This window comes from Bacillus sp. AC266 (assembly GCF_979253805.1).
This window is the reverse complement of record NZ_CEEDEC010000006.1, coordinates 57,672-101,855: the sequence shown is the minus strand read 5'-3', so window position 1 is coordinate 101,855 and position 44,184 is coordinate 57,672. Positions and strand designations below refer to the sequence as shown.

43 protein-coding genes and 6 pseudogenes (1 of these 49 cut by a window edge) are annotated in these 44,184 nt (G+C 31.4%); 35 read left to right on the top strand and 14 right to left on the bottom strand.

Features of this window, described 5'->3' with window-relative positions; genetic code table 11:
* Window positions 1–137 precede the first annotated feature (137 nt).
* The 9 genes from AC0IXC_RS22570 (at window position 138) to AC0IXC_RS22530 (ending at window position 10,112) form a co-directional block, all read left to right on the top strand.
* Window positions 138–2,000, top strand: coding sequence for a S8 family serine peptidase (locus AC0IXC_RS22570; protein ID WP_471653352.1), 1,863 nt, complete (start codon window positions 138–140; stop codon window positions 1,998–2,000).
* Between the two features lie 14 nt (window positions 2,001–2,014).
* Entirely contained in the window at window positions 2,015–2,836 is an 822-nt protein-coding gene (locus AC0IXC_RS22565) for an MbnB/TglH/ChrH family RiPP precursor modification enzyme (protein WP_471653351.1), read from the top strand.
* Entirely contained in the window at window positions 2,836–3,579 is a 744-nt protein-coding gene (locus AC0IXC_RS22560; protein WP_002068812.1) for a hypothetical protein, read from the top strand. Before AC0IXC_RS22565 ends, AC0IXC_RS22560 begins: the two co-directional genes overlap by 1 nt.
* A gap of 128 nt (window positions 3,580–3,707) precedes the next feature.
* Window positions 3,708–4,688: a hypothetical protein gene (locus tag AC0IXC_RS22555; RefSeq protein WP_002068814.1), complete on the top strand. Its 981-nt coding sequence runs from the start codon at window positions 3,708–3,710 to the stop codon at window positions 4,686–4,688.
* A gap of 611 nt (window positions 4,689–5,299) precedes the next feature.
* Window positions 5,300–5,707, top strand: coding sequence for a type VII toxin-antitoxin system MntA family adenylyltransferase antitoxin (gene mntA, locus AC0IXC_RS22550; RefSeq protein ID WP_215586240.1), 408 nt, complete (start codon window positions 5,300–5,302; stop codon window positions 5,705–5,707).
* Window positions 5,697–6,110, top strand: a complete 414-nt coding sequence (gene hepT / locus AC0IXC_RS22545; protein ID WP_016093854.1) for a type VII toxin-antitoxin system HepT family RNase toxin — start codon at window positions 5,697–5,699, stop codon at window positions 6,108–6,110. The genes mntA and hepT overlap by 11 nt, the downstream gene beginning before the upstream one ends.
* Window positions 6,111–6,510: 400 nt before the next feature.
* Window positions 6,511–6,921: a hypothetical protein gene (locus AC0IXC_RS22540; protein WP_471653350.1), complete on the top strand. Its 411-nt coding sequence runs from the start codon at window positions 6,511–6,513 to the stop codon at window positions 6,919–6,921.
* 1,058 nt (window positions 6,922–7,979) lie between these two features.
* Window positions 7,980–9,737: a methyl-accepting chemotaxis protein gene (locus AC0IXC_RS22535; protein WP_471653349.1), complete on the top strand. Its 1,758-nt coding sequence runs from the start codon at window positions 7,980–7,982 to the stop codon at window positions 9,735–9,737.
* Between the two features lie 159 nt (window positions 9,738–9,896).
* Window positions 9,897–10,112 (top strand): alpha/beta-type small acid-soluble spore protein, encoded by a 216-nt coding sequence (locus tag AC0IXC_RS22530; RefSeq protein ID WP_001167047.1) that lies wholly within the window; start codon window positions 9,897–9,899, stop codon window positions 10,110–10,112.
* Window positions 10,113–10,187: 75 nt separating this feature from the next.
* On the opposite strand, the gene AC0IXC_RS22525 is transcribed toward AC0IXC_RS22530, so the two are convergent.
* Window positions 10,188–10,601 carry a hypothetical protein gene (locus AC0IXC_RS22525; protein ID WP_098717920.1) on the bottom strand — a complete coding sequence of 138 codons (414 nt, stop codon included), beginning with the start codon at window positions 10,599–10,601 and terminating at the stop codon, window positions 10,188–10,190.
* 488 nt (window positions 10,602–11,089) lie between these two features.
* Between AC0IXC_RS22525 and AC0IXC_RS22520 the strand changes: the two genes are divergently transcribed.
* On the top strand, window positions 11,090–11,251 hold the full coding sequence (locus AC0IXC_RS22520; protein ID WP_016093850.1) for a hypothetical protein: 162 nt from the start codon (window positions 11,090–11,092) through the stop codon (window positions 11,249–11,251).
* Window positions 11,252–11,345: 94 nt separating this feature from the next.
* Here AC0IXC_RS22520 and AC0IXC_RS22515 read toward each other — a convergent pair whose 3' ends face one another.
* Window positions 11,346–11,807, bottom strand: coding sequence for a hypothetical protein (locus AC0IXC_RS22515; protein ID WP_219303816.1), 462 nt, complete (start codon window positions 11,805–11,807; stop codon window positions 11,346–11,348).
* Window positions 11,808–12,213: 406 nt separating this feature from the next.
* On the opposite strand from AC0IXC_RS22515, the gene AC0IXC_RS22510 reads away from it, so the two are divergent.
* The 3 genes from AC0IXC_RS22510 to AC0IXC_RS22500 all read left to right on the top strand — a co-directional run bounded on the left by AC0IXC_RS22510 (window position 12,214) and on the right by AC0IXC_RS22500 (window position 14,279).
* Complete coding sequence (locus AC0IXC_RS22510; RefSeq protein WP_471653486.1) at window positions 12,214–12,408, top strand: hypothetical protein; 195 nt, start codon at window positions 12,214–12,216, stop codon at window positions 12,406–12,408.
* 410 nt (window positions 12,409–12,818) lie between these two features.
* Window positions 12,819–13,145 carry an ArsR/SmtB family transcription factor gene (locus tag AC0IXC_RS22505; RefSeq protein WP_326996841.1) on the top strand — a complete coding sequence of 109 codons (327 nt, stop codon included), beginning with the start codon at window positions 12,819–12,821 and terminating at the stop codon, window positions 13,143–13,145.
* 708 nt (window positions 13,146–13,853) lie between these two features.
* Window positions 13,854–14,279, top strand: a complete 426-nt coding sequence (locus tag AC0IXC_RS22500; protein ID WP_002090470.1) for a DUF4879 domain-containing protein — start codon at window positions 13,854–13,856, stop codon at window positions 14,277–14,279.
* 386 nt (window positions 14,280–14,665) lie between these two features.
* Here the strand turns inward: AC0IXC_RS22500 and AC0IXC_RS22495 are convergent.
* From AC0IXC_RS22495 to AC0IXC_RS22485, 3 genes and pseudogenes are all read right to left on the bottom strand, one after another.
* Window positions 14,666–14,858 (bottom strand): annotated as a pseudogene (locus AC0IXC_RS22495) (hypothetical protein).
* A gap of 372 nt (window positions 14,859–15,230) precedes the next feature.
* Window positions 15,231–15,515, bottom strand: a complete 285-nt coding sequence (locus AC0IXC_RS22490; protein WP_341308305.1) for a DUF4183 domain-containing protein — start codon at window positions 15,513–15,515, stop codon at window positions 15,231–15,233.
* 250 nt (window positions 15,516–15,765) lie between these two features.
* The gene (locus tag AC0IXC_RS22485) at window positions 15,766–15,960 is read right to left on the bottom strand and encodes a spore germination protein (protein WP_002090474.1); all 195 of its coding nucleotides are present in this window, start codon (window positions 15,958–15,960) and stop codon (window positions 15,766–15,768) included.
* 339 nt (window positions 15,961–16,299) lie between these two features.
* On the opposite strand from AC0IXC_RS22485, the gene AC0IXC_RS22480 reads away from it, so the two are divergent.
* Window positions 16,300–17,670, top strand: coding sequence for a lytic polysaccharide monooxygenase (locus tag AC0IXC_RS22480; protein WP_471653348.1), 1,371 nt, complete (start codon window positions 16,300–16,302; stop codon window positions 17,668–17,670).
* A gap of 194 nt (window positions 17,671–17,864) precedes the next feature.
* Here the strand turns inward: AC0IXC_RS22480 and AC0IXC_RS22475 are convergent, their stop codons facing one another.
* Window positions 17,865–18,335, bottom strand: a complete 471-nt coding sequence (locus AC0IXC_RS22475) for a hypothetical protein (protein WP_002069395.1) — start codon at window positions 18,333–18,335, stop codon at window positions 17,865–17,867.
* A 315-nt stretch (window positions 18,336–18,650) separates the two neighbouring features.
* On the opposite strand from AC0IXC_RS22475, the pseudogene AC0IXC_RS22470 reads away from it, so the two are divergent.
* The 5 genes and pseudogenes from AC0IXC_RS22470 to AC0IXC_RS22450 all read left to right on the top strand — a co-directional run.
* A pseudogene (locus AC0IXC_RS22470) lies at window positions 18,651–19,823 on the top strand (DNA/RNA helicase domain-containing protein); the annotation flags it as partial.
* A gap of 559 nt (window positions 19,824–20,382) precedes the next feature.
* On the top strand, window positions 20,383–21,003 hold the full coding sequence (locus AC0IXC_RS22465; protein ID WP_085313301.1) for a DsbA family protein: 621 nt from the start codon (window positions 20,383–20,385) through the stop codon (window positions 21,001–21,003).
* A 294-nt stretch (window positions 21,004–21,297) separates the two neighbouring features.
* Window positions 21,298–22,119: an MBL fold metallo-hydrolase gene (locus AC0IXC_RS22460; RefSeq protein ID WP_471653347.1), complete on the top strand. Its 822-nt coding sequence runs from the start codon at window positions 21,298–21,300 to the stop codon at window positions 22,117–22,119.
* A 4-nt stretch (window positions 22,120–22,123) separates the two neighbouring features.
* Entirely contained in the window at window positions 22,124–22,516 is a 393-nt protein-coding gene (locus AC0IXC_RS22455; protein ID WP_042889832.1) for a nuclear transport factor 2 family protein, read from the top strand.
* A gap of 154 nt (window positions 22,517–22,670) precedes the next feature.
* Complete coding sequence (locus AC0IXC_RS22450) at window positions 22,671–23,198, top strand: nuclear transport factor 2 family protein (protein WP_240381150.1); 528 nt, start codon at window positions 22,671–22,673, stop codon at window positions 23,196–23,198.
* Between the two features lie 301 nt (window positions 23,199–23,499).
* Here the strand turns inward: AC0IXC_RS22450 and AC0IXC_RS22445 are convergent, their stop codons facing one another.
* The 3 genes and pseudogenes from AC0IXC_RS22445 to AC0IXC_RS22435 form a co-directional block, all read right to left on the bottom strand.
* The gene (locus AC0IXC_RS22445) at window positions 23,500–23,790 is read right to left on the bottom strand and encodes a hypothetical protein (RefSeq protein ID WP_040963219.1); all 291 of its coding nucleotides are present in this window, start codon (window positions 23,788–23,790) and stop codon (window positions 23,500–23,502) included.
* A gap of 46 nt (window positions 23,791–23,836) precedes the next feature.
* Window positions 23,837–24,865 (bottom strand): IS1595-like element ISBwe1 family transposase, encoded by a 1,029-nt coding sequence (locus tag AC0IXC_RS22440; protein WP_012259814.1) that lies wholly within the window; start codon window positions 24,863–24,865, stop codon window positions 23,837–23,839.
* Between the two features lie 220 nt (window positions 24,866–25,085).
* Window positions 25,086–25,272, bottom strand: a pseudogene (locus AC0IXC_RS22435) (hypothetical protein).
* Between the two features lie 829 nt (window positions 25,273–26,101).
* Between AC0IXC_RS22435 and tnpA the strand changes: the two are divergent.
* Window positions 26,102–26,500: an IS200/IS605 family transposase gene (gene tnpA, locus AC0IXC_RS22430; RefSeq protein WP_113937393.1), complete on the top strand. Its 399-nt coding sequence runs from the start codon at window positions 26,102–26,104 to the stop codon at window positions 26,498–26,500.
* Window positions 26,501–26,511: 11 nt separating this feature from the next.
* Window positions 26,512–27,623, top strand: a pseudogene (locus tag AC0IXC_RS22425) (RNA-guided endonuclease TnpB family protein).
* Window positions 27,624–27,744: 121 nt separating this feature from the next.
* Here AC0IXC_RS22425 and AC0IXC_RS22420 read toward each other — a convergent pair.
* A complete protein-coding gene (locus AC0IXC_RS22420) occupies window positions 27,745–28,323 on the bottom strand; it encodes a TetR/AcrR family transcriptional regulator (protein ID WP_016096849.1) in 579 nt (192 codons plus the stop codon).
* Window positions 28,324–28,724: 401 nt separating this feature from the next.
* Here AC0IXC_RS22420 and asnB point away from each other — a divergent pair, with 401 nt between their 5' ends.
* A complete protein-coding gene (asnB, locus tag AC0IXC_RS22415; protein ID WP_471653346.1) occupies window positions 28,725–30,548 on the top strand; it encodes an asparagine synthase (glutamine-hydrolyzing) in 1,824 nt (607 codons plus the stop codon).
* Between the two features lie 799 nt (window positions 30,549–31,347).
* Here asnB and AC0IXC_RS22410 read toward each other — a convergent pair.
* Window positions 31,348–31,647: a contact-dependent growth inhibition system immunity protein gene (locus tag AC0IXC_RS22410; RefSeq protein WP_471653345.1), complete on the bottom strand. Its 300-nt coding sequence runs from the start codon at window positions 31,645–31,647 to the stop codon at window positions 31,348–31,350.
* A 100-nt stretch (window positions 31,648–31,747) separates the two neighbouring features.
* A complete protein-coding gene (locus tag AC0IXC_RS22405) occupies window positions 31,748–32,236 on the bottom strand; it encodes a hypothetical protein (RefSeq protein ID WP_471653344.1) in 489 nt (162 codons plus the stop codon).
* 311 nt (window positions 32,237–32,547) lie between these two features.
* Here AC0IXC_RS22405 and AC0IXC_RS22400 point away from each other — a divergent pair, with 311 nt between their 5' ends.
* Window positions 32,548–32,895 carry a hypothetical protein gene (locus AC0IXC_RS22400; RefSeq protein ID WP_471653478.1) on the top strand — a complete coding sequence of 116 codons (348 nt, stop codon included), beginning with the start codon at window positions 32,548–32,550 and terminating at the stop codon, window positions 32,893–32,895.
* An 80-nt stretch (window positions 32,896–32,975) separates the two neighbouring features.
* Here the strand turns inward: AC0IXC_RS22400 and AC0IXC_RS22395 are convergent.
* Window positions 32,976–34,307: pseudogene (locus AC0IXC_RS22395) on the bottom strand (IS3 family transposase).
* A 442-nt stretch (window positions 34,308–34,749) separates the two neighbouring features.
* Between AC0IXC_RS22395 and AC0IXC_RS22390 the strand changes: the two are divergent.
* The gene (locus AC0IXC_RS22390; RefSeq protein ID WP_471653343.1) at window positions 34,750–35,049 is read left to right on the top strand and encodes a hypothetical protein; all 300 of its coding nucleotides are present in this window, start codon (window positions 34,750–34,752) and stop codon (window positions 35,047–35,049) included.
* 214 nt (window positions 35,050–35,263) lie between these two features.
* Here the strand turns inward: AC0IXC_RS22390 and AC0IXC_RS22385 are convergent.
* Window positions 35,264–35,464 (bottom strand): annotated as a pseudogene (locus tag AC0IXC_RS22385) (transposase); the annotation flags it as partial.
* 481 nt (window positions 35,465–35,945) lie between these two features.
* Here AC0IXC_RS22385 and AC0IXC_RS22380 point away from each other — a divergent pair.
* The 11 genes from AC0IXC_RS22380 to AC0IXC_RS22330 form a co-directional block, all read left to right on the top strand.
* Complete coding sequence (locus tag AC0IXC_RS22380; protein WP_471653342.1) at window positions 35,946–36,719, top strand: alpha/beta hydrolase; 774 nt, start codon at window positions 35,946–35,948, stop codon at window positions 36,717–36,719.
* 73 nt (window positions 36,720–36,792) lie between these two features.
* Window positions 36,793–37,050 carry an acyl carrier protein gene (locus tag AC0IXC_RS22375; protein WP_471653341.1) on the top strand — a complete coding sequence of 86 codons (258 nt, stop codon included), beginning with the start codon at window positions 36,793–36,795 and terminating at the stop codon, window positions 37,048–37,050.
* Between the two features lie 53 nt (window positions 37,051–37,103).
* Window positions 37,104–38,075: an adenine nucleotide alpha hydrolase family protein gene (locus AC0IXC_RS22370; RefSeq protein ID WP_471653340.1), complete on the top strand. Its 972-nt coding sequence runs from the start codon at window positions 37,104–37,106 to the stop codon at window positions 38,073–38,075.
* Window positions 38,076–38,213: 138 nt separating this feature from the next.
* Window positions 38,214–39,695 (top strand): class I adenylate-forming enzyme family protein, encoded by a 1,482-nt coding sequence (locus tag AC0IXC_RS22365; RefSeq protein ID WP_471653339.1) that lies wholly within the window; start codon window positions 38,214–38,216, stop codon window positions 39,693–39,695.
* Window positions 39,696–39,711: 16 nt separating this feature from the next.
* A complete protein-coding gene (locus AC0IXC_RS22360; protein ID WP_471653338.1) occupies window positions 39,712–41,199 on the top strand; it encodes a class I adenylate-forming enzyme family protein in 1,488 nt (495 codons plus the stop codon).
* Window positions 41,192–41,467 (top strand): phosphopantetheine-binding protein, encoded by a 276-nt coding sequence (locus tag AC0IXC_RS22355; protein WP_471653337.1) that lies wholly within the window; start codon window positions 41,192–41,194, stop codon window positions 41,465–41,467. Before AC0IXC_RS22360 ends, AC0IXC_RS22355 begins: the two co-directional genes overlap by 8 nt.
* Before the next feature lie 31 nt (window positions 41,468–41,498).
* Entirely contained in the window at window positions 41,499–41,774 is a 276-nt protein-coding gene (locus tag AC0IXC_RS22350) for a phosphopantetheine-binding protein (RefSeq protein ID WP_000433020.1), read from the top strand.
* Window positions 41,775–41,806: 32 nt separating this feature from the next.
* A complete protein-coding gene (locus AC0IXC_RS22345; RefSeq protein WP_471653336.1) occupies window positions 41,807–43,012 on the top strand; it encodes a beta-ketoacyl-[acyl-carrier-protein] synthase family protein in 1,206 nt (401 codons plus the stop codon).
* A 107-nt stretch (window positions 43,013–43,119) separates the two neighbouring features.
* Window positions 43,120–43,527, top strand: coding sequence for an acyl-CoA thioesterase (locus tag AC0IXC_RS22340; protein ID WP_471653335.1), 408 nt, complete (start codon window positions 43,120–43,122; stop codon window positions 43,525–43,527).
* A gap of 120 nt (window positions 43,528–43,647) precedes the next feature.
* Entirely contained in the window at window positions 43,648–44,079 is a 432-nt protein-coding gene (locus AC0IXC_RS22335) for a 3-hydroxyacyl-ACP dehydratase FabZ family protein (protein WP_471653334.1), read from the top strand.
* 38 nt (window positions 44,080–44,117) lie between these two features.
* Window positions 44,118–44,184, top strand: partial view of a beta-ketoacyl synthase N-terminal-like domain-containing protein gene (locus AC0IXC_RS22330; protein ID WP_471653333.1) — the 5' portion only. The gene runs 974 nt beyond the window's last position; the window shows 67 of its 1,041 coding nt (coding positions 1–67); its start codon is at window positions 44,118–44,120; the stop codon falls past the right edge of the window.

Sequence of the window (44,184 nt, the reverse complement as noted above, 5' to 3'; positions counted from 1 at the left end):
CGCACAAGAGGCTGGTAATATTAATCGTTAATTGCCACTCATCCGCATAAAAACATAGTAACATTATTGAAAATTATTATAAAAAGGAAGGGAAGTATCACCTTCCTTTTTAATTTATTGTTAATTAAGGAGGAAAAATGGTAAAAGTTGCTGTAATTGATAGTGGTGTTGAATATGAACACTTTGATATAATAAGCGAAAAAATTTCTGGAATTAATCTTTTAAATCAAAAAAAGGAATTAGGAGATATATCTGACCAGTTAGGCCACGGAACTGCGATTTGTTCAATATTGTCTAAATCAGATGATATTACTTCAATACAGGTTTTGAAAATTTTTAATAATGACTACAGGGTAGATCTTGACAAATTAATTGAAGCGATTGAATATGCAATATATTTAAATGTCGATATTATTAATTTAAGCTTAGGAATTTTACAACATGATAACTTAATGAGTTTAAAAATAGCTTGTCAAAAAGCAGTAGAAAAGGGAATTGTCATTGTTGCCGCATGTGAAAATAGTGGCGAAATTTCGTATCCAGCTGAATGGGATTTTGTAATAGGTGTAGATACCAATAAAAATGTAAATAAAGTAGATGAGTTCTTTTTTTTAGAAAATTCCTCTATAGAAATACAAGCTTTTGGTAAACCGCAAAAAGTCGCACATTTAAAATCGAGGCATATAGTCGTAAATGATAATAGCTATGCCACTCCACATATTACAAAATTAATTGCTAAAATTATAAATAAACACGGAAGAAAAAATATAGAATCAATTAAAAAATTATTAATGAAACAAGCAAAACAAACTATAGATCTATATCAAGTCACTTCTGAGGAATTAGTTTTGAAAGCGAAACAATTTGAGACTGATTTTGATTCACTCAGAAACAAAATCAGTAGTAATGAACTTGATGTTAATAAAGCGGTAATGTTTCCTTTTATAAAAGAATTTCATCCCTTTTTAATCTTTCCAGAATTATCTACTTTTAAAATAAAAGACATTTACGACCTTAGACAATTAGGAAAGATTGGTTCATCAACAAAAAAATATGTTCCATTAAGCAATGAAGAACTTATTATAAAAGACATTACAACAATTGATATGCAAGCTGATTTTGACACACTCATATTAGGATATACAAACGAGTTGATAGATAAGGTAGGAAAAAGTGTTTTTGTAAATTTAATTGATTTATGTATAGAAAATAATAAGCAAATCTTTTTTTTAGATGATTTTTTTGAGTTGGATTTTATGAAAAATAAGGATATATCCAATGTTACATATCCTTCTCTTGGATTAAAAGAATTAAATTTGTACTCATTATATAGAGGGAAAATTTCTAATCATTCGAAGCCGATAATAGGTGTTTTTGGGACAAGTTCTAGCCAAGGAAAATTCACTACACAATTGTGGTTAAGAAAGATGTTTTTGGAGAAAAAATACAATGTTGGTCAACTTGGTAGCGAACATCAATCTATTCTTTTTGGTTTTGACAAGGTATTTCCTTATGGTTATAACGCTAATATTAACTTACCGTTTGAGTTTTATGTGACAATGGTAAATAATTTAATACATCAAATTGAGACTGAAAAAGATCCTGATCTTATTATGTTAGGTGCTCAATCAGGTACAATCCCATACTCGCTTAATACTCTAGGTAATTTTACGTATCCTACACTAGCTCTATTACAAGGAGCAAATCCAGATTTGGTTGTCCTTCATATCAACACTTTTGATGATTTAGTGTATATAAAAAAAACAATAAAAACTATCGAGAGCTTATCCAACGCAAAGGTTGTAGCGTTAGTATTATATTCGGCAGAGAAGGTTGTTACCCCTTCAGGACGAGTGAAAACAAAATTCATTGAAGATCCAAACAAAATAAACACCTTAAAAGAAATAATATCTAAAAATTTAAATCTACCGGTATATGATACTACAAAATTAAAAGAAAGAGAAAGTTTGTTCAGTGATATCATATCATTTTTTAGTTAGGAGGGAACTAGTATATGCTTGGAATTGGTATTGGACTAAGACATGAAATGGCTAGTGACATTATAAAAAATAGAGATTGTATTGATTGGTTAGAGTTCTATCCGGATTCATTTATACATCAAGAGGCAGATATTACATTACTTGAAGAAGTAAAAGAGATGTTTCCATTATGTCCGCACTGTTTAAATTTCTCTATCGGGAGCAAAGAAAGAATTAATAAGGAATATTTAAATTCAATCAAAAAAATGGTCAATGCATATAATTCACCTTGGTTCAGTGATCATTTATGTTTCACACAAGTAAATGGAGTTGATGTTGGCCATCTAGCACCAATAGAGAGAAGCGAAGAATCCTTAGAAATAGTAACAAGAAATATTAAGACTATAAAAAAAGAAATAAAAAAAGAATTCTTAATGGAAAATATTACCTTCGATTTTGAGCTACCAACTAATCAATATAATGAAATGGAATTCATCAACAAAGTGCTGGGAAATGCAGATTGTGGATTACTTCTAGACGTAACAAATGTATTCATAAATTCTGAAAATCATAAGTTTGACCCATATAAATATATTGATGAAATTAATTTAGAAAGAGTAATGGAAATTCATATAGCTGGCGGTATTAAGGATTCACAAGGTTATTGGATTGATTCCCACTCTGAAAGAATTAATAAAGAAGTGTGGAATCTATTAGAATATACATTAAGAAAGTCTTCAACAAAAGGAATATTACTTGAGCTAGATGCTAATTATCCAAAACATTTTGAGGTCGTGAGAGAAGAACTACAAATAGCAAAAAATTTATTTAACAAATATAATTGTGCGGTGAAATGATGAAAGATGTTAATTATTTAATAAGTAAATTAGTTACTGACAAAGAACTATTTACACAATTTAAAAAAGAACCAATGGAAGTAATGCAAATTCTCCAAATTGATGTAAGTAAAAGAAAGATGCTATTAAACTTAGATATGAACAATGTAGGTGTATTTGCTTATGGTGCTTTCGTAAAAAGGTTTTCTAAGTTAAGAAGTTACATTCCAATTACTCTTAGGGCTTTAAGAATTCTTGATATTGAAAATGCAGTTTTTTTTGAAGAGGTGCATAAACTAAGGTCTAAAAAAGCATTTCAGTTTCCACCTCTTCCTGGTGACCTAGAAGCATGCATAGAAGTGATGGAGGAAAATAATTATCCCCCATTTGCAATTGACATACTTCAATTTGAATCAGCGATAGTTTTAGCATCTGTCAGAAAAAATATTACACCTTGTAGAAAACCAGAATACAACTTTGATAATAGTAGTTTAAATAAAATCAGTATATCTAAAAATGTTTCTTTAATTAATGTTAGATATGATGTTTATCAATTAAGAAATAGCATTCTAAGTAACCAAATATCTTCACTTGAACAATCTGAAAGCTACTATTTGGTCTATAAACAAAATCATAGGATTAAGGTTAAACGTATAAAATTAGAACTAGCAAATTTCATACTAAAAAAGGATAAATTTGATTTTACTAATGTTGTAGAGGATTTAAAGGAACTATACAGTAAAGGAATTTTATCAATTAATTAAACTTAAATTTAATCCAATGATAGAGAGTCGGATAGACAATAAACAATATAAATAATTGCTATAACATTTAATGTTTAGTGATTATTTTAAGTGTTTAATTTTTAAAAATTTTAGATAGGGGGATTATTTTGGAGCTTAAAGTAGTTAACCCTTCAATTAAATCATATCAATTTATTGCTTTTCCACTTGCAATAATTGAGCAACATGACGAAAGTAAGAAATGGCTATTTAATAACTTTATTCAGTTAGCATATGATAATCAAAAGAATTCACCAGTTCCTTTTTGTTTTTATATGTTGGACTATACCATAAGCCCTTTTTTAGACGTTATGAAATTTACAAGAGAGATTAGAAATTTAGTAAATCTTAATATAATTGAATTCACGCAAAAAGCTATAGAAAATAACTATTACCTTTATCTAAATGTGGATGAATATTATATTCCTAATAGAAAATCCTACACTAATCAACATTATTCACATGATATTTTAGTATATGGATTTGATAAGAATAAAAAGGTTTTTAAAGTATTAGGTTATGATAATACTATGAAATTTGCTCCATCTGAGGTTCCTTACGAAAAGTTTGCGAATGCATTTACATCCCTGGATAAAATCAATAATGATTGTGAACAGATTTGTCTTTTTAAACCTAAAATAGAACCATATGAAGTAAGTGGATCTATTATTAAAGACAGATTAATAGATTATATTGAATCAAAAAACACATCTCAACAATATGCAGATTTAAGAGAGCCTTGGGAAAGATCTTACGGATTAAGTGCTTATACATCCTTAAAGGCTTATTTTGAAAGTTTTAAAAGAAACTCCTTAGAGAAAATCGATCCAATAAATTCCTTGATAATTTTAGAACATAAGAGATTAATGAGAGATAGAGTTAATTTTTTATCTTCTAATGGATTTTTAAAAGAAAAGATAGATTTATTATCTTTTGAGGAGTTAGAAAAATTATCTGAAACTATACATCTACTATGTTTAAAATTTAATATTAAAAGAGATATATCGATAATAGATAATGTAGTTAATATAATGAATGTATTAAAAGATAAAGAAGAGCAAACTTATTCTAAACTAATTGAAATACTTTAGGGGATTTTAGCACAAAAAATATTTGAATTAAAATAAAAATCATCTATTTTGAAAATGAATTAATTAATATGGATGATTTTCCAACTGATTTAAATTGCTATTTCAGAAAAAGGTTTAATCATTTTCTCCTTTTATTGGTAAATACTCTCCTCTTTAATAGATTAAAAACTTTCGTAAAGAAGCATGTTTACGTATATATTACTATGAGGAAAAAAGTATGAAATCTTTGGAAGGGGTTAAGAAAGATGAGATCCCCTACAAAGGTAAAAGAAAAATTAAAGCTGAATTAACATAAAAAAGGCTTTGGTAGAGCAGCATATCATCAAATTGTTAGAATGTATACGGAAATAGGCCACTGATCTATAGGAGGAAAATATAAAAGATATTTAGCGAACAAATTGGTTGAATTATAAACAATCATTTAATATTCAAAACCATAGCATGCTTATTTTTGAACTCATGTTAATATAGTTCAGGAATAAGCATGCTATTTTGTGATATCTTAAGTATTAAAAAGGGCTAAATGTTGTCTAGGTATTTGTAGTAGCCTAAAGGATTAATTAATAGTTATGATATAATAAAATTCAAGTATACTAAGGGGGACTAATTAGATGATTTTTCAAAGCATGATAACAGCTATTATAGAAAAATTACAAGAGACGGTGAATCCCTATTGGATAATTGTGTTTGGATCAACGGCTGAGAATAGAGAACGAGAAGATAGTGATATTGATATAGCTTATTTAAGTGACACAACTTTAGGGAACTATGAACGTTTTTTATTAGCACAGGAGTTAGCTAACATTGTTCATAGAGATGTTGATTTAGTTGATTTATCCGAAGCTTCTACAGTTTTTCAAGCTCAGATTATACATACAGGAAAGACAATATTTTGTTCGGATGATAAACGTAAGGTCGTTTTTGAAATGAAAACCTTAAAAATGTATTCAAAATTGAATGAAGAACGACAGGTAGTATTTGATGATATAAAGAAAAGAGGTTCAATATATGAAGAATGAGGTTATTTTAAATAAAATTTCTACAATAGAGCGTTGTATAAAAAGAATCCAAGATGTGTATGGAAATGCCCCTGAAAATTTAGAGGATTTTACAAAACAAGATTCAATAATATTGAACATACAAAGAGCTTGTGAAGCGAGTATTGATTTAGCGATGCATATTGTTGCAGGAAAAAAATTAGGACTACCCCAATCTAGTCGAGAAGCCTTTGATTTGTTGGTTACAGCAGGATTACTTAGCGCTGATCTAGCAAATAAGTTAAAGGCGATGGTTGGATTTCGTAATATTGCTGTTCATGATTATCAAAGTGTAAATTTAGATATTGTTCGTCAAATTATTGAAAAACATTTAACTGATTTTAAACTATTTACGAAAGAAGTAATGGGGATATTGGAATTTTAGGCGAAAGAACAAAATAATAGAGCTGAGAAAGTAATTTATACCAGCTATTGAAACAATTACTTAATTTCGTAAAAAGAAAAGCGGTCATAAGATGAATTTGTTCATGTTGAAGTGAATCTTTGCATGAAATGTATGTAGATAATAGTAGGAGCAATATCCATATACAATTTTATCAACAAATAAGTAAATATTTTTAAAACTAATTTGTATACATATAATGTATACAAAAACAAAAAAGTTTCCTTATGGAAACTTTTTTGTTTTTGGTAAATTTACAACAGTTAATTAATATACAGTTTTTGAGAAAAATGATGAATCATGTCAAATCATCTTCATTTACACAAACATAAACGTAGTATAAAAATGAAGCATATCCAAAATAATTAAAGGGGCTGAAAAAATGATTAAAAAACTTATTATTGGTTCTATTACTTTAGGCGCAACAATAGGAGTGAGTATACCTACATTTGCTGCAACACTACATTCTTCATCACAGCTTAAAGAAACTCAAAATTCCCATGTACAATCTCTACATTCCCCATGGCAGTATTTAGGGCAAACTTCAAGGGAAATTCAAATTAAAAGTAACGATCCAAACGTACTAGCTTTTGAACTAGCAAAAGAAGCGCCATTTTACGAAGAAGAATTAGTAGACATATGTTCTGTAATTTTAGATGCAAATGTAGATGTTGTATATTGGACAAGTAAGGAATGGGTTAGATTTGAAGAAGGAAATTATGAGTTTAAACATGAAATTAAAATTTTTAGAGATAAAGAACGTCAGCAATTAATTACTGCACTAGAATCTTAGATCTTTTACAAAAAAGAAGCTATGCTATACTCCTCTTATAGTAGATAGGATAAAGAAAACACATTAATCTGTTTACTATGGAGGGGATTTTTCTATGAGTAAAATTAGCACCACTGATGAAGTAGAATTTAAGAAAAAAGCAGTCGATTTATATTAAAAGAAGGAATGAGATATAAATAATTGGGTCTTTTTTTGTTTAACATGTGTACGTTTATTACTGATGAAAATCGTAATGTAATTAAATCCATGGCTTATATTTTAGGAGTATGTCCTTTAGTATTTATTAATACAAAAGTTTCGTAATAAGAATTTACTGATTGTGCTATTTCATATGACTTTAAGATAATTGAAGAAATATATTGGATTAGGGTAAAAGGGTTTAGGCTAACTTTGTACAAGTGGATATTAAAACACTATAGAAAAATAAGGAAAATAGTTATAAAATAGGAAACTGAACGGAACCGTTCGGTTTGTTTTTGTTGTGCAAGATAAAGATAACCAAAGATAAGGGCTTAGGAATTCTTGTCTTTGTTTAAAACAAACACTTAACAAAAATAATCTAGAAGGTATCAGTACAAATGGAAAAGGTGAAGTAGTAGAAGGTTAACGTCTTCCTACTAATAGATTTCCAAAATCAGCTGGATATATAAAAGATGAGATTGCAAATGGGAAAACTGATATTTGTACAATAGATAAGAATTGGCTTCAAAAAATAGAAATTAAACTTTAGCATTATTATTCAAAAGTGTCATAACTATTATTTCTTTAGTGCTGCTATATAAAAGAGTGCTGAAAATTAGCTGCATTTTAATGCTAATCACATTGGTATCATGCTTTTGTATTTGTATACACAAATGCTTAGATTCGTTAAATTATTGCTTTAATTATAGTGAAACTATCAGTATAAAAGGAAAGAAACTCTATCAAACAAAAAAATTGGAACGTTTGATTAAATGACTAGTATGCTATTTTCATGTTCAAGTTAATAACATAAATAGAACCTATTAATATGTTACTACTTTGTTTTTGTATTGTTGAAAATAAGAAAGGTGAAATCAATGAAAAAATATTGGCATAAGCTATCGTTGCTTCAGAAAAATGTATTACTAACGGTAGTAGTAATTCTAACGCTTGTGGGAAGTATGGGGTTGTTAAGCTTTAACATGTTTCAAAATAGTATGATGTCTATATTTGAAAGGCAGTCTTTTGAAACAGGAGATACAATAATAAATCAATTAGATCTAGAAATAGTAAGAGATGTAGCAAAAGACCCTACAGCACAAAGAGTGAAGAAAGAAAAATTGACAGAGCAATTAGATAAAGCTATAAAAAATATGAAAAGTGTCGGACAAATATATGTTACAGGGGCTAAGCTAAATGATAAAGCTGAATTACAATTAGTTGCTTTGGATACAGAATTAGCAGATACGGTTTCTGTAAAACTAGGTTCTGTAAAAACAGGTGACTATTATGAGCATCCTACTCATTGGAAGAAGACATACGACCAAGTAATGAAAACGAAACAGGCACAAATGACAGAAGTGTATGAAGATGTACTAGGTACATGGGTAACAATTTTAGAGCCAATTACTGATGAAAATAATAATATAATTGCAATTGTTGCAGCGGATTTAGACGCTTCTATTATTCCTCTTACAAAGAAAGAATTTATAGTGCACGGTTTACTATTTATAATCATTTCATTAACAATCGCAATTACAATTCAAATATTCATCTCACGAAAATCTCTATCGCCTTTAAAGGATTTACAAGAAGGGTTACGTAAAGTTGGTGAAGGGGATTTAAGTATTAAGTTGAATGAAAGGTCTGATGATATAGGGATAACTAATATCTATTTTAATAATCCTATTAAAAAGTTTAATAGGATTATAGATAAAGTAAGGCAGACTGCTGAACAAGTTTCAACATCCTCACAGGAATTGTCGGTAAGTACCAAAGAGAATAGCATAGCCTTTAAAGGAATTGCAAGTGCTATTACAGGATTAAATTTAGGAGCACATTCTCATGAATATGTAGTGCAAAAATGTTTAGGAATTGTTCAAGAAATGGAAAGTAAGATGGAAGAAATTAAAAGAGCTGCAAAACAAGTTGCGACTGCTTCGGAAGATATGGAACAGCATTCTGTAGAAGGAAAAGATTTGATTAAGCAAATTGTGAATCAAATGAAAAGAAGCCGAGATTCAATTCAAAGTGTATCTTCTAGTATTTATGCATTAGAAGCACGATTTAAGGAAATTAGTGAAATAATTACTGTAATTACAAATATTCCAAATCAAACAAATTTATTAGCTTTAAATGCTTCTACTGAATCCTCATATGCTGGAGAGATGGGGAAAGGATTTTCAGTTGTTGTGGATGAGGTACGTATATTAGCGGAAAGAACTGAGGCATCTGCAAGGGATATAGCTAAATTAATTGGTGAAACCCAAGCTGAAACAGAGGAGGCTGTAAGATCCATACAGAATGGTTCAAAGGAAATAGAATCAGGAATAACACTTGTTCAAAGTAGTGATGCTTTCCTTGAAAAGATTTCAGAATCTGCACAATCTGTTACAAATCAAATTAAAGAGACTTCGAATAATTCAAGTGACATTTTAAAAGATAATCAAACTATTGTTCAGATTGTAAATGAATTATCATACATTGCAAATACATATGTGAATAGCAGTAGTAATGTAGAGATAAGTATGAAAGAGCAAGAACTGTATGTACAAGATATTGCAGAGTTGGAAAATTCTTTAAATTGGCTCTCCCAAGAGTTACAGGAGTTAATAGGGGAATTCAAAAATAAGTAGGATAGGAGAAGGTATGGGTATGACCTATACCTTTATTTATTCCCACATAAGGGATGAAAGCCTAGGTATATATGTAAAATAGCTAAAAGAATAATTTTTTTGCATATTTTGTTGGAAATAGATCATGATATTACCAAATTCAACGGAGGTGTTTAAAAAATGCAAATTCGCGAAAATAATAATTCAAACGAAATCTTAATAGCAGCTGCAGCAAGTGCAATTGAACAAATGAAATATGAAATTGCACAGGAGTTTGGTGTTACTCTTGGGCCGGATTCAACAGCAAGAGCAAATGGTTCAGTAGGTGGAGAAATTACAAAACGTTTAGTTCGTATGGCGCAAGAGCAGTTATCTGGTCAATATAAAATTCACTAAAGTTAAAGGTATATCCCATGGAAGGGATATACCTTTTTAATTTGCCTTTAAAGAGGATAGTGAAAATTTTTACTGCTAGTTAAATTTAGACACTGCAAATTTGGCTGTGAAATTCATCTTCTTCATGTAAGAAGAATTTACTCCTGCTTGAAATTGAACCGAAATATTACCGTCTTTTTGTGCTTTGAATACGCGACCGTATGGTGAATTCGCATTGTATGTGCCAATTACTTGATCATCTGCATCAAAGACTGTATAAGAAATTGGGAACCCGGAATTTTGTACAAAGACCGTAAGTTCTTCCCCTTTATTAAGATTAAATGATTCTTTTTGAGAAACCTCATAGGAACTCATAGAGTAATATTTTGTAACTTCTTGAATTTCTAAATTTGTAGTTGCTGCACTCGCTTTAGGTGCCTCTGCTCCTGGTAAGTTCATACCTGATAGTACTGCAATTCCTAATGCCCCTGCTAAAATAACTTTTTTCATAATGCTAGTTCCTCCTTTAATATATTGTGAGATTTGAAAACGAAGTGAAAATACCACCTCTTGAAACCATTATAGTTACAACGAGAATGATTTTCAATGAGATTTAATATGTAATTCTGCATACATAAGATGTCGATATAAGGTAATCTATCCGAAGTTTAAAGTATTCTTAAAGAAGGAGAGAACAACTTTTCAAAACTATGAATGTGATGGTAGCTGGTTTTTACATACGTTGGTTCTATAAGTGAATATTTTGTTGTTTTTTTATTGTGCATTCATTGTATGTAAATAAACAATCAATTGTTGATAAAGTTTTATAATTTGGAATTATTAAACAAAATAAGAGGTTATATGTTATAATAAAGCTGCAATAAGGTTTAGCATCCTAATCTTATTGTGTATATTTAGCCTAAGTATGTCGTTTGTATTAAAAATAAGAAGTCTCTCAAAAAGAGGCTTCTTATTTTTGGTATGGAGGGGGATTACAGATGATTGATTATTATCAAATTTTTTTATTTACTATGGCAGGTATTGCCTTGTTTTTTTATATACAACATGCTAGAAAACCAACGAAAAGAAACAAATGGAAATTCTTTGTTGTAGTATTTTTATTTTTCCTTTTGAATTATTTATTTCTTAGATTTATATAGGTAAATGTAAGAGGGGATACGTTTTTAATTTTAAAATATAAAAAAAGGAAGGTGTAATCCTTCCTTTCATAATCTAGTTTGTCAATGCGAATATTTAATTAACTAATGTCATTGGCGCTGTGTAAATTGTGTCAACAGATCCGTCAGCATTCGTAATTTCAACTTTATAACGGAATGTGCCTGCATCCCCAATATCTTCGCCATTGCCTGAGAAAGTAACTATTTCTTCATTTGAACCAGCTGGTAACATAGAGTTCCAATTGAACCAAGTTTCATAATAGCCCCAGCCAGTTTCATATTGTTTTTCGATAGCAACTTTGTAATTCACACTTTCAGCTCTATTATTTGTAACTTTTGCAATGACATTTTGTCCAAATCCGTATTCCGTAGCGTGTAATTGAATCGTGAAATTGTTCACTGTTTCGCTAGGGCCACAAATGTAACGACAATATTCGCTCGCTCCATCGGCATGAGCTTTAGGTGTTTCTATATTCATTGCTGTTAAACTACCAAGAGCCAATGTTCCCATTAATAATACTTTACCAAATTTTTTCATATAAAATCCCCCCTGAGTATGTTTTCAATTTGTTTAATAGTTGTCACATCAAGTAGTTATATGACATTAAGCAAATTGAATGTTCTTTTTCCCTGAGTACATTTGCTACCATTCTTCCATCTTGTAGTAATTTAATCTGTACATAAGATTCCATGGTTTTAAATCCTAAATATGTATCTGAATGTACATTGAATAGATCCTTTAATATATCGATGATACATTTGGTTTATTTACTTGTATCATCTCTTCATTACCGTTTATTGGTAAAAAGGTAATGTTATTATACATAATATTGGAATCTACTGACAAGAGCTAATAATTTTGATTTAGCCATTAACAGGAAAGAAAAGTATTAAATTAGGACGGTGTTCAAAAAGAAGATAAAAACATTTGAAATGTGTGAGAAATGATTTGCAGAACAATTAGAGCACAAGTACTGTGGGAGTTTGTAAGTACTGTAACAGAAGAGAATATGAAGCAGAAGCAGAAGCAGGAGTTAGAGTCTACACCAGGTTTATTAGTAAATCTATTTAAAACTTGTAAAAGAAACCATTCAAAATCAAAAGAAAGCGAAATAGAAAGGATATTTAAGGAAATTTAAAAGGCCTTGTCATTTTAGACAGGGCCTTTCAAAAAGGGACACAATTGACAACTGAAGGTGACTTCATATTACCATTTTTGGTATTTTAATTCCAGGTATTCATATTGAGAAATAAAATGATTATTTTGTAGAGTGTGAGATGGGGAATACTGCCTATCAATTTTTCAGGACGGGAAGGCATAAGCAGAATTTTTTATTTGCTTTAAACAAGGGATAGAAGAAATACTTTTGCTTAGTAAAGTGAGTTAATCATAGTTCAAAGTTATGTGAAAAACTGTTTTCAGAATAGGTGTCCTTTTTGTTTTAAGAAGAGAATATATTTTCTCAACAGGACAAATGGTAAACATCTATAAGTACTATTTATAAGGATAATAAGAAAAGTAGAAATTAATAATAAAGGAGAATGCGAAATGAAAACAGTAGTATCTGATAGAGATCTAGCTGAAATCCGCGAAGAAGACGTAGATGTTTTAAAGGTAATGGCACATCCGGTTCGATTACAAATTGTAAATGAATTAATGCACCATAAAATGTGTAATGTTACGCAGTTAACGGAAATATTAAGACTCCCACAATCTACTGTTTCACAGCATCTATCAAAATTAAGGAGAACCGTACTCCGTGCAGAAAGAAGAGGGTTAGAGATGCATTATTATATAGATAATGCTAAGGCTCGTCAGATTGTAGGAATTTTAGGTTTGTGGGTAAATAATAAGCAAAAAAGTTCCCTTTTTTAAAAGGAACTGTTATAAACGGTGGACAGTTATACGGGTTATATGAACCTGAATATTGTTAAAGAAAGGACACTCATTTGAGTGTCCTTTCTCCGACTTGAACCATCTTAATTTTATTGTGTTGTTATCATATAAGAAAAGAAGACATCGATTAAGATGTCTTCTTTTCCTTGTACAATTGGTGTTAAGAAGGTATTGTATTACTTAAAAAATATAAAAATATAACAATCATCGAGTAAGCTTATTATAGCATCAATAAATAGGATTTTTATATGTAATATTGCATATATATAGATTTATTGAAGTTTTATCTATATAGTTTAATTGTCTGTTATTTGTTTTAATTCATTTACTTATATTATTTTTTGAGCGCTCCAGCAATGGAGCCTTTTTTTTTATGCAATAAAACATTTTCTTTACATTATTTAGTCGATGTATATTAGCTTTTCCTTCTTAAAAGTTACCTATATTTTACCAAAATATTGTATAGACGATCAGTCTTTTTATGAGAATTTAGTGAGTTAATAGTATTAAATTTGAAAATAGTTTTTATATCGAAAGTAGTAGATGGATTATTCTGTATGTCAATCGATATGCTAAATTGCATATCTAAAAAAGTATAATTTGTTAACGTTTTCAAAATAAGGAATATTCTTATAAATTTCTGTTAGTATCAAATTTGTACTTATATAAAAAGAAGGGGATGTTTATATGTTAAAAAAAGTTGCATTAGGGATATCATCGTTAACAATGGCAGCAGTAGTAGGTTTAGGAATGGCACCTGAGGCATCAGCAGGACCAGCAGCACCGTTAACTTCTTTAAATGTGGTTAAAGTGGAATCGCAATTAGGTGGGGTAGAAACTATTAATCCTAATAGTTTTAGTACAACTAGAGATCATGGTGGAAGTTATTTATATGTTTATACACGAGAAATTGGTTATGGTCAATTTCCTTTTGCAAAAATGGACGGATTTGATGTGAAAAGTGTTGGTTCACAAATAATTGGTGGTAATCCTATAGTTGGCTGGGAGTATAAATGGGATGTATCAAAGTTTAAAGAGGGAACTTTCGAGTATCAAAAAACTTCAATAAACCATCCTAGAAATACGTTACGAACTTCTATATACATTAAATAATCACTTAATCCATAGTAAAATAATCCCCACGCATTGTGTGGGGATTATTTTTGGTAGATAACCAGTTAGGTTTCCAATCTGACTTGAAAAATAAAAGTTGTTTCTTTATTGTATCATGAGCTAGTAACAAGTTATGATGCACTTTTACATATTGGTTTGTATGTAAAGAAAAGACACCCTAAGGTGTCTTCCGCCGATTTGAACAACTTTAATTTTAATAATATGTATTGGGGATACAGCCGAGATACGTGTAAAAATAGGTCATAGTCTTACTTTTACTCCCAGATACAACATATTGAACTGATAAATAGGGGGTGGTGACAGGATAGCTGATACTATCCCTTAGCGTAGAGTAGTAAAGGAAAACCTTTTTATTATTAGGTTTTTTAGTTGGTATTTTTGCTTTTATTTCTAGAGGAAATTGTACCAAAGATTGCCCCGGACATTGCTCCGATTAAAGTCATAAAAATTGCACTCCATGCTGCAAATGACATAATTACACCTCCTAATAATAAATTATTGTAACTATCTAAAGCTATTGTTTCTTAGCCTTTTTAATAGAAATGATGATTGCAACAACTATTAAGAAAATAAGAGGAGACCAAGCAAAGAAAGACATTTTAGTATTCTCCTTTCAATATTAATTTTAAATATTTTATAAACTAATTATTACATGTTTATAAATTGAACATACAGAATATGTAATATTGCATATCGAATTGTAGAACGTGAAGAAGTGAAGACGATAGTTGAACAAAAACGCTATTTGATAAGTAAACGCTAAAAAAGAGCACTATAGATAAGTGCTCTTTTCGAAAGTGAGTATAAATTCCTATCATTCTATACTAGTTTATGCTCTACAGTATGTAGTTGCTACAAAAATGGATGTCAGTTTTTATTTAAGAATAGAGGCTTCCTGTAATAAAGCCTCTATAAAAAGGACACCTGAAGTTACGTTATAGTAAATTCAATTGTAATAGGAGTACCTCCATCTAGGACAGCTCCTCCTACAATAGTAGCAGCAGTAGTAGTAACTCCAGTAATAGTATCACCTGTTTGGATTACGCCGTTAATATATAGCGTTAAAAATGCATAAGAAGCAGGGAATGTTGTTACAGCTCCAGCATCATCAGTGAAGTCAGTGTTTGCAAAAGTTAAATCAGCTCCAGCAACAGTTCCTGTTGCTGCTGTACTTACAAATCGTCTTCCAGCGATAAACGGTTTAACGATAGCCAATTATATTCACCTCTTTTCAGAACCTACTTGGCCAAGATTTACTGTAAAAAGATGACTTGTGAGTTCCATTCGAAATTAATATATGAGTTTTCGGAATGTAAGTTGCATATACGAAAAAGAGCAGCTAGCAAAAGCTAACTGCTCAGTCTTAAAGAAAATCTAACTGGTTACAGCACATTAAAGATGGGTTATCTATAGTATGGACGGAATATTGTGTTTTATTCAGAGAGGTAGAGGGAAATGAATAAATTTATGCTGTTCCAACTTGGTTTTGGTCTGCAACATCAGCATCAAATGTGTTCGTTGCACTAACACCGCTAAAGGTATTAGCAACAAAAGCAACATTAGATGAGCCTGAACCATTATAAGCTTTTGTATTTTCCTTTGGAGAGACGTTATAAAAATCACCTAAGTTGAAAGAACCGTTACTATTTTGTACAACCATATTTCAAACAATAGATGGCATTATTTTCACCTGCTTTCTTAGAAAGTATTTAAATTAACATATGGTCTATGAGTCTAGATGTTCATCTGGATCTGAAAATTTTAAAATGAGGGAAGAAAGTTCAAAAACTGTGCACAATTTCAGTATAAGTTTAATGAATTATTATGTAATAATTTAATTATAAAGCTATTTGGATGTAAAGGAAGTTAAATGAATATTTAAGTATGAAGTTATGAGGTTTCATTTTTATTTATTTAATCTTTGTAATCTATGCTTTATTATTCTTTTACATCAATGCTCTTAATATAGTAAGAAAATTAATAGGAGGGGACTATTAAAATGAATAAAAAAATTCTAAAGCAGTTGAGAAAAATGACTACAAATAAAAAAGGATTAAGTGCTGCTGTAGTAGCAGTAGGAATTATGAGTACAACCTTAATTCCTCAAAATGCCTATGCACATGGGTTCGTTGAAAAGCCAGGTAGCCGTGCTGCTTTATGTAGCCAGAATTATGGAGCTTTGAATTTAAATTGTGGCAATGTAATGTATGAGCCGCAAAGCTTAGAAGCGCCTAAAGGATTCCCACAAGGTGGACCGGTTGATGGGAAAATTGCTTCAGCAGGAGGCCTGTTTGGTGGGATTCTTGATCAACAAACAGCTGATCGATGGTTTAAGAATACGATTAAGGGTGGAGAGAATACATTCACTTGGAAATACACTGCTCCTCATTTAACAAGTCAATGGCACTATTACATCACAAAAAAAGGATGGAACCCAAACAAACCTCTAACAAGAGCGGATCTTGAATTAATAGGAACTGTAAAACACGATGGTTCTGCAGCATCTAATAATTTATCACATAAAATTAATGTACCAACTGATCGTAGTGGATATCATGTCATTTTAGCGGTTTGGGATGTAGCTGATACCGTAAATGCTTTTTATAATGTGATTGATGTGAATCTAGTTAATAATGAAAAACCAGATACAGAAGCACCAACTCAGCCATCTGGACTACAAGTAGTAAAAGCCACTTCAAATAGCGTAGAACTTAATTGGAAGCCTGCAACAGATAATGTAGGGGTGAAAGAGTATCAAGTGTTACGTAATGGAGAAGTAATTAATACTGTAGCGGGTACTAGTTTAGTTGATAAAAAATTAAGCCCAAACACAGATTACACGTATACAGTAAAAGCAGTAGATGCTGTAGGGAATATATCTAAGGAAAGTGAAGCATTAGTTATTAAAACAACAGTGGAAAAACCAGATACAGAAGCGCCAACTCAACCTAAAGGGTTACACAGTATGGGAATCACTGCCAATACTGTTGACTTAATGTGGAGTCCGTCTGAAGATAACATAGATGTGGATCATTATATTGTATACAGAGAAATTGCGGGGGTTACGAAGGAAATAGGTACTGTTAATACCACATCATTTATGGACAAGAATTTGCAAGCAAATACAACATACAAGTATGCAGTTTCTGCAGTTGATACGGCTGGCAATGAATCAATGAAAAGTGATATCTTAACAGTTACTACGAAGGAACAAGAAAACGCTTATGAGAAATGGGATTCGTATAAAGCATATAAAAAAGGAGATAGAGTAGTTCACGAGGGTAAGGAATACGAGGCGGCCCAAAGCTATCAAGGGAATGGGGATCCGAATTGGATCTTTGCTTTATCTTTATGGAATGAAATAAAATAGTAATTTAATTAGTAGCTCATTTTTCATGTAATCAAGTAGATTTGAAATGAATAATTAAGAGGAGACAAAATCAAGTTTTATATTATAATTAAGCGCATCCTCTTAAAAAGAAGGGCATTATTAATAATTTACAATTAAAAACCTTATAATCAAATTAATGGATTATAAGGTTTTATTTTTAATATAAAAATTATTTACTGAGATTTTTTATCGAAGAATAAATTTAAATCTGTTTTGTCTGTGTCTTCTGCTAAAGCGTTGTGTATAATATCGTTTAATAATTGCATTTTTTCTTTTTCAAAGAATGGGACACTTATATGATAAGGTGTTCCGGCTTTTTCAATTCTTAATATTGTTTGAATACCGCTACCTGCAATTCCAATACCTATTATTAGATAAATTAAGCCACCAAGAAAACTACCACTAAAAGTAGCTAATGCGAATAAAATGATTAGTATTCCCAAAATTATCGGTTTAAAATAATATTTCGTAGATAACATAGATCCAGAAATATTTTTTAGAGGAATGTTTTGTTGGTCTTTACCTGCAGGAATAAATCCTAATAATGTGTTTGATAAGTTGGTTTTTATAAACCTATTATCAACGTCTACTCTACCTTTTATCCAAAAGAATAATAGGCTAGTTGAAAATTCAAGTCCTTTCATCTTTTCATCTCCTGTTATAAAATATTAATAATAAAATTGCAATATCGTTATATTAACATGAATTGTAGTATGTGTGTATAAGTTTATATAAAAAGAAAGAATTTTTTTGAGAGAATTTCTTATTTTTATATAATATATATGGTAAAAAACAGTCCAAGGTTAAATAATAAAGTGGAATGTATGGATCACTGTTAAAGAGACGCAGTTAATTAGTGGGTACATATATTAACTATACTAATAAAATATTGATTTTTCTCATAATTTATTGGGAGTAGAGCGTGATATTCCAAAAATTAATGCAAAAGTCAGTGCACATTATTTAATACGATGCTTACCACATCAAATAGTCGACATTTGATTACAGGGGACCCGGGTACCGGTAAAACAATTGTATTAACAAATATCTTATATGCGCTTGCTTACGACAATAAAACTGGTAAAGCGAGAGAGGGATTGAATTATGAAGATATAGCACTTGTTGTTCCGCAAAATCACTCATTAAATTTATATAAGAGCTTAATGAACAAACTAGGTCTACAAGGTATTACGGTGCTGTCACCTTCACTATTTATTAAGCAGGCAAAAAGTAGGGGCTCTATATATAAGTATGTTTTTGTGGATGAAGCACATCGTCTGAAAAAATATTTTGGTAAACAAGCACGTGATTTAAAACATTTAGTCACTGATAATGGCTATACAACTGAGTTGGAGTTAATAGAAACATTCGCGTATCACTTAACTGTGGTTTATGATCCATACCAAACAATCCGACCTGCAGATATAGATACAGATGTATTCCAACAGTTGACAGTGAATTATAAGAGGCATCTCTTACATAAACAATTCCGTTTAAAATCTGGAGATCAATATTTAGCATGGTTGCGTAAATATTTACAAATAGCAAATAATGTTGGTGTTTATGAGGCAGGATTATTGCAGGGCTATGACTTTAAAGTAATGGAATCTATTACAGAATTAAATGATTCTATGAAATCTTTAAATAAAGATCATGAATTATGTCGCGTAGTCGCAGGTTATTCTTGGAAATGGGCTACACAAAAGGATAAGAATCTATATGATATAAAAGATCCTGTTACAGGTGATACATTCAAATGGAACTCGAAGGTAAAAGGTTGGATTAACTTTGAGAATAGTGTAGAGGAAATAGGATGTATTCATACTACTCAGGGTGCTGATTTAAATTATGTTGGTGTGATATTAGGGGCCGAAATTGATTGTAATTACACGGGTGAAGAAAATGGAGACTATGATTTGAATAAAGCAAAGGTCATCGTCAATCCAAAAGAGTATAAAGATCGAAATGGTCTTCCGATTAAGGGAACTGATTTAAATAATGAAGAGTTAACATCCTATATTAAACGTATCTATTACGTATTATTATCTCGCGGGATAAATGGATGTTACGTCTATGCAGTAAATCAAAATATGCAGAGATATCTAAAAGAAATAGTGAGAATAAGTCAATAATTATGAAAAGAAGTTACTTGAATTAGAGTAGCTTCTTTTTATTTAATAAAAATGAAAGGGTATATAGGTATTAAGCGATAATACTAAAGTTATATTTTATTGTTAACCAGATTTTTGAAAACGTTAGGGTAGAAATTTAATATTTTTTATAAAAAAAGAATTGACTTCCGTCTTAGTTGTAACTAATATAGTTACATAAAGTTGTAATCGCATTAGTTACAACTAATGCCTATTTTAAGTGGAAATACGATTTGTATATTTATTTAAGGATGGTGGTTCACACGTTGCCGCTAAGGGTAGATAGTTACTGACATATTAAAAGAAATGCATATTCCGTACTGTAGTATTTTCTACTTTTGGGCAATAATATACACCGTTGTCTTTTGCTAAAAATCTTAGTTGCTCTTTCTTTAAAAGGGTTAGTTTTTGAAAAATATAGTAAGGTGCCTCAAAAAAGAACAAGATACTAAAAAAGATGTACTTTTACAAACCAAAAAGTTGGCTGAGAATTTTAAGTGATAGCTGGACTGGTAAATAAAAATAAAGGTAGGAGATTTAAATGGAAACGAAACAAGATAACTTTATATATGTATGGGACGCATATTGTGGATGGTGCTATGGCTTTTCAGAAAGTATTAAAGGATTTTACCAAAAACACACTGAAGTGCCGTTAACGGTTTTATGTGGAGGGTTATTTTTAGATGATTTACCAATAAAAAATTTCTCATATATAGAAGAGGGAAATAAAAGAATTAATCAACTTACAGGTGCAGAGTTTGGTCCTTCATATCAAAAATTGGTGGAAGAAGGTACTTTTAAAATGAATTCGAAAGATGCTGCAATTGGCTTTTCCGCTTTACGTTCATTAGCGCCAGACCGTTTGTTAGAATTCACTTCGGCTATGCAAAAAGCGTTTTATTATGAGGGGAAAAGTCTAAGTGACCCTGAAACATATCGTAAGATTGCAATTGAGCATGGTTTGGATCCTGAACAAGTAATAGAGCGTTTAAATGCTCAAGAAACAATTGTAGATGTACAAAATGATTTCAATAAGGTTCGACAGCTTGGTGTTAATAGTTATCCTTCATTACTTTTACAAAAGGATAATCAAATTATCCCTATTGGTGGCGGGGTAATGACGCCAGATAAAATCGAAGCACGTTTCAAAAATTTATATTAAAAAACTTTAAGTTAAAGTATATAACATTTAACGTTTTAAAAAAGACTAGAAGTGGATGGACTTAAATCTTTCTGATAACAGTTATAGTTTCTATTTGTTATTAAAGAAGGTCCAATTATGATTTTACTATAGATCACAGTAGCAAACATGTTAGCTTACGCCAACCGACATACATCTCCTATCTATTTGCTGGTGCGATTAACTATGCAGGGGAATTGAGGAGGGCCTTCTGTCGGAACAAGATAAAAATGTGTTATCTATTCAATAACTTTAACAAAAGGAGAATAACATTCTATGTTTAAAACAATCGATACAAATCTAAATGATGTAAAATTGACGGTGTTTAGTTCGGATGAAAAAAGTTTTATGGTAACTGCAACCTTAGTTGAGAAAGCAGGACATGCATTTTTAATAAACTCAAAATTTACTCAATCTGATTCGAAAGAAATTGTAGATTATCTGAAAAACAATAACTTATCCCTAGATAAAATCTTTATTATACATGGGGATCCTGATTACTATTTTGGGTTAGAAAGTATGAAAGCTGCTTACCCAGAAGCTATAGCGTATGCAACAGAGTCTACTGTTGAACATATTGTTCATTCTGTATTAGGGAAATTAAAAGTTTGGAAAGATGTACTAGGAGAAAATGCACCAAACAATGTGGTATTACCTCAAGTTATTAAAGAGAAAACAATTGATTTTCAAGGTTTAACATTTGAACTTGTAGGCTTAGATGATTACAGAACTAGCTTATTTAATAAAGAGCTAAAATTATTGATTGGAGGCATTGATGTATTTAACGAAATCCATGTGTTCTTAGCAGATACTAGCTCAAAAGCAGCAATGGAGGCATGGATTGAGAACTTGAAAGTATTACAAGCGTTAAATGCTGACATTATTGTACCAAGCCATGGATCAATCGAAAAATCCTTAGATAATCAAGCGATTATTGCAACTATGGATTATCTAAGAACTGCAATTCAAGCTTCTGAAGAAAGTAACACTTCAAAAGATTTTGTGGCAAAGCTTGAAACAGCATATCCAGGCTATGCTAATAAAGGTGTATTGGAATTAAGTGCAAAAGTTGTAACAAAAGAAATGCCATGGGGTTAATGCTATGAATAAATATCAAAAACTATTACATGAAACGTATGTGTTAACTGGCGAGGGAAAAATGGATGCTTTCAAAACATATTTAAGTGAAAATGTATCTTGGACAGAAGCTGCTGGGTTTCCATATGCGGGCACTTATATAGGTCCTGATGAAGTAGTGAAAAATGTACATGAACGTCTTGGAACTGAATGGGATAACTATAGCGCTAAAGATGAAATTTATGCTTTTAATAACAATACTGTTATCGTGTATGGAAAATATAGTGGAACATATAAAGTAACAGGGAAATCATTCATAGCAGATTTTTGTCATCTTTATGAGTTTGATGAGAACGATAAGGTTAAGAAGTTTATTCAAATTGTGGACAGTGCAACTGTTAATGAGGTATTAAGTTAGAGTTACCAGTTTCAAATATGCCTCGTATAAGGAGTATTGTTAGGATAGATGGATTTTCCTAACAATATTTCTTACATCACATTCTGGGAAAGATTTTTCCTTTATTAAGCGTGTTATCGAAGGTGAATTATAAAATTAAAAGAGGTAGATATATATGAAATTAGAGAAAAATTTAATAATAATAATTATTTCTGTGTTTATTTTAGGAATTGTGTCGACTTTGACATTTCAATCCTTCATTGGTAATGCCAAAGGTAACTCAATAAAGAGCGAGAATGTTGCACCAGTATCGAAAGATGATGTGGCAGAAAAAGAAAAGAATAAAAAGATGGTAGTTGATTTCTATAATGAAGTTTTTAACAAACATAATATCGATATCATCCCTAAATATGTAAGTGAAGATTATAAGCAACATAATCCTTTTGTGGCTGATGGACGAAAAGCTTTCATGGATTTCTTTAAGGAGGATTTTGTTAAAAACCCTAACTCCTCTGCAGAAATTAAACGTGTAGTAGCTGAAGGAGATACAGTTGCTCTTCATGTACATTCTCGTGCTAACTCTCAAGATAAGGGAGTTGCTATAGTGGATATATTTCATATAAAGGATGGTAAGATTGTCGAACACTGGGATGTAATTCAAGAGATTTCAAATGAAACAGCTAATAATAATACTATGTTTTAGATAGGAGATATATCTAATTATTATTTAATTGATAGAGATGTATAGAATTTAGAAATTTAGAGAAGTTATGTATATATGATTAAAATGAAGGGGTGTCCTAGTAGATATGGTACTAGGACATCTTTTTTTGCTTGAACTAGATTTGTTTAAATTGAAGGTTTGTTATTAGATTATTAAAATGAAATTGTATGTTTATAAAAGTCTTGTTTCTTTAATTTTTGGCTCTGTTAATGTTAAATGTTGATAAAAAGTATTAAATATGGGAAGACACCTTAGAGTTGGTGCTTCCCTTAGTTGTTGATTATTCATATTCAAATCTAAAATAGGTATTTTCTAAGCCCATTCTTTGCTTTAATGTTTTGCCCAAAGCATAATTATTCGGCAATTCTTTTTCAATGACACAAATAATATAACCTGCTTTTCCTGTTGTTAAATTAGTTAGTTGTAAGTAGTTATCGTTGTCGTAGATATAAGAAATAATGTATTCGTAGAAATCATTTTCTTTGTCTTCTCTATTCATACCAACATTGTACAACCTAACTCTTGCCCCTGCCCAAATTTCCTCCTCATCATTAACATTACTTAAAGATATCCATTTCGAGTTATCCAATATTTCACTCTTTTCTTAATTCGTTCGTTTATACACTGAATTTTGACAGACGCAAACTATCATAAGTATCAGTCATTTCAAATACAAATGATGTGAGTAAGAACTCTTTAATGTTGTGTTTTGTGCTTTCGTTACTTTTTCTATCTATAAATAAGAACCACGCAAGGTAGTTGTCTAAATATTTTGTAGCCACACCTTTAAAACGGTCTATCCATTGTTTCATACGAGAATGGAGACCATTTACATTCTGGATATGGTACAAGCCTTTAATAACGTGCTTACCATCGTTTGATTTAATTCTGTAATGCTCTATTCCTTTTTCTTTTGCATACGTTTTGTAGGCTCTCCAAGCATCTGTAACAAGTACATTATCCGATGTTAATTTAGAACCAATCATACTATCAACTTTTGTTTTCACAACACGCCCCATACAAGCAATCTTGGAGACAGTCGCTTTGGTACGGTCTCTGGCAACAAGAACACAAACTTGTTCGTGGCTGATACCTCTGTGTTTAGATTTTCCACCACGCCTACGAGGTTTGCGTTCTGAAATACCACGTTGACCCTTTTGAGAGTATAGGAAATAGGTCTCGTCAACTTCAACAATACCTTCAAATTTCTCAAAATCCAATTGTTTTAACGCACTTAACAATTTATGTCTCCAATAAAAAAGTGTAACCCATGTAACCCCCACGATTTCAGCGGACTTTCGCAAGGAATATCCTTTAAACATACAATCAACAAATGTAATCCATTCGTTTCCTTTTCGAGTACGGTAAAGAACAGTATTCGTTGTATCAGTGAATGTCTTACTACAACATTTACAACGATAGCGTTGGCGATTATTGTGTTTACCGAAACGAACAACGTGTTCGGATGCACAATGAGGACATTCAAACCCTTCCTTGAAACGAGTTTCTCTCATTTCATTGATTAGACGACCACCGACAGAGGAAGAAGGTTCAACATAGCGTTTTACCCATTGAAACACTTGCTCTTTCTCTGTGTGTGACAAATTGCCAATATGTTTCAATAGATTACTGAACGCTTTGCTCAACCTTAACACCTCCCGAATGTTTGTTCTTATACAATTATACTAAGATTTCGGATAGGTTTCAAATATCAACATTTACCTTTAACAAAGCCAAAAATTAAAACAAGGTCCCTTAATCATGTTAAAGGGACCTTGCTCACGCAAATGATCTGTAAATCAATTTATCTTGGATATACAGATCATTTGTATGATAATTTTTGTAAATAATTGCTAAATAGTGAACTTACATAAATGCTTTTAGAAGTTCTTGAATTAATGGGATTGCTCCACCTATAAATTTTAAAACTGCCATTGCAATTTCCATATTATTCTCTCCTCTTTTTTCGTATTAAGATGTGATAAATCTTTATAATCTTATTATAGTAAGCGCTTACAATTATAACAATGAATTTTTGTATGCAATATTGCATATTTATACATTAGATCTCTATTATTCATTTTCTAATGGTACTATAGCGAGGTGAGAGTCTTTAAGGGTTCTCCTTAATAGGAGGAAATATGGAAAGAGTGCAGGCGATTTATAGTAATCAAAAATTTAAGAGTTGGGTTAAACAGGTATTAGCTGTAGGAGGAGTAATAGGGTGCTGCTATTTGGTGTTATATGTTTTCTGTTTCTTAGTTATCATGTAAATATTATACAACTAAACTAGTAGAGTCTTGCCTAGAGAGGTAAGGCTCTTTTATTGTAGTACCTGGAGATGGGCAAACAATATACAATACTTCTTAGGTTTGTCAGATTACTTTGTATCGTGCCTTGTTTCTCTATATTCTAGAACACTAACTCCTATCATTGAGAGTTAATAAACTTCTATTTAAAGTTTCCATTTATATTGAAAACAGAATTCTATTGATAAAAAATATGTTTTTACTAGATACATATTAAAAAGACAAGCATAAATTATATTAGATTTTAGCAAAATCTTTTTGCCTTGGAAAAGGATTTAAATCTTACTTATAGATTTGATTCCTTTTTATATACCATAATCCTTATATTACTACGTAAATATAATACAGTAATAATGATTTAAAAGCAAGAATATTAGTAGGGGTACGTTCACACATCCATCAACTTAAGATTTTAACGAATTCCTCGAAAGAATTCTCCTTCCTCAAGCGCGTGAAGGGCGTAGCCCAGCGGTAGGTGGGAGATGAATTTCGGTTTGGCGTAGCCAAAAGGCTTTGCTTTTTATTTTGCCTCTGATATAATCAGTCTTATAAATTACAAAGGTTGGTATATCGATGAAATTAGATAGCAATAATCATTCAGTGTTCTTGTTGTATTATCATCTTGTGTTGGTCGTAAAATACAGAAGAAATGTGTTTGATGATGATATGTCAGATTATGCAAAAGACATGTTTATCAGGTTATCCGAGAATTACAACATAACACTGGTAGAGTGGAATCATGATGTAGACCATGTTCATATTTTGTTCAAGGCACATCCGAATACAGAAATGACAAAATTCATCAATGCTTATAAGAGTGCAAGTTCTCGACTAATCAAGAGAGACTTTCCACAAGTGAAAACGAAACTTTGGAAAGAGATGTTTTGGTCAAGAAGTTTTTGCTTACTAACTACTGGTGGTTCGCCAATAGATGTAGTAAAGAAATATATTGAAAATCAAGATGAAAAGTGAGGTGAAATGATATGACAAAGCATAATAAAGCATATAAATTCCGTTTGTATCCAACAGAAGAACAAGCATATCTTATGCGTAAAACCTTCGGTTGTGTACGTTTCGTGTATAACAGAATGTTAGCTGAACGAAAAGAAGCGTACGAAAAATACAAAGATGATAAGGAACAACTAAAGAAACAAAAGCTTCCAACTCCTGCGAAATACAAAGCAGAATTTGAGTGTTTAAAAGAAGTTGATTCATTAGCTTTGGCAAATGCTCAACTAAACTTGCAAACTGCCTATAAGAATTTCTTTAGTGGTCAAAATGACTTTCCGACATTCAAAAGTAAAAAAGACAGAAAGTCTTATACAACGAATGTAGTAAACGGAAATATTATGTTGCTTACTGGTCATATCAAATTGCCAAAACTGAAAATGGTACGTTTCAAACAGCATAGAGAAATACCACAAGACCATATGATCAAGTCATGTACGATTTCTATGACACCTACTGGTAAATACTATGTGTCCATCTTGACTGAATACGAAAAAGAGATTGTACAAAAAGAAGTAGAAACAGTTGTTGGATTAGACTTTGCGATGGATGGATTATATGTTAGTTCTGAGGGTGAGAAAGCCAATTATCCTAAGTTCTATCGTAAAATGTTAGACCGATTAGCAAAGGCACAACGAGTATTATCAAGAAGAACCAAAGGTTCTATTCGTCGGAATAAACAATGTATCCGTGTAGCTAAGTTACATGAAAAAGTAGCGAACCAACGTAAGAACTTCCTTCATCATAAGTCTAAAGAGTTAGTTACTCATTTTGATGTTGTAGCTATTGAAGACCTAAACATGAAAGGAATGTCGCAAGCACTTCATTTTGGAAAAAGTGTCGCTGATAATGGGTGGGGTATATTCATTTCTTTCTTAGCTTATAAACTAAACGAACAAGGAAAACAACTTGTGAAAATAGACAAATGGTTTCCTTCCACAAAAACATGTAGCAGTTGTGGAAATGTAAAAATATGTCATTGTCTGAACGAGTCTATTCTTGCATATGCGGTGTAAATCTCGATAGAGATTATAACGCAGCTATCAATATCAAAAATGAAGCAATACGTCTATTAGTGTTAGCGTAAATAGCAATAAAATAACCTTTGGAACAAGGGAGTTAGCTCGGCTGTCTTAGGACGAATTCGTTAGCTATCAAAAGTAACGACTAACCGAGAAGCCCCCCACTTCAAACAGTCCGTTAGGACGTTAAGTGGCGGGTAGTTCACGAAGCATATGCTTTAGTAACTGCAGAAATTCTTTATCACTTTTATCATCTTTTATATAATCCTGTTCATAGTTAAAAATCATTCGTACTAACATAAAAGCTGTAAGTGGTAATGGTACCTTATGCAAAGCTCCTTGCTGATAACCTTTTTCGAGCAAATTACTTATCATTTTAATTGCTTCTTCTTCAGACTTTTTAAAACAAGCTGTAATTTCAGGTGAATGGTACTCTTTATATTCTTGAAAGAGTGTAGAAACAAACGGATCTTGATGATATTCTAGGCTGATATAATGAAGGATTTTTTGTATTCGAAGTAAAACATCTTTTTCCTCTTTATATAAATCAAATAATTGTGAACGTATAAGCTGAATATGACGCATATAGCAGTCACATAATATTTCAGTTTTATCTGTATAGTAATAATAAATAGTACCTTTACCAACTTTAGCTTTCTTTGCAATTTCATCAACCGTTGTGTTACGGACACCACGCGTAGAGAACAGTATTGTGGCAGATTGAATAATTTTCATTTTTTTATTTTCTTTTTCTAATTTGATCATTGTCTACACCCTATCCTTGAAATATTTAGCGAAGTTTTCTTTTATTACATTCTCTATCATTCTATTTTTCATTTTTTAAAGCTTAATAGAAAGTCCCCTAGTTGCTTCTTATAGAATAACATACACCATTCTTATTTCTAGTATATAACTATAATAGAATGCAACTTTATAACTTAGGCTGAAAATGAAAGTTTAAGGTAATAACTTTTTAATCGGACGATGAAAATTCAAGTGAAAGGAGACAGTGATTTCTTTCTTGATTGAATTATTTGATTTTTTATTCAATTCATTTTATTATATAAACATGACTAAAAGATGTTTTTAGTCGGATTTTTTTACGGAAAACCGACTGATATTTGATTTTAGTCGGTTTCTATACTATTTGAGAGAAGGTAGACACTATGTGTGGAATTGCAGGGTGGATAGACTGGTCTAAAGACCTGTCTAATGAACAAGAAACGTTAAAAAAAATGACAGATGCTATCATTCACCGAGGACCTGATGCAGAGGGGCATTGGTTTTCAAAACGGGCGGCATTAGGTCATCGACGTCTCATCGTCATTGATCCTGAAGGTGGCCTTCAACCTATGCTGTATAAAGATGGAAATGATACGATTGGTCTTACGTTCAATGGAGAAATTTATAACTATCAAGAATTACGTAAAGAACTTGAGGAGAAAGGTCATGAATTTCAGACAAAGTCTGATACAGAGGTATTACTACATGCTTATTTAGAATGGCAAGAAGATTGTGTTCAACACTTAAATGGGATTTTTGCTTTTGGTATTTGGGATGAAAGATTTGGGAAATTGATGCTTGGTCGTGATCATCTAGGTGTGAAGCCTTTATTTTTCGCTCAAAGAGGGAGTGCAATTCTCTTTGGTTCAGAGTTAAAAGTTTTACTTTCGCACCCACTTGTAGATGCAGAAGTAGATAAAGAAGGACTTTCTGAGATATTTTGTCTTGGACCAACACGTACTCCAGGTCATGCAATTTTCAAGGATATACACGAAGTGCGTGCTGGCCATTATATGACGTTTACCTCTAATGGCTCGAATACGACACAGTATTGGAAACTTGAAAGTAAAAACCATATAGATGATATTGATATGACAGTGGAGACAATCCGCTCCATTTTACAAGATACGGTTAAACGTCAGTTAATTGCTGATAGACCCGTGGTATCTATGCTTTCCGGAGGTTTAGATTCAAGTGGTCTAACAGGTTTAGCAGGAAACGAATTTAGGAATAAAGGGGAACACCTTCATACATATTCCCTGAATTTCATCAATGATGAAAAAGACTTTGAGCAAGACTTCCTTCGTTTTGATCGTGATGAACCTTGGGTGAAACGTGTGGCTGAATATGTAGGAACAAAGCATCACTCTATAGAGTTGGGATCAGATAGTTTAATAGAGCATTTATTAATTCCAATGCGAGCGCGTGATCTACCTGGAGTTGGAGAACTAGAAACATCACTTTATTTGCTATTTAAGGAAATGAAAAAAGACGCAACAGTTGCACTTTCAGGCGAATCCGCAGATGAAGTGTTCTCAGGATATCCATGGTTCCATCAAGAGAAGTTTTTAGATGCAGAGATATTCCCTTGGAGTGTTAATTTATGGTATAGTACAGAAATTTTATCAGAGGATTTTAAAGAAAAGATTAGCCCTGAAAAATATCAAAAACAAAAATTTGAAGATGCGGTTGCTGAGGTTCCTTTTTTAGAAGGTGAAAGTGATCTGCAAATGAAGCAACGTCAAATGTCTTACATGTTTATTACACGTTTCTTGCCATTTATGCTAGAACGAAAAGATCGTACAAGTATGATGAATGGCTTTGAAGTACGAGTTCCATTTTGCGATTACCGGCTTGTAGAATACTTATGGAATGTTCCATTCGAAATGAAAAGCATAGACAATATTGAAAAAGGTATTTTACGTCGAGCTTTTGAAAATGTACTTCCAGAGGATGTACTTTATCGCAAAAAAAGTGCATATCCAAGCACAAAGGATGCTTCTTATCTACAAGGTATTAGTGATTGGATGTTACATGTGTTGAACGATCCTCAATCACCTATTTTACCATTAATAAATGTAGAAAGAGTTCGTGCTATTGCAGAAGGAAAAGACAAAGTAATTTCTGGTAATGATGCACGAGGTATAATAGATTATTTACTTCAAGTTAATAGTTGGCTTCAGGAATATAATATTAAATTAGTATGATAAATGTAATCTTCGAATAAAGAGGATAGATGAATCCTCAATGACCTAAGTGAACCGCATCTCCAATGTATTAGATAGTTATCTAACATTTGGAGATGCGGTTTTATTATCTTGATTTGCAATAACTCTAATCAGTTAGTCAATTAGAATCAAATAAGAAACATAGAAATAGGGGAAATAATATGAATTGGAGGTTCCTTTCTGAGAGTAGGGAGTCTCTTTGATCTCGCTACCGATAATCAAATGATATGTTAATTAGATTTGATGATTGTATGCATCGCCTTTTCTTCAATAAATATTAAGTGATAAAATTCATATATAGTATATAAAGAGATTATCTCATGGGTTAATAATTAACACACGGCCAACTTATGGGTAAAGTGACAAAAACGTATAGTATACAATTAAAAGAATTGTTTTAAAATTGAGGAGTTTATTGCGAATGGTAAGGCTCCTCATAAATATATGGGTGAAAAAACTGATGAAGATTTCTTTTTTAAAATACATCGTAAAACATATTTTACGATGTATTTTGTTGTATGTTGGAGAGTATAAGGAATATTAAATAATTGTCCTGATTTTGAGATAACTTGAGGGGATTTTTCTCGTAATGTGGAAGAAAAACAGTTTTGGAAGGTGCTTAATTATATACCATATTCATTGGCAAGGGAGAGAAAAGAAGTAAAAAATCATGAATGAAAAGGGGGAGTATATTATGTTACGACAAATGAATCTTTTGTATATGTGAAGTAGAAAAAGTAAAAGATCACCTGTAAAGGGCGGTTGAAAATCGGTCTTACTATTTATTTTTTAATGCTCTTTTTAAGAGTTTAATTATTTGTTCTAGCCATTCTATAGGAGTAAGGTTTGAAGCAGAAAAATAAATTTCGGTATTATATATGATGAATTCTTCTTTTTCATAAACAGATAAACCACTTTGTAGGAATGCTGTAATGTCTTCAATAGTATTCTCTAAACATATATTAGTAACTTCAGTGATAAATTCGTTTATGGCAAATTCGAGTGATTCAATATCTTGATAGAAAGTTCCTGCTAAAAAATCACCTAATTCTTCATATTGTATGTATTTATCTTTCATGTAAATTCACCTCTATCTTTCTGGAAATCCTGTACTAATAAAACTATCATTTTATGAGAATCTATTTCTAAAGGATCTATTTCCATCCATTTACTAATTTTCAAGTTTCCCAAAAACTAAAGTCTTTACTAAAGTCTTTATAAGGAGATAAAAAGCTTTTTAATTCTTGACTAATATCTTCTAGATTCCCATATATATTATCTGCGGCTAAATTAATTTCCTCATTAAAATTATATAGCTGTTCATCTACATAACTGAATCCCTCACAGCAATTATTATGTATCAAATTAGATATAAATGGTTTTATTTTCAATACATTTTCTTCATTTAGGATAAATTTATCCCATAACAGCCCCAGTATTATTTTTACGGGTAATTTTTTATCATACGTTCCTTTTACGTTTTTTAATTTAGGTACGATGTCAACCAACTTATCATTACTAGATAGAGAAACTTCTATAATTTCAATAGAAGGGCTATCTAATGCTTCAATTGTCTGATCAGCCCAATCAATTATTTCAGTTTTTGAAAATAAACCAATTTGTAACCCTATACTCAGAACCTCAGCTATTATTTTTATATTAGCCATATATATAGCTCCTTAGATTTTTTGATAATTATACATCGGAGTAACCTGAATTTCAAAAGGTTGTTGCTAGTATGTAGTAACTAAAGGGATTTTTAAACCTAGGATATCTCCACATTGTTATCAAGCTAAAAAACAAAATCTCTCCTAAAACGAAAAAAATGAACAAAATAATAAAAAAGGCTCATTTCTATTTCTTTTTTAGATTCCATTCCTTAGTAAGAAAACTTAGTAGATGAAAAGGTTAGAATGCACAATTAATTGGGAGATAAGTACGAGTAACTTTGAATCTCTTGAACAAATAGTTCTAATTTATAATAAGAGGAGCATATCTACACCGTCCATTTTTAGAATGGGCTGCTTCATTAGCTATTATAATTTTTTATATGATATTCTTTTTGATTAAATCTATTTTGATTGGTATTTATGAAACAGATATTAATAATAAAGAACAATTAAACGAAAAATTAAAAGAAAAAATGAGTAATACCTTTACTTTTTGTTTTGTCGCAATAGGTGCTACTACATACAAATATTACTTCCCTGAAGATTTGGTTGGATGGTTAGGAGTAATAGCAAAATTCATTATACTTTTCGTTGTCCTATTTGGTATTCAATATCTGATTACTGTTTTAGCATGGAAGAAATCCAATAAAATTTAATAAATATAGACAAAAAAGCTTATCCTTTAGGTGAACTGTACCCTATATAATGGATAGTTTAATAAAAAAGCCCTGAAAAATCAAGCACTTAAAAGATGGTCCCAATATTCGATCGGAGCCATTTTTTTTAATGTCCACTGATAACGATTATAATTATACTCCTCCATATAATCCTTTATGTTGAGCTCAAGGGATTCAAATATTTAGGAATATTTATAATCTAATTCATCTTTCATATGACCCAAAAAGGATTCCATTGGTGGATTGTCTAAACAATTGCCCTTACGGGACATAGATTGTCTGATCCCCATTTCTCTTACACGTTTCTGAAATTCAGGGTGTGTATAATGAATACCTTGGTCTGAATGTAGAAGCGCTTCAGGATGGATGACTTCTCCTAATCTCTCTTTCAAGTTATCTAATGTTCGATAGACGATATCCAATTTGTAAAGAAGAGGAGACATGATAGGTTAAAATCTCTCGTGTTGTACTGTCTTTTACACATGATAAATAAGCCTTCTTTCCTTGTCCATAAAATAAATAGGTAATATCGGTTAACAAACTTTTTTCAGGCTCTTCTTGATTGAATTGGCGCTTTAAAAGGTTCGGACATGTTTCATGTTCTTGTGTCGCTTTTGCGATGTGTTTATAAGGATTCGCTCGGCGAATCTTTGTTACAAGATTATATTTACGCATAATACGGTAAATACGCTTGAGATTCATACAAATTCCTTTTGTCTTTTCCAACACCATTTTGATAGAACGACCACCACATATTTTTTCTTTTCGATTAAAAATTTCTTGGATCCATTCATAGTCTGTTTCATCATTACGTTCTTTTTCTAGATGTTTATCTGACTGATGAAGCCACGCATAGTATCCACTCCGACTTACCCCAGCCAGTGTGCAAAGGTAACGCAACATACGTGGGAATTGGAATCGATGTATGGTTTGTTCAATCAGTGCGTATGTTTCTCGTGGTGTTAACGCTTCTTCTGTAACGCATGCCTTTCGAGTTCATCTAACTTTTTTAGGAATGTCAATTCCGCTTCTAAAAACGCAATACGTACTTCCGCTTTTTTTAATTTTTCATCAGAGGAGAGAGGTTTTTCCGAAGGGCGTTCCGTGCTTCCTTTCCCGCGGCGTTTTGTATAAAAGCCTTCTTCACCAAATTGTTCAAAGGTTCTTCGCCAACGTTTCAAGCATTGTTTTGGTTTCTTCTCACCAATCACAGCTAAGTTAAACCCATTCTCTGAAAAGATTTGGCTATGACCTTTTCCTTGTTGATTTTCTTTTAACGCTCTTATTTTGAAATCTGGACAATAGCTAATCGAACGTTCCGACGCTTTTAATACATTTTTATTTTTTTCTAGCTGTTTCATTTGAATCTCGTTAAAAATAATTTTAATCATTCTCCATACCTCATTTCTATCGTTGGTCCCATTATTACGAGGTTTTTTGATAAAAATACACAAAAACCCCGAATCATGGGGCTTTTTTTAAGTGGCCATGATTCGGGGTACAGTTCATATTCCCTGATAGGTTACTTCCTTAAATGAAAATTTTGGGGATATGACGGGGTATTCTTCGAATCGTTTCCGTACCCCTTTGTTAGAATAACACATATCAGTATGTCCAAGTGTAGAAGATTACTTACAATAGTTTGTGAGTTTTTGCACCAGAACCGAAAAATTCACAAATTTTTCTATATTTAAGAAATATTTTACATATATTTCATCTTCTGATGTGATAGAATATTAATTGTCAGTATTTTGGATATTTTATAAATTAGTTAAATCATTTATCCATGAACAGACATGATACAGAACCATATTGAAGGTGGAGGAAAGTGGTATGGATCTAGATACCAAGAGATTTGCCTATATTTTAGAACAGAAAATGACTACTTGTATGGAAAAAGTATCAAAAGCAATTTATTGTAGTGAGCAAAAGCAGTTCGATCGAATTATTCAGGATGCTTTGAGTGATATTAAGATAATGATTAGTTTGACCCAAGTTTATATGTTAATAGACAAAGAATCTTCAAAAGACTTAAGACAACTTCAGAATAAACTAATTCAAGCGCGTATATATATTGAGAAGGAAGCTACTACATTAAAAGTGGAGATTCGAAGAATGGTTAACACAATTTAAATTTATTCATTTCAATAATAAGTAATTTCGTTTTAACCTGAATTATTCATCGAAGTATAAAAATTTGGTGATCTTATGAGATTTATAGTGTTAAGGCAAATATGCAAATATATAACAGTCCAATTAAAGGTGATTTTAACCAGTTATTGGTATGAATTCGATTTTTGAGAAGACTTCTCTCTTGGTGCGGGTTCGATTTTTTTTAATGGGATATTTAGTTGAATTTTAGCTGTTGCACTCGGGTGAGTACGTCCCCAAAAAGGCTTTTATAGACAAAACTTGAGGACATTTTGAAATAGAGTGAGCGACCAGACTTCACCAACTTGCTTGCCACTTTGATTAGGTGGGTACGAATCGTTTGGATTTGAAAGCCCTTATACATGGTCGGAAAACTTAACGTCCGTAACCAGTTTGTGTTTGAAATCTTCAGTTAATGACTTAGTTTTATGTGTCGAAATTGTGAATTATAATAGGAAATAGTTTAAAATATGGGTAAATAATACTTTTTTGTTATAAAAAGGGTTGACAAGAAAAAAATTAAATAGTAAATTTTGGATATATTATTTTTAAGTATTTAAAAAAATGCAATTAATAAGAATGAAGGGGTATGGCAACCAAATGCAAAATATGGGGCCATATGCAATAATTTTCCAAAACATAGCCGGACAGTGTAACAAAAAGGAGACTAATTAATATTGTTACAAACAATTTTTGGTACAGTATTTAGTTACATCTAAATTCAATGCAATTTAGTTCTGTATTTGAAAAGAAAAAATGTAACATAAACGTTCGTTTTTGTTACATTTCATTCTCTTTAATAAAGTAATTGGGACTTATTTGCACATGGCCCTAGAAAACCATTTTGGTTGTCATAGCCCATAAACGGAGGTATAGCAATGATATTAAGAGGTAGTGTTTATTCTAATATGCTAGAAATGGAAACCAGTATAACAGTTATTATTCCAAACAAATTTAATATGGAGCAAAATTATCAAGTGGTATATCTGCTTCACGGTCTTTGCGGAGGTAATGGTGATTGGGCAAATTATACGATGCTGCCTGTTTATGCAAATGACTATAATGCAATATTTGTAATGCCAGAAATATCCAGAAGTTTTTGTTCGGATATGAAATTTGGATTTAAATTTTTTAGCTACGTTTCTGAAGAATTGCCAATTATATGTAAAAGTGTCTTTAACATTTCTTCAGAAAGAGAGGATACGATAATTATTGGTGATTCAATGGGAGGATACGGGGCTTTGAAATGCGCATTATCAAAGCCAGAGCAATATGGGTATTGTTGTGCATTTTCATCACCATGCTTATTTTTGAAGGAGGATTTAGATGAGCATGGAGAGATTGAAAGATTTAGAATGGTTTATGGAGAACAGATGCTCAAGGATTTTCAAGGGATTTTAGGAGGTGACTTGAATTGGAGTGATGAGCACGAGATATTGGACCTAGCTAACAAGATCAAAGATCAGTCAGTCAGACCTGAAATATATATCGCATGTGGAACTGAAGATTTTATGCGTGATATTAATGTAAGATTCAACAATGAAATGCGGAATCTTAACTTTGACATTGAGTATGAAGAATGGTCAGGCAATCATGACTGGTATTTTTTCGATCAAGCATTAAAAAAAGCATTAAAGAAAGTTCTGAAATAATTCAAAATATTATTCTAGTCAAATAGAAAAGTCTTTGGAGCTCTAGCTGGATGATAAAGGAGGAAGAAGTATATTGCAAGAGATAAAAGAAATCAAAAATGAAATTCGAAGTTATATGAAAGAAAATTTTTTATTTGGCTATAAGGACGATGAACTTCTTGATGATACATCATTTTTAGAGATTGGTGTGTTGGATTCCACTGGTATCATGGAGTTGGTTGCATTTCTCGAGCGTGAATTTAAAATATCAGTCTTAGATGAAGAAATCATTCAAGAAAATCTTGATTCGATCGATTTGATTTCAGAGTATTTATTAAAAAAGCTTGCATAAGATAATTATTTAATTGTTCTTGTGAATATTTTTCAATATGGAGGTGTTATCAAATGAAGTATTGTTCTAAATGTACTTTATCAGATAAACTTTTTTCCGTTACAATAGATGATGATGGCGTGTGTAATTTTTGTAAAACTCAAACATATACATCCGATTATAAAAAGCCGGAGGACCTCGGCTTAAAAACAAATGGGAAAAACTATGATATTGTATTAGCATATAGCGGAGGAAAAGACAGCACATATACTTTATATTTATTAAAAGAAAAATACAAATTGAATGTTTTAGCTGTTACATTTGATAATGGATTTTTAGCAGAGGAAACATACAGTAATATTAGAAATGTTTGTGCCAGTCTTAATGCAGATAGCTTAATCGTTGCTCCTTCTACCAAGAAAATAAATGCAATATATAAATATTCAAATGAAGATGAATCTTTACCAAAAAAATCCCTTGAGCGGGCTAGTGCTATCTGTACTTATTGCATTGGTTTGGTAAAAATGTATGTTTACAAAGAAGCAATTTTAAGAAAAATTCCATATATCACATTTGGCTTTACACCTGGACAGATTAATATCAATAAGCAAGTCGTTAAATTAGATTATAGAACTCTGAAATCTAACTTTGCTAGAATCAAAGGTAACATAATAAAGGAATTTGGAGAAAGCTATAGCTCAATTTTACTGATGGATGATTTGGTGGATGAAAATAAAGACAATATACCTGCTTTGTTTTATCCATTTATGAATGATAATTATAATGAAAATCAAATTCTTGATAAAATTTCAGAATTTGGATGGGTCAAGCCTACAGATACCGATGGAAATAGTACCAACTGCCTTATGAATGCATATGCCATTCATAAGCATAAAGAAAAGTATGGATTTCATCCATATGCATTAGAGCTATCCCATTTGGTTAGAAGCAATTCAATGGATAGAGAAGAAGCTCTAAGCAGAATTATGGAAGATGATAATAAGGAAATTATTAAGTATGTTGAACAAAAGTTAAATAATTGCTAAGTGGAGCGTTTACATTTGAATTTGCGTATGCAGAAACAAAGAAGCAAAGATAGTTTTTGATATGAGGTGGATATTTAACTTCATGAAGTAATTCGCGATAACAATGAAAGCGATTGCGATGGTTAGGGGCGACATGAATTGGAGAATTTGTATGAGTATTTTCATAATAGCTGCAAAACATATCCAAATAACTATTATGTTTTTGACCAAAAATATTGGACATATAACGAAGTGAATCAATATATAAAAGCCATGACTGTTAAAATTAAAAATAATGGTATTGGTGTTAATGACAAAGTAATTTTATATATGGAAAATTCAATCGAATATATCATATCTTATTTTGCGATTTTATATTTGGGTGCAACAGTTGTTCCTATCACGATATCATCAACCATTGAGAATATAAATGATATTGTAGAGGACTGTAAGCCTGCGCTTCTATTAACTTCTTCAAGTGTTTTTTCGAATATTAAAAATACAGAGTTGGCAAAAAAAAACAATGTTCAATCAATTAGTATAAAAGAAATTGATAGCACAGTTTGTGTTGAGAGCCAGCAATGTAGGACAGGGCAGCTTGCAATGATTATTTATACTTCAGGGACAACCAGTAAACCAAAGGGGGTTATGCTGACTCACAAAAATCTAATTACAAATACAGATTCTATTTTAGATTATTTGTGTCTAGATCATTCTGATAGTATTTTGGCTACGCTGCCATTTACTTATTCGTATGGTAATTCCATATTATTAACGCATACAAAAGCGAGCGGTTTATTATATATATTTAGAGCAACCTATCCACAAGAAATTCTTAATATACTAAAAAGAGAAAATATAACAGGCTTTTCTACGGTAGGTTCCCATCTAAATATAATGCTGAAACAGGGGAACTTTACAGCGGAGAGCTTTGGAAAACTTAGATATATTACACTTGCGGGGGAGCAGACGGTGAAGTCAAATTTAATCAAGCTGAATAACATGAACAAGGACTTAAAAATATATGTTATGTATGGACAAACCGAAGCAAGTGCAAGATTAACCTATTTAGAACCAAATATGCTTCAGCAAAAGCTTGGTTCTGTCGGAAAAACGATTAAGGGCGTTACGCTTAAAATTGTTGATGAAGAGGGTATAGAGGTTGAACATGATGAAAATGGTGAGATTATTGTAAAGGGAGATAACATAATGTCGGGCTACTTAAATATGCCTGATGAAACCGAGAAAGTGCTAAAAGACAGATGGCTTTATACAGGGGATATCGGCTACAAGGATTCCGATGGATATATTTATATTATAAGGCGGAAAAATGACATTATAAAATATCTTGGGTACCGAATTAGTCCAGTGGAAATAGAAAATTACATCAATATGCATGATAATATTTTGGAATCCGCCGTTGTTGAGTGCCGTAAGGAAGAGAATGTGAAAATTGCAGCTGTAATAGTTTTGAAAAATGAAAAGCTGGATATCAATGACTTATCGCAAATTTTAAGGAGAAAATTACCATCATATAAAATACCTAGTATTTTATATACTGTGGATAAACTGCCTAAAACTTCAAATGGGAAAATTAAGAGAAGCGAGTTAAAAGAAATGCTAAAACAATCATTTTTATAAGGGGGGTAATATAAGAATGGTCTATCAATTTCTCGAAAAGAATAAAAACTTATCTACAGAGGCTGTTATATACGGAGAAGATAAAATTACTTATAAAGAATTATTCCGAAAAAGCAGTTTGCTAGGCAGGAAGCTTTCTGGTGAAGCTTCAGACACTATCATTATATGTATACCGAATAATATATATTATGTCGTTTCATACTTTTCAATATTAGCTTGTGATAAAATCGTATATCCGATTTCAAGTTTAAGTAAACAAGATGAAGTAATTAGTGCAATAGAACGTACAGGCTCTAATGTCATTTTATGCACTCATGATTACTATGAACAATTAAAGGCAATGTGCCAAAACAGCAATATCAAGATTATTTGTGTAGATAATGAAACGCTATATGACTCAAATACAGATGATTTGGAAAGCATTTGTTACGATGAAAGCAAAATAAATGATACTTGTGTGCTTCTAAATACTTCAGGTTCAACGGATATACATAAAATTGTGATGCTGACTCAGAAAAATATCATGACGAATTGCACAGACTGGGTTGAGGGTGCCTTAGATACATCGACTCATGGTAAAGTATTGATTGCTATGCCAGCCTGTACCTCCTTTGGTACTGTCGTAATAACCACATGCGTCTTGCTAGGCTGGACCATTGTGTTTATGCCGTCATTTTTCAATAGCGCAACTCTTTTACAAACAATTGGAAAAGAAGAAATAACGCATCTTATTTGCATTGGAAGTATGCTGAATATTTTAGCTTCGGATGTGGATAAGCTTGGACCGAGTAATTATAATTCACTCAAATTCATAGGAATTGGTGGGAATAAGGCAGTTCCGGAAACAATGAAAATCATGATGAAGTATTTTCCGGAAGTTGGACTTAGTCCGGGATACGGAATTACGGAAGCAACTTGTATTGTATCGGGCATCCATCCTGATATATCCAGAAATAATAAGGAACTATTTTATGAAAAAATCCATTCTGCGGGAAAGCCCTATAGAAATAGCAATGTCAAAATTGATAATAGGGAAGGTATGCCGAATTCTACTGGAGAAATTTTAATAGGTGGTCCTATTGTAATGAAAGGATATTACAATAATACTAAAGCCACAAAAGCAGCACTGAACAACGGTTATTTACATACTGGCGATATTGGCTATTTTGATGAAGATGGTTATTTATACGTAGTTGGCAGAATAAAAAATATTATTAAATCTGGAGGCTATACTGTTTTTTCGGAAGAAATTGAAGCTGCTTTGCAAAATAGCGGAATGGTTAAGGAAGCTTATGCATATGGAATTCCGGATCCGATTTTAGATGAGAAAATTATAGTTGATGTTATACCTATAGATGGCGCAATAAATGTTTTAGATATTGAGGAGTATTGTTTACAGCATTTAGCAAAATATAAGATTCCATCAAAAATACAATTTGTAAGCGATATCAAGAAAACAAAGAATGGAAAAATACAAAGAAAGGTTTATACACTAAATGAATAGTGAAGAAATCAAAATAATTATTAAAGACACAATATTGGAATGCATAGGCAAAAAAAAAGACATTACAGAGAATACCGATTTGTTAGCTATAAATATATTTGATTCAATCACATTTGTGAAATTAGTTAAGCAATTAGAAAAAATATTTCAAATTGAGTTTGATATTTTTGATCTATCTATCAATAATTTCAAGAATATTGAATTAATATCGGCTAATGTAAGAGAAAAAATAGAGCTTTCTAACAAAGAAGTAACGGAAGAAAAGTAAAAGTATAAAAGTACGAAAGGAATGAATTATTATGGAAAATTATCAATTAGAAGCGCAGGTATTGGAAAGTATTATTAAAAGGCTGGGAATTGAAAATATAACTGACGATGTTTATACACAATATTATAATGTGCCAATTTTTTCAGCAGATGATGAGAAAGGTATTGGACTAGGCTTAGATTCCATTGATGCGATAGAGATTATTATAGCCATTAAGGAAGATTTTGATGTAAAAATTGGGGATGAAGATATGGAAGCTTTGCAAAATGTATCTTCCATTGCTGATTTTATAAAAAATAAGAAATAAAATTGGATACTTTGTGGGAGGTGAATATTCGAGTGTTGAGTCCTAGAGTAGTTGTAACTGGAATTGGGCTTATAGCAGGGAATGGTAATAATAAAGATGAATTTTTCGAAAATTGTTGCAATGGGGTGTCAGGTTTAAAAAAGTGTTCTTTGTTTGATGCTTCTATATTTAGTACAGAATACGTTGGACAGATTGAAGAAGAATTTCCGTATTTAACAGAGCTGCCTAGCGATAAAGAAAGAATACAGTTAATCATTGAAAAATGTTTGGTAGAGATGATGAAAGATAGTAACTTAACAAAAGAATATATTTCAAAGTTGGGAAACAAAGCATATCTTTCTTTTGCAACTTCTCTTGGGAATAATGGGAAAATAATGCAATATATGAAAAGTAAATTGAAAGGAAAGCTTGAGCCGGAGTGGTTAATACAAATTCCAAGCCTTTTACCGTGGATAAAGGATTTTATAGGCATAGAAGGCGGTTGTTACACCACAACAACTGCCTGTGCAGCTTCTACTACTTCGGTGGGCATCGCACTTGACTTAATTAAAAGCAAGAAAGCAAGTTTAGTTGTAGTGGGAGGAGCTGACCCACTTAGTGAATTTAGTTGTTACGGCTTCAATTCCTTGAGAGCATTAACGAAATCAGTATGTAAGCCGTTTGATGAGGAGAGAGACGGCATTAATATAGGGGAGGGTGGAGCATTTTTAGTATTAGAATCGCTTGAAAGTGCAAAGGAAAGAAATGCTAAAATCTATGCTGAGATATTGGGATATGGGATTAATAATGATGCATACCATATAACCAGTCCTGATCCGAAAGGAGAAGGTGCGTTTTTATCCATGAATATGGCTATTGCAGATAGTAATAAAGAGCTTGAGAGTATTGATTACATTAATGTGCACGGAACAGGTACAGTACTGAATGACAAAATGGAGCTTAGAGCAATTCAAAATTTGTTTCAGGATACGAATAAAAAGGTATTGGTATCATCTACAAAATCCTTGATTGGACATTGTCTGGCTGCGGCAGGAGTAATTGAACTGGCAGTTACAATATTATCAATTCATAAGGGAATATGTATAAAAAATGTGAATTTGTATAACGAAATGAATAGATATGGAAATATAGAGTTATTAAAGGAAAATAAAAACATAAAAATCAGGACCGCTTTATCAAATAATTTTGCATTTGCTGGAAATACAGCCAGTATATTAGTTGGTTCTTACTGCGAATAACATAATAAGCTTATCCTTATAGTCACCTCTTGGAGACTTGAATAGGTTTTGACACGGTCTATATAAAATTGTAGCTATTCAGTAAATTAGTTGAATATGGAGGAAATATGAAATATAGATATAATTTTAAAATTCGTTTTGGCGATACAGATGCATATGGGATTGTTCATCATAGAAATTATTATAATTACTTCGAAGAAGCAAGATTTCAATTTTCAGCAGATATATTTGGATTTAATGTGGAATCAGATGTTAAATTTCCGGTTATAGAGTCATCTTGTATTTATAAAAATCCTCTTAAATTTTCTTTGGATTATCATATTTTGGAGGTGGAGTGCAGAATCATTGAAAATGCTAAGCTGGAATTTAACTATATCATTAAAGATAAAACTTCAAAAAAGAAGTATGCTTATGGTAAAACGGTTCATGTATGTGTAAATGAAAAGAATAAAATGTGTGTAGAAATACCAGAATGGATAAGCAAAAAATTAGTGGATTCTTCTTTTGTGGTTTAGAGGATTTAAATGGTAACTAGGAATATAAGCCTGAATGGGGTCAAAAGTAGTATGTTCATGCAAACACAAAATTATAAATTTAAGATAAGTTAAAATTTATATAAAAAAGAGGCAAATAATATGGAATTAGAAAAAATCTTAGAAGTGGTACCAATTCGCAAACCAATGTTATGTATTGATAATATTTGCGAGGTAATGTATGGTCAATCTGCAAAAGGATATAGAAATATAAAAAGGGATGAAGATTGGGCAAAAGGACACTTTATTAATGATCCTATTTTTCCGGGGACATTGATTATTGAAACTATGGCTCAAATTGGAGCATTTATTTTCTATAATGAAGAAAATCCTCAAATGTTAAAGTCTTACTTAGGAAAAGTAAATGATGTTAAATTTCTTCAAAAAGTCATTCCTGATTGCAGAATGTACATTAACGCAGAAATTGTTATGAAAATAAAAAAAATGGCACGGATTCGATGTGAAGCTCTTGTAAATGATGAAATAGTCGCACAAGGTGAATTAACTTTATATTATATGGAAGATTTATTGTAATAAGTTTACTATTAAACTTGTATTCCAGGAGGAATTATATGGATGAAATATCAATAATCGGAATTGGTGTAATAAGCAATTTAGGTAATGATGTAGAAACGATTT

Excerpts from the sequence above, each read along its gene's own strand:
- AC0IXC_RS22570 (WP_471653352.1), top strand. The coding sequence starts at position 138 with ATGGTAAAAGTTGCTGTAATTGATAGTGGTGTTGAATATGAACACTTT.
- AC0IXC_RS22565 (WP_471653351.1), top strand. The coding sequence starts at position 2,015 with ATGCTTGGAATTGGTATTGGACTAAGACATGAAATGGCTAGTGACATT.
- AC0IXC_RS22560 (WP_002068812.1), top strand. The coding sequence starts at position 2,836 with ATGAAAGATGTTAATTATTTAATAAGTAAATTAGTTACTGACAAAGAA.
- mntA (WP_215586240.1), top strand. The coding sequence starts at position 5,300 with ATGATTTTTCAAAGCATGATAACAGCTATTATAGAAAAATTACAAGAG.
- hepT (WP_016093854.1), top strand. The coding sequence starts at position 5,697 with ATGAAGAATGAGGTTATTTTAAATAAAATTTCTACAATAGAGCGTTGT.
- AC0IXC_RS22540 (WP_471653350.1), top strand. The coding sequence starts at position 6,511 with ATGATTAAAAAACTTATTATTGGTTCTATTACTTTAGGCGCAACAATA.
- AC0IXC_RS22535 (WP_471653349.1), top strand. The coding sequence starts at position 7,980 with ATGAAAAAATATTGGCATAAGCTATCGTTGCTTCAGAAAAATGTATTA.
- AC0IXC_RS22530 (WP_001167047.1), top strand. The coding sequence starts at position 9,897 with ATGCAAATTCGCGAAAATAATAATTCAAACGAAATCTTAATAGCAGCT.
- AC0IXC_RS22525 (WP_098717920.1), bottom strand. The coding sequence starts at position 10,601 with ATGAAAAAAGTTATTTTAGCAGGGGCATTAGGAATTGCAGTACTATCA.
- AC0IXC_RS22520 (WP_016093850.1), top strand. The coding sequence starts at position 11,090 with ATGATTGATTATTATCAAATTTTTTTATTTACTATGGCAGGTATTGCC.
- AC0IXC_RS22515 (WP_219303816.1), bottom strand. The coding sequence starts at position 11,807 with ATGAAAAAATTTGGTAAAGTATTATTAATGGGAACATTGGCTCTTGGT.
- AC0IXC_RS22510 (WP_471653486.1), top strand. The coding sequence starts at position 12,214 with ATGATTTGCAGAACAATTAGAGCACAAGTACTGTGGGAGTTTGTAAGT.
- AC0IXC_RS22505 (WP_326996841.1), top strand. The coding sequence starts at position 12,819 with ATGAAAACAGTAGTATCTGATAGAGATCTAGCTGAAATCCGCGAAGAA.
- AC0IXC_RS22500 (WP_002090470.1), top strand. The coding sequence starts at position 13,854 with ATGTTAAAAAAAGTTGCATTAGGGATATCATCGTTAACAATGGCAGCA.
- AC0IXC_RS22485 (WP_002090474.1), bottom strand. The coding sequence starts at position 15,960 with ATGGTTGTACAAAATAGTAACGGTTCTTTCAACTTAGGTGATTTTTAT.
- AC0IXC_RS22480 (WP_471653348.1), top strand. The coding sequence starts at position 16,300 with ATGAATAAAAAAATTCTAAAGCAGTTGAGAAAAATGACTACAAATAAA.
- AC0IXC_RS22475 (WP_002069395.1), bottom strand. The coding sequence starts at position 18,335 with ATGAAAGGACTTGAATTTTCAACTAGCCTATTATTCTTTTGGATAAAA.
- AC0IXC_RS22465 (WP_085313301.1), top strand. The coding sequence starts at position 20,383 with ATGGAAACGAAACAAGATAACTTTATATATGTATGGGACGCATATTGT.
- AC0IXC_RS22460 (WP_471653347.1), top strand. The coding sequence starts at position 21,298 with ATGTTTAAAACAATCGATACAAATCTAAATGATGTAAAATTGACGGTG.
- AC0IXC_RS22455 (WP_042889832.1), top strand. The coding sequence starts at position 22,124 with ATGAATAAATATCAAAAACTATTACATGAAACGTATGTGTTAACTGGC.
- AC0IXC_RS22450 (WP_240381150.1), top strand. The coding sequence starts at position 22,671 with ATGAAATTAGAGAAAAATTTAATAATAATAATTATTTCTGTGTTTATT.
- tnpA (WP_113937393.1), top strand. The coding sequence starts at position 26,102 with ATGAAATTAGATAGCAATAATCATTCAGTGTTCTTGTTGTATTATCAT.
- AC0IXC_RS22420 (WP_016096849.1), bottom strand. The coding sequence starts at position 28,323 with ATGATCAAATTAGAAAAAGAAAATAAAAAAATGAAAATTATTCAATCT.
- asnB (WP_471653346.1), top strand. The coding sequence starts at position 28,725 with ATGTGTGGAATTGCAGGGTGGATAGACTGGTCTAAAGACCTGTCTAAT.
- AC0IXC_RS22410 (WP_471653345.1), bottom strand. The coding sequence starts at position 31,647 with ATGAAAGATAAATACATACAATATGAAGAATTAGGTGATTTTTTAGCA.
- AC0IXC_RS22405 (WP_471653344.1), bottom strand. The coding sequence starts at position 32,236 with ATGGCTAATATAAAAATAATAGCTGAGGTTCTGAGTATAGGGTTACAA.
- AC0IXC_RS22390 (WP_471653343.1), top strand. The coding sequence starts at position 34,750 with ATGGATCTAGATACCAAGAGATTTGCCTATATTTTAGAACAGAAAATG.
- AC0IXC_RS22380 (WP_471653342.1), top strand. The coding sequence starts at position 35,946 with ATGATATTAAGAGGTAGTGTTTATTCTAATATGCTAGAAATGGAAACC.
- AC0IXC_RS22370 (WP_471653340.1), top strand. The coding sequence starts at position 37,104 with ATGAAGTATTGTTCTAAATGTACTTTATCAGATAAACTTTTTTCCGTT.
- AC0IXC_RS22360 (WP_471653338.1), top strand. The coding sequence starts at position 39,712 with ATGGTCTATCAATTTCTCGAAAAGAATAAAAACTTATCTACAGAGGCT.
- AC0IXC_RS22355 (WP_471653337.1), top strand. The coding sequence starts at position 41,192 with ATGAATAGTGAAGAAATCAAAATAATTATTAAAGACACAATATTGGAA.
- AC0IXC_RS22350 (WP_000433020.1), top strand. The coding sequence starts at position 41,499 with ATGGAAAATTATCAATTAGAAGCGCAGGTATTGGAAAGTATTATTAAA.
- AC0IXC_RS22340 (WP_471653335.1), top strand. The coding sequence starts at position 43,120 with ATGAAATATAGATATAATTTTAAAATTCGTTTTGGCGATACAGATGCA.
- AC0IXC_RS22335 (WP_471653334.1), top strand. The coding sequence starts at position 43,648 with ATGGAATTAGAAAAAATCTTAGAAGTGGTACCAATTCGCAAACCAATG.